Origin of the sequence: Micromonospora sp. NPDC049101 (assembly GCF_040648675.1) — a bacterium.
In the GTDB taxonomy this organism is placed as follows: domain Bacteria; phylum Actinomycetota; class Actinomycetes; order Mycobacteriales; family Micromonosporaceae; genus Micromonospora.
Window position 1 is genome coordinate 1 of sequence record NZ_JBEZED010000039.1, and the last position, 57,671, is coordinate 57,671.

Below are 57,671 nucleotides of genomic sequence, written 5' to 3' on the forward strand. Positions count from 1 at the left end.
GGGAGATCCGCGACGACATCCACGAAGCCTTCCTCACCCTCGCCTGCGCCATCATCTGCTGGCGCCGACTCCAACACTCAAAGAGTTAGGAGTTTCTAGGCTGACCAACGTCACCAGCAGCTCCAGCTTGGCGGCCAGGCTTACAGCCGGCGCAGCCGGGGCGGCACCCGGCGTGGTTGGCCACGTCAGCCTGGCGTCGACGCCCTAACAGCCGCACGCCTCAGGTTCCACATCAACGTGTCGTAGGTGTCCACGACCCTCCGCACCGGCACGCCCAGCGAACGAATCATCAAGTCGAGTCCGTACTGCACCTGCTCACCAGAGTGCTGGGAGCTGACCACCCGCTCCACCTCGACGAACGCGCCAAGCCCGTCGACGACGTCCACGCACACCGTCGCGCCTTCCCAATCGCCGGTTCGACGCTGCTTGACTATTCGCACCGTTGGCACCCAACCCATCGTGGTCAGAGCAGCGTGCATCGCGTCGCGGTCGGAGATCACGCATTCGTGCTCCAGACACGCCATCTCGTTGTCGATCGGCTTCTTCACGGTGAACAGATGGCGGCCCTCCTGCGTGCGCAGACGCGCGAACGGAAAACCGATCTTCGGCATCCCGTACGACCAGCCGGCCGGCGCGTACGCCTGGTCGTCCTGCACCGACGGCTCCGTCAACGCCACCTGCCGCTGGGCGAGCGCCGTGATCAACTCTCCCAGGTCGCTGACCTGGTACTTGGCTTCAACCTCATGATCATTTTTCCCTAGCGCACGGGTCACGAGCAGGGAGCATACGAAAGTCGCAGGTCACGCGAGTTCCGGCCAACGCGAGAGCGATGTCGGAATTTTGTCGGAAGAATGTTGGAAGAAGCCGCTGAGTAACCGACGCACCACAGCTCCGCACTAGAGTGTCTTCACGCCACCACGTGTCGCCTCGTGCGGACGTTCGTCTCCATCGGGAGCTGCTGATGCCGAGCGTTCCACCGCAAGAAATTGCCAAGGCATGGATCGCTCTTGGCCAACTGCTCGCCAGCAGCCGTAAGGCCGCCAGTTACACGCAAGAAGCGTTTGCGCCTCTTGTCAACTACGGACGAAGCACGATCGCGAACGTGGAGACTGGCCGTCAGCGAGTGGGGCGAAACTTTTGGTCCCAATGCGATGAGCTCTTGCGGACCGGCGGCAGTCTGGCCCGCGAATACGATCGGATCCGCCGCGCCAGCGCCCGACACGTGCCGAGCAGTATGCCGGCACCTCAGCCGCTTGAGGTTGCTCCAGAGCCGTCGTCCTCCACCGCTCTTGAGTCGCTAGCCGGCAGGGTCGGCGGCGACTACCTGGCAGGCGAGTGGCACACTTTCTCCACGCTGACCAGCATGCTGGCGCAACAACGCCAAGCCGTGTCACCCGACGCGCTGCTGGGCCTGATCGAGGCGCACCGTGAATGCCTGTCGACGCTCTACCGCAAAGCCGGCCGTGCACCCATCCGTGCTGATATTGGGGCCATGCTCGCCGAAGCTTCGGTCGTCGCCAGCAGGCTGTGGAGTGCGCAAGGCAACCGTGCTCTCGCAATCGCTCACTGCGCCTACGCCCGCCAGTTGGGCGACAGGCTCGGTGACCGCAGGATCAGCGCCACCGCACGCATCTTTGAGGGTAACCTTCAAGCCGCCACGCTGATCGAAGCCGATGGTGACGTCATGATCGGCCTGCGGCTGCTCGACGAGGCCGATCGCGCCTCCGCAGATCTCAGCCCCGCCGCGCGAGCTCGCATAGCCGCCGAGCAGGCCCAGGCCTATGCCGCCCTACGACTTCCGCGCGAGGCTACCGCTGCCCTAGGGCGAGCAGAGGCAGCGGTCAACGACTTGTCACCGATTGACTGTGTCGGCCTCTACAGCGACTGGAGCAACGCCCGTCTCCACGTCTACGCGGGCACATGCCATCTTCTCCTCGGCCAGCCCGAGCAGGCTGTGGGGGTGCTCGAAGGTGCAGTACAAGCGCTCGAACGCGACTCCGCGAACATCAACGTCGCCCTCGCCGCAGCGGTCGACCTCGCGAGCGCCTACGCCGAGACTGGCGAGCTGGAGCGATCCTGCACTCTGCTCGGCGACACCTACGGTCAGCTGAAGGCCGGCGGCAACCAGCGGGGCATCGCCCGAGCTCAACGAGCCCGAGAGCGGCTGGCCCGTTGGCGCGCTGAGCCGGTTGTACGCGAACTTGAGGAGCAAATGGCTGCCTAAAAGCTCCTAACAGAATGATGTTGGGCGTAACCGGCTGATCGTGAAGCTCGTCCTGTCTGAACGTGAGGAGGGGTGAGCAGCCGCCGTGGATCGTCTCGGACGACCTGTGGGCCGAGATCGAACCGCTGCTGCCACCCCGACCGCCTCGCCGGCACCGGTTCCCCGGCCGTAAGCCCTTCGGCGGCCGCAAGGTGTTGTGCGGGATCCTGTTCGTGCTCTACACCGCGATCCCGTGGGAGTGCCTACCCCAAGAACTCGGGTTCGGGTCGGGGATGACCTGCTGGCGCAGGTTGCGGGACTGGAACGACGCCGGCGTGTGGCAACGCCTGCACGAAGTCCTGCTCGGCAAGCTCAGAGCCGCCGACCAGCTCGACATGTCCCGGGCGGTGATCGACGGAACCCATGTTCGGCACTGAAGGGCGGCCCAAAACCGGCCCGAGCCCGGTCGACCTCCGCAAGCCAGGCTCGAAACACCACGTCATCACCGACGCGGGCGCCATCCCCCTCGCCGTCAGCCTGACCGGCGGCAACCGCCACGACGTCACCCAACTCATGCCCCTGGTCGACAAGATCCCACCGATCAAGGGCATTCGCGGTCGACCCCGGCAACGACCCGAGCGGATCTACGCCGACCGCGGCTACGACTTCGACAAGTACCGCCGCGAGTTACGCGCCAAGGGCATCACACCGGTCATCGCCCGACGCGGCACCGGACACGGCTCAGGACTCGGCACCCGACGGTGGGTCGTCGAGCAGACCATCGCCCTACTGCACTGGTTCCGCCGTCTGCGCATCCGCTGGAAGATCCGCGACGACATCCACGAAGCCTTCCTCACCCTCGCCTGCGCCATCATCTGCTGGCGCCGACTCCAACACTCAAAGAGTTAGGAGTTCTATGTCGAGCAGGTAGTGCAGTCACTCGCACCACGCAGCTACCGACTGGCCAGCCAGGATCTGGATCTCGACCGGGCCGCCGCAGCCCGCCTCGTCGGCGACCAGCCGATGGAAGATCGCATTCACGATCTCCCGCAGCTCGTAGCTGAGCTGGTGCCCGGACGCCGACGGATGCCTGGCCTTCACGCGAGTAGCAACGGGCCGACCACCGATCATCGGATGGATGACTGGGATACGCCTTGCGCTCGACCATGTCCAACCAGCCCGCATACCCGCCGACCCGACACCGGACCAGCCCGAACACCACGACATCGGGCGATGACGAACTACAGAAACCTCACAAACCGCCCTCCGGCGTCCCCGTGCCGCCTGGTGGGGACGTCGAGTGTAGGCGTATCAATATCGAAGGACTTCTCCGCCATCTGCGAAAACACGCTCGCAATCTTGGCGAAACGTCACACGTCTGATGTGCTCCCGGCGTTGAGCTGACTCACCTCGTGCGGAGACGGAGACGCGTGTTGTCGACATCGCAAGGTTCACCGAGGAAGGCGCTGCGGACCGCGGTCGCCGCCATCGCCCTGGCCGCCACCGTCCTGGTGGCGACGCCTGCGCGCGCAGCCAGTGCCCTCTACGTGTCCCCCACCGGTTCCGGCACGGCCTGCTCATCGGCCCAGCCCTGTTCCCTCACCGAGGCGCAGGCCCAGGTCCGCTCCGCACCCGCCGGCGACGTCACGGTGCAGGTGGCCGACGGCATCTACCGCGTCGCCAGCCCCCTGCAGTTCCGTGCGGAGGACGGCGGCCGTAGCGGCACGGTGCTGTGGACGGCCGCGGCCGGCGCCCGGCCGGTGATCACCGGTGCGGTCGACGTCGCGGGTTGGTCGGTGCACGACGCCGCGTCCAACATCTACGTCGCGAACACGCCGGTCGGCTTGGACACCCGCCAGCTGTACGTGAACGGCGTCAGTGCCCCGCGCGCGGCGATCCGCCTGCAGAGCTCCGACGTCACGTTCACCGCATCGGGCATGACGATCAACAACGGCGCGCTGAACTACCTCTCCGGCCTGCCGCAGCAGAACCGGATCGAGTTCCAGAGCCTCGGCGACTTCACCAACCGGTACTCGCCGGTCGCGAGCATCAGCGGCAACACCATCACGATGGCCCAGCCGGGCTGGAACAACAACACCTGGGGCTGGGACACCCCGCAGAGCCCGTTGCTCGGCGCGCCGACCTTCTACCTGGAGAACTCGTTGCGGTTCCTGACCGCGGTGGGCCAGTGGTATGTCGACCCGTCGGCGGGCAAGCTCTACTTCAAGCCGGCGCCCGGCGTCGATCCGAACAGCCTCGACATCGAGCTGCCCCGGCTGCAGACCCTGGTCAGCATCTCCGGCACGTACGACAGTCCGGTGTCGAACCTCGCGTTCCGCGGTCTCACCTTCGCCGGCACCTCCTGGCTCGGTCCGTCCTCCGTGGATGGTTACGCGAACCAGCAGAACGGCACGTTCCTCAAGGGCGCCTTCAGCTACCGGCCGGGCGACGCGTTCAGCAGTTGCAAGCGGGGCTGCACGATGTTCGAGCGGGCCCGCAACACCTGGTACCAGGAGCCGGCCGCGGTTCAGGTCTCGGCCGCCGCCAATGTGTCGTTCACCGGCAACACCTTCACCGCGCTCGGGCAGACCGCCCTCGGCCTGGGGCAGGACGCCAACGCGACGCTGTCCGGGGTCGGGCTCGGCGTCAGCGGCATCGACGTCACCGGCAACCGGTTCACCGAGGTCGCCGGGCACGGCATCGTCGCCGGCGGGGTACGCCCGGACGCGCACCACCCCAGCGATCAGCGGATGACCAACCGGAACGTGCGGATCACCGACAACACGGTCAACCGGGCCGCGGTCGACTACAAGGACAACTCCGGGATCCTCAGCACGTACGTCACCGGCGCGCAGATCGTCCACAACGAGGTCGCCAACGTCTCGTACGACGCGATCGACACCGGGTACGGCTGGGGCACCAACGATCCGGGCGGCTCCAACGACTACAACAACCGCGGGTACTACACCTACAACACGCGGTACACGACGCCGACGACATTGCGCGACAACCTGGTCGCCAACAACCTGGTGCACAACACCAAGGCCCGGTTCTCCGACGGCGGTTCGCTCTACAACCTGTCGGCCAGTCCCGGCTCGGTGACCGAGAAGAACTACCTCTACAACGTCTCGGGCGTCGGGCTCTACCTCGACGAGGGCACCCGCTATACGACGTACCGCAGCAATGTCCTGCAGGGCGCGAGCCCGTGGGTGTTCACGAACTCGTTCGGGACGGCGCACAACACCAACGACAACACGATCACCGGCAACTGGTTCAACTCCGGCGGGGCGTCGACCCCGGACGCCGCGCTGCACAACAACCAGATCTACGGCAACACGCAGGTCTCCGGGACCAACTGGCCCTCGGGCGCGGCCTCGGTCATCTGCGGGGCCGGCGTGTCGTCGCCGCTCCGGACGCAGCTCAACGGCAACCTGTTCGCCCCGTCCTGTGGACAGTCCGGCTCCGCTGTCGCCGCTCCGCTGCGTACCACCGGGACCTCCACCGCCGGCTCGTTCTTCGCCCAGTCCGGGTCCCAGTTCGGCATCTCGGCCGCCGGCGCGGACGTCTGGCAGAGCGGCAGCCAGCGCAACGACGAGTACGGCGCCATCTACTCCGACGACGCCGTCACCGCGGGCACCAGCGTGACCGCCCGGGTCGACTCGCTGAACGACTCCCACGCGTACGCCAAGACCGGCGTCATGATCCGCAACGACATGACCCGGGCCGGCTCCTCGCCGGGCTACGCGCTGGTGGCGGTCACGCCCCGCAACGGGGTGCTGTTCGAGTGGGACTCCAACGGCGACGGGTTCGCCGACAGCGAGGCCCGGGCCACCGTCGACACCTTCCGCCCGGTCTGGGTCCGGCTGACCCGCACCGGCACCCAGGCGACCGCTTCCTACTCCTACGACGGCGCCAACTTCATCCCGGTCGGGTCCGCGGTCACCCTGACCGGCGCCGCCACCACCCAGGACGGCGGCATCTTCAGCACCTCGCACGACCGCAGCCAACGGGCCGTCAACGTGGTCAGCGACCTGAAGTTCGCCACCTCGACGACGGTCCCGCAGGGCGCCCAGATCATCGGCGGCCAGTCCGGCCGGTGCGTCGATCTGCCGGCGGTCACGAACGGTACCCAGGCGCGCTTGTACGACTGCGGCGCGGCGACCAACCAGCGTTGGACGTACACCACCGGCAAGCAGTTGACCCTGGCCGGCAAATGCCTCGACGCCAGCGGGGCCGGCACGGCCAACGGCACCCTGGCCATCGTCTGGGACTGCAACGGCCAGACGAACCAGCAGTGGAACGTCACCACCACCGGGACCATCACCAGCGCACAGTCCGGGTTGTGCCTGGACGCCTCCGGCCTGGGCACCACCAACGGAACCCCGATCCACCTCTGGTCCTGCACCGGCGCCGCCAACCAACAGTGGCGCCTGCAGAGCTGACCAGGTAGCCCGCCCCGGCGGGCTACCTGCTTTGCTCCCCTCCGGCCGAGCGAACCGCCGCGATGTGGCCGGAGGGGGCCACAGGCCGCATCGCCCGGCCCCGGCGCCGGAGAACATGGATCAGGCGCGGATACGACGGATGACGCTGATGATGATCCTGCTGACCGCCGCCTGTTTCACGGACGGTGGCGTGCCGTCGGACGTCCGACCGGTCAGCTCCGCACCGGTCGCGCCCCGTCGCCGAGCGCCCCTTCGTCGCCTACACCGGCCTTCGATCCCGAAGCGCAGGCCCGCCGCCAGATCAAGAAGATCGTCGACGACGGTTACCAAATCACGATCAAGCGACTGTACGAGGTGGGCGAGAAGCCGGCGCACGGCGAAATCTCACTGACGGACGTAAGATAGACGCTCTTCAAGGTAATTCATCTGATGTTTGCAGGTCAAGGCGGGCGTACAGGTGGAAGGCGCCGGAAGCCTCCGTGCCCCCGTAAGACGCCAGGCACTCTGCGGCGCGGGGCGCACGCAAACAGCGTCACGATCCTCGCCGTCTCCGCGGAGCACCGCCCGCTCGGCGCAGGCACCGTGCTGTGCGAACACGCGTTCGCCGCGATGCGGGAACTCGGCGCCGAGGTCGTCACGATCGGCACGGGGCGGCGACGGGTTCCATGCGCCCGCCCGCGCCTTGGCGACCTGCGGGCCGGCAGCAGGCGCCGTCCAACCTGAGCGGGCGCGGCCTGGGGCGCGCAACCTCGGTCGGCGGCCCGACCGCCTCGGGTCTCAGGTCGGCCACGCTCGAAGACCTGCCAGCGGCCGATATCTGTGGTGCTGCATCGATCGACGGGATGCCGCGAGGTCGGACGCTTCGCGGTTGCCGCCGACGGAGCGGACCTGCCCTCACCCGGGCGGACGCCGGACACGCCCCCTCCACCGGACCAGTCGCTGCTGCCAGCTACGTCGCGGCCGGCCTTCACGCCGTGGCTGAGAACTGACCCCCTCGACTCGTACGACGGCGGCGGGGCCAACCCGAGTGAAGGTCGCCAGTCCAGATAGTCAACGCTCCGGCACGCTGCGTTCACCCTCGCTTCTTACGTGGTTCAAAGGCCGCTTTGAGGTTCACCTGATTACGTCCACTTCGTCCCGACCGTTTTCAGATGGGCTACGAGGAATGCGACTGCCGTTCCGAGGACGTACCGTGCCACCGGACCGCCCCGGTGGCGGTGAACCGCCAGACTCCGACCGTCCGACCCCGTCAGGCAACCAGGCCAGAGGCGGTAGCGACGGTCATGCGCTGCGGGCACCGAGAAGGTTGCACGCCTTAAGAGGTAGCCGGCGACCCGCCCGAAGCCCACAGCGGGTTAACCGCCGCCACTACCGCCGTTGGGTCAAGACTGTCGAGTACCACGTCAGGGTGGTGGGAGGCCAACTCTTGATGTCCAATCCGGTGAGCGACAACAGCGACATGGAAGCCGGCGTGACGTGCGCAGGCGATGTCGTTGGGCGCGTCCCCGATGACGATTACTCGATCAGGATCGAGCTGTTGGCCGTAGGTCGCGAGGTAGCGTCCAGCTACGACCGCCGGGAGTTGGAAGCGGTCTCGAGCGTCCGACCCGAACCCGCCGATGCGGAGATCGAGAAACTCGTCCAAGCCCGACACCTGCAGCTTCACCTCGGCGGCCGAGCGCAGGTTGCCGGTCAGCACGGTCTGGTGGAAACCACGGCCGTGCAGCTCCGCGATGCTCGCCGCAGCACCTGGATACGGTGGCTGCACCTCAGCCAGCTCCTGCCGGCCCTCTTGCATCACTGCGGCGATGGCCTCGCGGAAGGCGGGTATGCCGGCCTCCGCAGCCAACGCGTCGACGCCCGAGGCGATCGCCGTGTCGATGGCGATCGACTCGTCCGTATAGCCGTGCACCTTCTTGTCGGGGAAGACAACCTCCGACTCGGCCATGCCGTAGGCGCGAGAGATCGCTCGCGTCAGCCAGCGCAAGTCTGCGGGGATGAGCGTTCCGTCAACGTCCCAGATAACCAAGCCGGCGCTGCCGTGGTTCATGGAGCCATCGTCGCACGCACGCCGGGGCAGGCAACTCGACAGCATCATCGGGTTCATCGGAAGGAACGTAGCGGTGCTGACAAATACGCACGGTCTGCTCACAATCTCCTGGCCGACGGCAGACTGGCCGCTCTCGGCTGGCCGAGCCACCCCCGGCCTAGATCAATTACTAGTGGATCCGCCGGATGCCTGAGGAGCGACACGTGCGCGTGATCTGGATCAACGGTGCGTTCGGCGCTGGGAAGACGACTCTGTCGCAGCAGTTGACGACGGATGACCCTCGGCTGCTGATGTTCGATGCGGAGTTGCCAGGGTTCATGCTCCGCGAGATCGTTCCGCCGCCCGCGAGTGGCGATTTTCAAGACCTGCGGGTATGGCGGCGTAGCGTCGCGGATACAGCGACAGCGCTGCTTGAGGAGTACGGACGGACGCTTGTCGTACCGATGACCGTGGTGGTGCCGTCGTATCTTGACGAGATTTTCGGCCGGCTGCGCGCCCACAACGTGCTTGTCGACCACTTCTTCATCGACGTGCCCACCGACGTCCTACGGACGCGCATCGCGGCGCAGGCGGTCTGGCCGGATGACCCGGATCGTGATGCGCAGGTACGTGCTTGGCGGCTGGAGCAGGTAACGCGCTGCGCTGCGGCTGTCGGCTTGCTGCCGGCGGACACGGTGATGCTGGACGGTCAGCTGCCGGTGGCGCGGTTGGCCTCGGAGGTCCTGGCACGGTCAGCAACGTGATCTCTCGTAGCGGCCAACCGAGCTTGTTCGGGAACGGCGGCACGGCTGACGACGGCCGCGAGCCCATCCTCATGTCGCTGAATCCCCTGTACTACGACCTCCTCTGGGCAGGCGAGAAGACGCACGAGTTCCGGCGCCGGTTCCTGACCGGCCAGTCGGTGCGTTGGTACGTCTACCTCACCTGGCCCGTCGCCCGGCTCGGGGCGGTTATCGACCTCGGGCCCGCCATCGTCGACACTCCGGAGCGAATTGCCGAGATCGCCGAACGGTCTCGCCCCGGCAACGGCGCCTCGGTGCTCGAGTACGTCCAGGACCTGGACCAGGCCTTCGCGATCCCGATCCAACGAGTTACGGAGTACCCGGGGATGTCGCTGGAGCAGCTCAGGGCTCAGCTGGACGCATTCCATCCTCCCCAGGGGTATACCAAGCTGCGCAACCACTCTGAGCTGCTCAGCATCTGCGAGAAGATCACAGCCGGTCCACCGAGCCGCGAGATGACCGTGCCTGATCACACCTAGGCAGTGCCGTCAACCACGACCCAGGCCCTGTTACTGATCCTCGCCGTTTGACGGCCAGCCTGAATGCCATGAGCGCCGGTTGGATGTCCTGGACGAACGAGCGGGGGGCGGGCAAGACCATCATCGCCGCAGGGGCCGCATTCGGTGGCGCGCTGGGCCTGATGATCGTCTCGTACAACTTCGTCATGCACCCGGAAACCTAGGCTGAGCCGTCGGTTCAATCCCCCTGGCAGGCGGCACACGCGCATTGAAGAACCGACGTGCGTATCCGCCGGGCTGGCCCCCGACACGGGGCGTTGTGACATCCCGGGGGAAGGCCAGGCCCTCAGGCCAGAGCCGCAGCGTTGTTGGCAGCGAGCCAGCCGGCAGGGTTGCCGCAGTCGTGGTACTCGCCGGTGACGGGGTGGATCAGCACGTCGTTGTCGCGGGCGAAGGCGATGACGGCGTCGGTGGCCTGGTACTCGCCGTTCGGCGCCGGAGTCAGCTTCTGGAAGTAGGCCATGGCGTCGGCGGGTAGCAGGGTGCGGCTGATGTTGATGTACGCGGTTGGCTCGCCGTAGTCGTCCGGCTTTTCGAGCAGCTGATCGAGTAGCTGGTGACCCTCGGCTACTCGCGGGTGCAGGATGCCGTAGCGATGGGCCTCGGCGCCGGGCACCGTGGCGGCGGCGAGCGCGGCCGGCACTCCAGCGGCGGCCCGGGCAGCGACGAGGTCGGCCAGGTCTGACCCGCCGTCGTTGCGGAGAAGGAAGTCGTCACCCGCAACTAGGAGGAAGTCGTCGCCAGCGATGAAGTCAGCGGCGACGATCGCGGGCAGCGCGGTGCCGTACCGGTCGTCGCGCGGTTGTTCGATGAACGTGAAGTCGGCTTGGCTGTGCAGGTCGGCGAGGGGCGCGTACTTGTCCTGCCAGCCGCGTGCGGTGAAGTAGTCCTTCAGGTCGTGGTCTTCGGTGAAGTAATGACGCACCTGGCGGCCGATCTCGCCGGGGGCGGTGACGATCGCGATCTCGTGGGCGCCTGCGGCGACGCAGTCAGCGACTGCGTAGGCGACGACTGGTTGGTTGAGGATCGGCAGCATGCATTTGTTGATGGTTTTGCCGATGGGGAAGAAGCGGCTGCCCATGCCGGCGACAGCGATGACGGCCCTCACGCGCTTACCTTTCGGTTGGGTTGCACCGGCCGTCAGGGTGTGGCGACAGGGAGCCGGGCGGATCTGTGCAGTTTACGCATCGCACTGGTCCGATTCGGGGCACATGGTGAAGGCGCGCACGGGTGCGGGCCGCCAACGCGTCGATGCCGGCGGCCCGCAATGATTCGTCAGCGTGAGGCGGGCGCCTTGAGCATGGTGGTGGTCGTGCGTTCGGCTGCGGCCAGGGAGCCGGCCTGACGAATGCGATCCCACGTCGGGGTCCGGCGTGTGTCAGGGTCGAGGCCGTGGCGCAGGGCCTGCCGGTGGACGCCGTTGAGCATGGTGTCGTAGTCGTGCGGGGTGCTCCGGTGCCCTTCGACGTACTGGTGGAGGGCGGCGACGCCAACCTCGGCCACGACGTGTCCGCAGCGCGCGATGGCGGCGAGCAGGTCGGTGTCGAACGCCAAGCTGTGGTCGGCGGTGAGGGGCAGTGCGGTGCGCAGGGCGGTGGCCGGGAAGGCTTTGAAGCCGGCCTGCGGGTCGGTGGCGTCGAGGTGCAGGAGGTCCCGGACGGCTCCTTGGTAGAGCCGGGCGGTGGGGGCCGGGCCTGTTGGCGGGTAGTAGCCGTAGGAGTCGGGGCGGCGGCGGGAGCCGATAACGGCGCCGACGCCGGGTTGGTCGAGGGCGGCAACGTGGAGACCGAGTTGCTCCAGTGGATAGGTGATGTCGAGGTCGGTATAGGCGAGGATGGTGCGGCCGGCGCCGGCGAGCTCAGTGAGGCCCCAGAGCACGGCGCCGCCTTTGGCGCTGGTGTCGTCGGGGCGTTGGGCGACGGTCACGCGGATCTGCGCGTGGTGGACGTCGATCGCGCGGGCGGCGCGGGCCGAGGAGCCGTCGATGCTCTCGTCGACCAGGAGGAGGTCGGCGTGGGCGTCAGGACAGGCTTGCAGGAGCCAGCCAAGTTGGGCGAACTTGACGGTGAGCGCGTTGTCGCCGTCCTCGGGGGTGAGGTGATGCGTCTCGGCGCGCATCGGCACGACGATGCCGAGGTCGGCCGGGGCGGGCCGGGTCAGGAGGGCGGCTTTGGACCGGGCGGCCTTGATGGCGGCGATCAGGCCGTGCAGCTGTAGGCCCGCGGGGATGTTGTCGTGGCGGTTCTTGGCGAGCCCGTGCACGAAGGAGATGAGGAGTTGGTCGTTGTAGTGCGGAAGGGGGCTGTGTGTCTGGTGGCCGGTGAGGTGGTCGGCGACCAGGTGCAGCAGCGCGCGGCCGGTGGGGTCGGCGGCCCAGCACTGGTCGGGGGTGGGCGGGGTGTCCGCTGATCCCCAGGTGCTGCGGACGTGGTCGGCGAGCAGGTCGTAGCCGGCCACGAGGGCGCGTTGAGTGTCGTCCCACCGTGCGCCCTCGTCGGTGAACTCGGCTGCCTGCCACGCCTGCTCCCAGCCGCCCGGCTGGGCTTCGGCGGCGCTTGCGGCGGCGGTGACGTGCTGCCAACGGCGACGGACGGCGGGCCAGGCGCAGGCCGGGTCCTCCCCCGAGGCGAGGCTGTCGGCGGCGTTCTCGGCCAGGGCGAGGGCCTGGCTGGCTTGGACGGGGGTGTCGGCGGCGGCCGTGAGCGAGTCAAACCACAGCTCGGCGGCCAGCGTCAGTCCCCCGGTGTGCGCGGCGAGGCCACGGATCGTCTGCTCGCGCCGTGCGAGAAGCGCCGCGCGCACCTGCTGACGGCGGGCGCGGTCGAGAGCGGTAGCACCCGCCAGGTCGACGGGGGCCGTCGGGACGCGGCCTGCACGGGCGTCGAGCAGCGCGAGCAGTCCGGTCTGGGCAGGACCGGTCAGGACGCCCCCGTCCAGGATCGGAGCCAGTAGCTGTTCCAGGGTCACCGGGTCCGCTGCGGCGGCGGATGCGCGGAATCGTGCACTGTCGAGGTAGGCGTCGTCGACCAATGCGGGCTGGTGCACGAGGGTCGCCATGGTGCGGACGAATCGATGACACGCGCCGGGTGAGGTGCCGTCGGGGAAGAGTCTGGCCCGTAGGGCACTGGTCGCCCGCCTGGCGTCGACCCGGTACGCCACGAGCAACGCGAGTGAGGTCAGAGGAAGATCCGTTCGCTCGTCGAGCGCGCGGGCGATCCGGTCGGCCGCCGGCATGGCGGTGATCGACAGCAGCGCCCGTACGGTGGCCGGGTCGGGGTCAGCGGCCGTGGCAAGGAGTACGGCGAGGTCGACGTCCTCGTCGTCGTGGCGGTGGTCGAGCAGCGGGGACTGGGCCAGGGGCAGGAAGACCCGGGTAGGCGTGGGGCGTGCTGGGGCGGTCACCGGGGGATCCTTCCGGCGACGAGTTCGGCGGCCTGCCGGGCGGTGTGCACCGGGAAGAGCAGGTTCTGGCGCAGGAACGTTCGTTCGAACGGGCTCAACTCGGCGTGCACGACGGTGGTGCTCTTGGTGATGTCCACCCGCGCGTCGGGCCTGCCGATGCGGGCCAGAAGGTTTCGGACTGTTTCCTCGTCCGGCGGCTGCGCTGCCGCGCACACCTCATGCTGGTCGCCGGGGCAGCGCAGGCGGCAGTTGGTGGTGGGCTGGTCGTAGTGGCCGTTGTAGTCGGGGATGTGGCTGCCGCGTTCCACCGCTCGACCGCACGAGGACCGTTTCAGGACCGCGGGGCGCCAGTCTGGGGCCACGTCGGCGTACACCTCGTCGAAGGCTGCCATGATCCGCGCCTCGGTGCCGACGGTGAGCAGCTTCTTGCCGGGGGTGAAGGACCCTGCTGGCAGGGGCAGCCCGTAGGACATGAAGGACTGGGCGTGGTCGTCGGCGAACTTCAGCCCGCCGAGCACCACGGTGCGGGCGTCGGCGTCCTTGAAGGTCTGCCAGACGTGACGCAGGTGGGCGTCGGTGGTGTTGAGCCCTTCGGCGATCGGTCGGTAGTACGCCAGGACGTTGATCTTCTCGGAGTGCAGGATGCGGCGTAGGAACCGCAGGCGGCGCCCACGGTTGGGCGGCTCGATCGACTCGGGCATGGCGGCGTAGCAGACGTTGATGTCGAGGTCGACGTGGACGAGGGATTCCAGGCAGTCGATCTGCTCATCGGAGAGCGTGTACTTCGTGATGCACGAAACGCGGTTGGTCAGACCAAGCTCGTCGAGCAGCTGCAACGCGCGCCACGTTCGCGGCCATAGCTTCGGCAGGAACGCCTCGGAGGTGGACATGTGCAGGCCGATGGGCGTGTGGTGCGGGGTGAACCACGGGTGCGACAGCAGCCGCGCGACGACGTCCTCCGGTTCGAGGAACCCGGTCGGCTCCCAGGAGCCGAGGTAACCGTCGACGGTGTCGCCTTCGCGCCGGTAGCAGTAGGCGCACATCAGTGGGCAGCCGATGCCGAAGTCGGCGGACATGCCGCCCTTCATCTGCGAGATCATGTAGCTGGTGTTCAGCCCGTCGGGGCCGGCGGTGGCCTGGCTCGCGGCGATCTGCTCGACCGTGGCTTTCGGCGCGAATCCGGCCGGGAGCACCGACTTGAGCGCGTGCGGAGCGTCTGGGGTGCCGACGACGCCAGGCCACGCGAAGGCGCAGCGCAGCGCGAATCCCAGGGCGTCGCTCTGGTCCGCGTCGAGGTGGTGGGTGCGGGTGAGCGCGGCGATCGTGCGGGCGGGTAGTTCCTGCAGCGGGATGCGGCGGCCGGTGGGCTCGTGCAGCAGCCGGCCCGCTACGACGTCAGCCAGGGCACGCCCCAGCGCCCCAGCGGCGAGTTGGCGTGCCGCGTCGACGACCGGGTAGGGGTCGGATAGGTCGAGGATGGCTTGCAGGCGGCGGGCGACCTCGGCCCGGGCCGCACCGCGGTAGAGGGCCGGTTGGTCGGCGGCCGGTGGGCCGCCGAGGGTCGGTTTGCTGGTCGGACTGCTCACATCTGCTCCTTCTGTGATCCGGTGCTGGCTTCCAGGGGTTCGGGTTGGATCCATCCGTGGGGAGCACGGACGTTCACGCGGCGACCGGCCTCAATGAGCGCGGCGAGATCGTCGGCGTCGAGGGCGATGCCGTCCTGGTGAGCCCGGTCGCGCTGGGACCAGGCGCGGTCTCCGGGCATCCGGGCGCCCTGCTCGCGCACCGCGTGAGCGACAGCGGCTACGCCGGTGGCCAGCGACTTGGCGACGGCGAGGCTGCGAGGGTCGACCGCTACGACGAGCAACCCGCGGCCGTCGTCTCCTGCCGGCAAGGGGGCGCTCCCGGTCAGCGCGCCGACCAGCAGTTCCAGGACGATCGCCAGGGCTTGGCCGCGCTCGCCCCCGGGCAACAGCGCCACGGCGAGGTTCGGATCGCGGACCCGATGCCCGCTCGCGTCGAGAGCGGACCCGTTGGGTAACGCTTGTCCCGTGCGGGCCAGGTGGTGCAGGCGGCCCCACGACATCGCGGCAGCGGCCAGGTCCACCAGCACCGGGCGCTGCGGGTCCGGACCTGGAACGGCGACCGCCAGCGCGCTGCTGCCCAGGACCGGCGTGCTCGTGCCTCCGTGCAGGGCCACGCTGCGTGCGGACGCCTGCGCGGCGGCCACGCCCACCAGGCCGCGCCGGGCCAACTGCGCGGCGGGAATGCCGAGCGCGCCGACGTGACCGGCCCGGCGAACGGTCACGGCGGCGATGCCATAGCGCCGGGTGCGAAGCATCGCTGCGGCGACCGCCAGGCGGGCAGCCACCGGTCCCGGGGCCAGGTCGGCGTCCACGACCAGGACCGCCTCCTCGTCCCGCACGATCCGAATCAGGGGTCGTGGGTTCAGGTGCCTGGTGCGCAGCTTGTCCAGGTAGCCGGGGGCCAATCGGCTGCCGTGGCCGGGGATGCCGCGAAGGTCGGCCTCCAGGTGGGTATCGGCCATCACTCGCGCCCCGGCTCGGGTCATCCCCGCTGCCTGATAAAGGCACTGCAGGAAACTGGCGAGTTGGCCGGCCGGAACCCGAGTCACCATGACGCCCCGAAGACGGGTACGACACCGTGGGCGCGGCCGTCGCCGAGCAGGATTCGGGCCACCACCGCCACAGAGGCCCAGTGCGGGCTGAACGCGGCCACCAATACCGGCGCGGGCGAACCGGCCAGGTCGTCCACGTCACCGAACGCGACCTGAACAACCATCCGCCCGCACTCGACCAGCCGAGCGGCTTCCTGGACAGCTCTACTCGGACCCGCCGTTCTGGTGCGGGTGTCGTAGCCGTAGACGACGACCGGGCCGGCGGTTGGCACTGGAGCGCCGACGGGCACCTGCACCACGCGGTGGTGCGCGGCGAGCAGCGCGGGCAGATAGTCCGGCGTATAGCGGGCACTGTCAGCGCGCCGCTGCCCCTCGTCAGGCACCCGCACCAAGGCCAGCACCTTGCCGGACGGCACGTCCAGCGGAAGGAGCCGGTCTCCGCGCACCACCGCCACCGAACGGTCAGCTACCCGTTCCGCCGCACGCCAGGCCACCGGGTTCGCTGTCGGCCAGTCCGGCCGGACCGAGCCGGGCGTCAGGCCGTACCGCCGATGCAGCGTCTGCACACGGTCCACGGCCTCACCGATCCGGCGGCGATCGATCACGCCGTGCTCGACCACCGCAGTCAGCGCCTGCACCACTTCCGCGCGCCGCCGAACCGCCGCCGTCTGTGCCGCCGGCGAGCTATGCCCCCGGGAAACCTCCGAGTCCAGCATCACGATGTCCACCCCGGCGGCCACCGCGGCGACCGCCGCCTGGGCCAGGCCACCCAGCGGCTCGTGCACCGCCCGAATCGACAAGTTCTCGCTCACCACCACACCGCCGAAGCCCAGCTCGTCACGCAACAGGCCAAGCACGCGCGGCGATGCCAACGCCGGCTTGTTGTCCAGGGCGAGCACGGTGTGACTGCCGACCATCACGCACGCCACCTGCGCGCCAATCGCCGCTCGAAACGGCAGCAACGCACCCGGGTCGAGTTGGTCGACCACCGGCGCGACGTGGTGCGGGTCCCCAACAACCCCGCCCAGACCGGGAAAATGCTTGGCGGTCGCCGCGACGCCAGCCCTCTGCACTCCACGCACGAACGCTGCCGCCAACAGCCCAACCCGTTCAGGATCTGAACCGAAGGAGCGAGCGCCAACCGCGGCAGCCGCCGGCCATCCCGTGGTGTCGCACACCGGCGCCAAATTCCAGGTCAACCCCACCGCCCGGAGCTGCTCACCGATCGCCGCCCCTGCCAGCTCGGCCAGGTCCTCGTCCTCCGCTGCCCCAATCGCCAGATTTCCCGGCAACTGGGCCACGCCTGGCCAGTCCAGCGCGTTCAACCGGCCGCCTTCCTGATTCACGCTCAGCAACAGCGGCAGCGAACCGGCTGAGTTCTCGCTCGCCGTCCGGGTGACCTGGCTCAACCGCGCCGGGCCGGCGACGATGGCCTTACTGATCCGGCCCGGCTCACTACCGGCCTGCTCGTGCAGTGACTGAACGCGATCGTCGGGCCGTAGGAACATCCGGCCGGGACGCACCAGCAGATCAATGTCAGCGGCAAGGACGGGATCGACTCCTACCGGCAGGCCGGAAAACGGACGTGGCATGGCAGCTCTCCTTGCGACCGCAGGTCGACTAATGGGCATCAACTGCAGGACGCCCGGAGGGACAACCGAGGCCCTGACTCTGCCCACACATCGACCTTTGTCGGTTTCGGGCGCCTGGGGCAGGCATCGACGCAGTGCCATCGGTGCCGCTCGCTCGGAACCTGGTGCGGATGGTGCGCTTCGTTCCCTGCCACTGACCCTGGCCGCTACTGTCAGGCCCGCGGCTGCGCTACCGGCACCCGGAAGGGGGTCCCACCGTGGAAGCCGAACCCACAACATCCCGCGCCAACCAACGGCTGGCCGGCCTGCTCCGCGATGCGCAATGGGGACCCGAGGCCCTCGCCCGACGAATCAACTCCGCTCTGGTGACCCGAGGCAGCACCCGCAGAGTCCACCCCAAGACCCCCTACAAATGGGTCGCAGACGGCGCGGTGCCGCACGGTGACATACCCGAACTCGTCGTCGGGGTGCTGTCCGCCAAGCTCAGAATCGACCTGATGTTCGAGGACGTTTGGGGGGTAACCGCCCCGCGTTCGCGTCCAGCGCTGCCGGCGAATCACGCGATGGATCTACCCTGGGACAGCAACGGACTGCTCAGCCTCGTAGGAGGACCCGTGCCGACCCGTCGCACCGTCATCGCTGTCACCGGCGTCGCGCTCACCGCCCACGCGTGGACCGCGCTTCACCAGCCACATCCAGACCTGATCGCGGCGGCCGGAGACGGCGGACCGGTCACCCCACCGCTGTTGGACATGATCGACACCGTCGTCGCCCACGCACAACAGCTCGATGACCACCAGGGCGGCGCCGCCCGCGGCTTCGTCAGTGACCAGTTCACCGCCGTGGCCCGGCTCCTGCGCCGAGCTTCCTACAACGCGGAGGCCGGCCGCCGCCTTGCCGCCGCACTAGCGCAGCTCGCCCAGACCGCTGGGTTCATGGCGTTCGATGCCAACGAGGACGGCCTCGCCCAACGCTGGTACCTCACCGCTCTCCGCGCCGCGCACGCCGCTCGCGATCCCGGCCTAGCCGCCAGCATCCTGGCCCTCATGTCCAACCAAGCCGCCGACCGAGGCCACGCCCTCGACGCCCTGCAACTCGCCTCAGCAGCCCAAGAATCGGCGGCAAGGACCCCGCCCGCTGTCCGCTCGCTGGTAGCCGCGCGCAGCAGCCTCGCCCACGCCGTCGCCGGCGACCTCACCAGCTTCTTCCACACACGCGAGAACACCCTCGCACTCCTCGACACCGCCCCCGACACCCCACTACCTCCATGGGCTTCGTACATCGATCGGGTCGAACTGGACGCGATCACCGGCCGAGGCCTCGTCGTACTGGCCGAGCAGGTCCCGGTTCAACGGCCAGCGCTCCTCCGCAAAGCCGAACGGCTGCTTCACTCCCGGGCGCACACCAGCCCAACCGACTCCCCACAACGCTCCGCACTACGCCACGGCGCCTGGCTCAGCCTCGCGCACAACGCCGCCGGTGACCTCGACCTCGCGGTCAGCACAGCCCGCGTGGCTCTCGGCCGCCTGCCCGCAGTCAGCTCCGTACGCAGCGTCGCACTACTACACCGACTTCACGACGAACTCGTCCCCGCCGCACCGCGCTCACCAGCGGTCCGCGACATCCTCCGCGAACTTCGTGAGTTGCCGCGGACATCACCCGTACGGTGATCACATCGAGGCCGTGCTGCGTGAGGCCGGCAGCCTTGCGCAGGTGCGCGAGGCGACGGCCGAGCGCGCGGCGCGCCGCACTGACCTCGTCGCTGTCGCCAATCGGCCACCACCCCCGGTTCGAGCGCTCACGCTGAGCGGTTACCGTAGCGGCTCGCTGCGACATGTTCCGGGCCGACAGCCGGCGCGTCATGCGGCGAGGTAGCACCGTCAGATGTCGCCGAACCGGTCAAGGTGGCGGGTGTTGGAGTTGGTGTCGCAATGTGCCGACATTGTCGGGGCGTGGCGCTGCGGGCGTGTCGGCTGCCGGGAGTTCTACGGTGCCAGCATGCCCTCCGACCCTCAGGAATTCACCGCTGGTCTCCCGCGCAAGCGGATGGCGGCCGGACTGTTGATCACCGATTCGCAGGATCGGGTTCTGCTGGTCGAGCCGGCGTACAAAACGGATTGGGAGATTCCCGGAGGCAGTGTTGAGGCCGGCGAGTCGCCGTGGCAGGCGGCGGTGCGGGAGTGCCGCGAAGAGCTCGGCGTGGACCTGACGCCGGGTCGGCTGCTCGTCGTGGACTGGGTGCCGGCCCGTGCTGGCCGCACCGACGGTGTGATGCTCGTCTTCGACGGCGGTCTCCTGGACGCGGTTCAGACCCAGCGGATCGTCGTGCCGCCCGCCGAGTTGAAGGGTTGGGCGTGGTCTGCGCCGCCGCAGACGAGACAGCGGTTGCAGCCGTTGCTGGCCCGCCGCGTCAGCGAGTGCCTGCAGGCGCGTGCCGACGGGTCGACCCGCTACCTCGAAGACGGCGTGCCGATCTGCTGATCTCAACCTGCCGCATCCCAGCAACGGGCCGATGCTCGTCGCGGTCGGCCGGCTGCTCACCTGATATCCGTTCGAGGGAGGAGATGTCCTCGTGGCACCTGAAAGCGGGACGACCGAGACGTTGACGGCGGAGGCCGCTCGCCGGCAGCTGGTTGAGCAGCTGCGCGGTCAGGGTTGGATTACCCGACCGGAGGTGGCGGCGGCGTTCAGCGCGGTGCCGCGGCACCTGTTCGCTCCGGCCGGTACCAGCATCGAGAGCGCGTATGCGAATGATGTTGTCGTCACCCAACGCGGCTCGGACGGAAAGACGACCAGTTCAATCTCCGCGCCGTGGTTGCAGGCGTACATGCTGGAGACCGCCGGGCTGAGGCCCGGCGCCCGGGTCCTGGAAATCGGCTCAGGCGGGTACAACGCCGCGCTGATCGCCGAGGTCGTCGGCCCGGCCGGAACGGTCGTCAGCGTCGACATCGACGTGCGGGTCGTCACCCACGCGCAAGAGGCGCTGGCACGGGCCGGCTACTCGCAGGTCGAGGTGGTCCACGCCGATGGCGTCCACGGCCATCGCGCCGACGGGTTGTGGGACGCGGTGCTCGTCACGGTCGAGGCCAGTGACCTCCCACCCGCGTGGACCGACCAGCTCTCCCCCGCCGGCAGGTTGGTGGTGCCTCTGCGGATGCGCGGCAACACCCGCTGCCTCACCCTGCAGCCGGCAGGTGACCACCTGGCCGCGACAGCGTCCGTGCAGTGCGGCTTCGTCGCGATGCAGGGCCACGGCCGGGATCCGGCCCGCCGGGTGCCGCTGCGCGGCGACGACGCCGTTCTCACCCTGGACGACGACACCACCACCACCAACGCCGACGCCCTGCGCGCTGCCCTTGACGGGCCACGGGTTGAGGTGTCCTCGCCGGTGACCCTGGACATGAGCATGGGCACCTACCTCGAGAGCCTGCACCTGTGGCTGGCCAGCCAACCCCGCCCGTACGGCGTGCTCAGAGTCGATCGGGACCGCACCGCCGGCCTGCTGGATCCCCAGGACCGCTTCTTCTGCCCCACCCTGCTGACCAGTGACAGCCTCGCCTACCTGACCATGCGCCGCCACGACACGACGACGTGGCAGCTCGGCGGGCACGGCTTCGGTCCGCACGCCACCAGACTCACTGACGATTTGATGGAACTGACAGTGGCCTGGGACCAGCAGTTCCGGGCCGGCGTCGTCCCGGACATCACCGTGCACCCGGCCGGCACGCCCCTGCCCGACACCGAACGGTTGCGGCTGCTCGTACCCCGCCGCCACACGCTGACCGCGATCACCTGGCCGGAGACGGACCGATGACCAACACGGAGTTGCCGATCTTGATCTGCCTTCGGGGGAACTCCGGTGCCGGGAAGAGCACGATTGCCCGTGAGTTGCGGTATCGGCACGGCCGCGGCTGCGCCCTCGTTGGCCAAGATCATATGAGGCGGGTCCTTCTGAGGGAACGGGACAAGCCAGGTGGTCTCGCGCCCACGCTCATTGCGCAAAACGTCCGTTTCTGTCTTGAGAACGGCTACCACGTGATCCTGGAAGGGATCATGCACACCGCCCGGTACCGGCGCATGCTCACCGAGCTGCGCGACGCGCACCGAGGCCGAACCCTGTTCGTGTACCTCGACGTGTCGTGGCCGGAGACTCTGCGCCGCCACCAGACCCGGCCCGAGGCGCGGGAGTTCACTGCCGACACGATGCTCGGCGTGTACACCCCGGGCGACGTCCTCGGCTGGCCCGACGAACTCGTCCTGCCTGAGACCACCACCCTGGAGCAAGCGATCGAGCGCATCGCCACCGCCGCCGGCCTGCCGATGACCGGCCGCGACGACGACCTGCTCCCGGCCGTCTCATGACTTCATCCCAGACAGCCAGCGCAGGCAGTGCCGGTCTCGTGGCGGACGGGGCGGATGACGTATTCGCGACGCTGGTCGCCCGTGCCGCTGCCGCAGGGGTAGGCACCGGCCGGGTTGTGCACCGCACCGACAAGGCCGTCGTCGCCACCGGCCGCCGCAACGGCCAACCGGTGATCGTGAAACTGAACCGCCGCCACCAACGCGCCACCCCGCAGCGAGCCGACTTCACCGAGATCGACGGACGTCCCGTCCCGAGGACGGATCTGCCGGCAACCAGGACAGCTCCGACATCGAGGACGTCGCTCGTGGCGGGTTAGGAAACGCCCTGGCCGGAAGACGCGCTTGTTCACGATCATTGTTGACGTCTTGCCGCTGTATCAGTGCACGGGCGAGATCCTGCACGACGTCGTCTCCGTTGATGGCGGGACGCCAGCGTTCCGCGGCGCGGAAGACGAGGGAGCCGGCAGGCCGTAGCAGCACCCCCTCGTCCCTGACGAACAGGTCACGCCGCTGCAGGGCAGCCGAGAGCCCTTTGTGAAGCGTGGCCGCCATGAACGGAAGCTCCGCGTTGAGGCGCGCGATCTGTCTAAGGTGCCGGTCACCCCGCTCGCCCGTGCCGAGGGATCGCAGCCACCGTAGGACCTCTGTCAGCTCGGCAGCGGTATCGCAGGCTGCGCCGACCGGAGGGGTGGCACGCAGGTCAGCAGCCGCAATGGCCGCCTGACGCCAGCCGCCAATCATCGTCGGGTCGCCGCTGCTGGACAGGGCATGCACCGCCAAGCCGAGTTGAGTCCCGAGCTGTAGGTGCACACTCGTCAACTCGCTCGGGTTTTGCCACATCCAGGTTCGCGCTGCACTGACGGCTGCGACCGCGTCATCTGCGGTGCTGACGACCGGTGCGGGATTCGACGGAGGCCGAGCAACGTCGAGCCCGTGCAGCCGGGGATGCCCACGGCCCGAGGCCATCAGTTCACCGGCGACCGCGCTCAAGCGGCTGCTGGCGGTCCATCTGGCGGCTTCCGCCGCCGGCCGGTAGATCTCTGTCAGATGGCCTCGCCCCTGGTCGAGCCAACCCGGCAGCGCAGTGTCGATCATGATCATGGCCGAGGTGAGCCTCGCGACATCGGCAAGGCCGGATTGGACGCCACCGCCAGCTCGAACCGCGAGCCCTTCCGGAGTGCGCGGTGTCTGCCCCGGCGGAACGTGACTGGCGAGGATGTCACCGATCACGCCGACTGCATCGACAGCCCGACGCAGCGAACGCGCCGGTCCGGCGACCCTCGTGACAGGGGAGGCCGGGAACTGCCGGTCAACGATCGCAGCGGCTTGAAGCCCAACGTAGAGCTGGGTCAATTTCTGCCCATATCTAGCCAGAATGGCCGCGGCACGGGCTCGATCGGGGGCCTCCACTACCGGGCGGCCACCAACCAGCAACGCCGTCACGCGAGCTAACTGGGTGTAGATGGCAGACCTGGCAATCACGGCGGCATTGATATCGACCGCAGCCATGGCGTGGCTCCGGCCCATCGCGGTAGACGCGGTACCTAAGGCCTGGTATGCCTCGTTGTACCAACGGCCGACGGTCATACCAGGGCCGCGACCGCGCGTCGCAGCTGTTGGGCGCCAGCGTCATGGCTGAGCCGTCGAGCCAGGTCGTCGCGATCATCGGCGGCCAGACGATCGTGATACCGCGCGAGTTGCTCCAGCAGCGCCGACACGGCGAGGCGAGTCTCAGCGTCATCCCGGACCGGCGCCCCAGCGTCGACAACCACGTCATCGTGATCCGAGTAGAGCCTCGCTCGGACGTCAAGCAGCTCCAGGCCATAGTGATCCCAAGCAAGGTCCGTACCGGCCAGGCACTTCCACGCCTCGATCGCCAGCTGGATAGCTCCCGCGGCGGCGATGTCATCGTTACCAAGTGCAAGTCGAGCTGCTATCTCTCGGGCTGCCTCGGCATAGTTAGTGCCGTGATCTTGGTTCGAGGTCAGCATCAGGTTCATTCCAATCGTGATTTGACGTGCCGCGGTCAGGCAAAATCCGTCCGGTGCGTACTGGTCGGTCTATCCGGTCCCGCTGCTCGCTGATAACAGATCTGGCAGGAGTTCGCGCAGTAGGGCGTAGGTGACCGGCGCCAGGTCTTCGGGCACCTCGGCTTCTCGCGCGCGCATCAGCTCACCCAGAAGGTTGCGCAGCTCAGCGGTATGTCCCTCCGCGTGCGCGGCTCGCATGATGTCGTGCCAGGGCCCGTCGTCACCGCGCTCCGGATCGGCCAGCCATGCTCGCTGCGCGGCCCACCGCGCACCCGTGGGGTCGCCCGCGTCCAGGTGGAGCTTCGCAAGTTCGTGGGCGGTGTCGACGACAGCGGAGGTGATGTGCCCCGGATATATGTCGGACTCGGGTAGCCAGGTGAAGGGGTTGCGGGTGCCGGTGGCGTACGCCCGGTCGGCTCCGTCCAGAGGGACACCCTGAACGAGCTCCAACGCGGCTCGTAGGTCCTTCACACCAGCAGGACCACGGCTCTCGCCACGGCTGCGCAGCCGGCGGAACAGGTGCCAGTCCAGCAGGTAACCCGGCGCCAACCGATAGAGCCGGTCGGATCCCATCTCAGGCAGCCAGGCGGTCCCGTCGGTGGTCTCCCCGAGCCACCGGCGGGCGCGGGTGATGGCCACCCGCCGGCTGGCGTCCTTGACCTGCTGATCGGGCCACAGCGCATCGGTGAGCTGTTCGGCGGATGCTCCGCGGGCACCGCGCTGAGCAAGGTAGACGATGAGTTCCGCGTGGAAGCGGCGACGCTGGTCGGGCACCGGGCCGGGCGCTTCGACCGCGACCGCCCCGAGGACGCTGATCCGGGGACGCAAACTGTCCCGCTCTCGCCAGGCTCGCAAGTCCGCATCGAGCTGCGGGTCGGCTTGGCGGCGGCGCTGGCGAATCGCTGCGGCGACCTCGCGCGGTGGGGCCGCGGCAATCGTACGGGCATGCTCGATGCGGGGCACCGCGACGATGGGGTCCGCCGACGTCGACGTGTCACCGGCGCCGGTCACTGCATCGTCGGCCGTGGGCGCCGTCGGTGTGGCCGGTTGGCTCGCAGTAATGAGGTCGAGCACTGAGCCGGCGGCGTCGGTATCTTCCGCCCACGACTCCTGCTCAGTAGCCGGCGGGGTCGGCTCGTCCATGGCGGCCCGCGCCTGCTTCATGATCTCGACGAGCGGTTCCAATTCTCGTACGGGCAATCCTGCTGCGACGCCCTCGACAAGGAGGAACGGCAGGGCGAGGCGCAGTTGGCCGCCCTCATCAATCACGGCGGTGTTCGGGCCTAAGGCGTCGCGGGACGTCGTGGTGCTGACCACCGCGACAGCAGACCGCCCAAGCTCCCGCAACTCCTTCCCCAGCTCATCGAGCACGCCGACATCGTTCGCGTGCGGATCGGCGACGAGCAGCACCTGGGGTGCCCAGGCTTCGCCAACGTCGAATATGCGACCGGCGAACGTGTCGGCTGAACCGCTTGCACTGACGGCAGCCGCCACTGCTGCGGCACGCCGCCGAATCCGCGTGGCAGCCTCACCGACCGACGAGACCGCCCGCACCCGGTCGGGGTTAAGAGCGACGAGCAGTTCGGTCTCCGGCGCCGGGAAGCCGGCAACGATGACTTCGACCTCGTCGGACCAAGCATTGCAGGCCAACTCGCAAGCGAGGTAGCGCAGCAGGGCGAGGGCGCGTTCCCTGTCACCGGCGATGGTGAGGCTGCCCAGACGTTCGAGGTCGATCAGGAAATGTCGACCGGGCTGCGATCCGATGGCGACGAGAGTGGGCAGCGGGGAAAGCTGCTCGTCAACGGGTGAAATGACCGCGTCACCAGGCAGGGTCCAGTCCCTGCGATCGGCAAGCCACGGTGCGGGCGGTGGTGAGCCGGGCTCGCTGAGCACGACCGTAACCTTGCGGTCGACAATCCAAGCGGCGGCAATATCCGGCAAAGGCTGTTCCCGCTCCGCCAGCGCTGCGGCGAGGCTGCGTAGGGCGAGGTCAAGCCGGTCGACGTCCGCGGGTTGCTCAGCCACCCTCAGGGCCCGCTCCGTGGCACCACCCTGCGGATGCGGCAGCCGGCGGCGAGGTCGACGGTGCTGGCGTTGGCGGCGCCGGCGACGCAACACGGTGGCGAGCAGCAGTGCGGAGAGCAATCCTGCGCCGGCCAACGATCCCAGGACGATCGCCTCGTCGACGTCGCCGTCGTCGGCCGGGTCGCTGGGCTGGTCGGGCGGCGCGGAAGGGTCCGCAGTGGCTCCGGCTGTGGTCGACGGTACGGGCGTCGTGGATGGGCTGACCGAGGCGGTTGGCGTAGCGGCAGGAGCCGCTGAGGACTCCGGCCACGGAGCTGCTGCGCCGGAATTCCCCCCATTGTCCGATGGGCGAGGCGGGGTTGGCTGATCGTCGACTTCCGGTGCGCTCGGAGCCCGTTGGTCACGGTCGGCGGCCACGAGCTGACCCTCGGCGTGGTCGACAGGGCCACGATCGCGGGCGTCGCCGGGCAGGGTGACACGCCAGCCGCGCTCGATGTGATTCGGGAAGCGGTGGTCGCGTCGTTCGAGATCCGGGTTCATGGCTGCGATCTCGGTGTAGCGGTCGGGATCACCGAGAAAACGTTGAGCGACACCGGCTAACCAGTCGTCGCGTGCCACCTCATAGACCAACGGCGCGGCCGTTGCTGCTGGCGTCGTATTCGTCGTGGTAGTCGCTGCCCGGGCGAGGTCCACCGGGATCCGCAGCTTCCAGCCGGCGTACACCCGCGTGTTGCCTGGCTGGAGGCTTCGCCCGTCGGGTTGCGCAAGGCCGTGGTTGGCCTCAGCTAAGCGCTGCCAGGAGACGTTGTACCCCTCTGCGATGTCGAGCAGGCTCTCCCCGCGCTCCACCGAATGCTCAAGGTAACCGGTGGCGTCCGGGCCATTTACCGGTACGGCCGTGCGAGGTGCGACCTGCTCCGGGCTCGCATGCTCGGGCGCGACCGAAGGAGGGCTGGCGATGGCGGCAGGCACTGATGCCGATGCCAAAGCCGGGGCGCCGAGCGCACCGAGGATCGCGGCGACCAGCGCGGCCGCGGCACGCTGCTGCAGTCGCATGCCGGGGATGCGAGCGGTGTTGCGCGGGACCCGACCGCGCCGGCGCCCACGCAGTTGGGCAATGGTCTCCACGACCAGGGCGATCAGAAAGGTGACCCAGGTCCAGGCGGCCAGCATGACGGCGACCCAACCGATGAGCGCCAGCGTCTGCAGAAAAAGGTCTCCATCGTCCCGGCTGCTGATGGTGTGCCAGACCTGGGAGGCGGCTGCGCTCGGATCTTCGACCAGGCCGGTGAACCATGCCCTCAAACCGGGCAGCGGATTGCCGGCGGCCCAGACGAGAAGAACCGGCAGGGTGACGATCAGCGCGACCACGGCGAGGGCGCCGAGGCCGTCGAGCGCCTGCCTACCCCGACCGATCGCCGGTGCGGTCCGCGCCACGGTTACTCCTTCCTGGTCTGTCATTGAGCGATGAGGGTCGCGGTGGCCCGGCCGGTCACCGTCGTGCCCGCTCCCCCACCAAACAGATCGAGCAGGATCGGGTTGTAGGTGACGTTGACGGTGACGGTCAGCTGCTGGGCGTCGTCCACGATGACGGTGCCCGTGACTCCGTCGAGATCGCCGAGGTACGCCTGAATGGCGGTGGAGGCCATCGAGGCGTCGATTTCCTTGGCACCGCCGTCGATGGCCTGCCCCACGTTGATCGCCTGTCCACCAGCCCGGGCAGCCTCAGCGGCTATGTTGTCCGCCCGTTGGTACGCGCGCACCTTGGCACCACCGTCGACAACCAGGCCGATCAAGGCGAGGAAAGCCGGCGCGAGTACGGCGAACCAGATCGTGATCCGACCGTCGTCGTTGCCGAGCCGGCGCCTGAGAGTGATCACTGCCGTGTCAGCCAACTCTTGGGTTCTTTCCGACTTTCCCCGCGTACCTGAACTGCTGACCTGGCCGTCATGGGTTTTCCCGATCCTCCATCGATGTTGACGTTTGGTCGAGATTCCTGAAGGATCGCTTCGATCTTTGAGGCATTCGGTCCTCCGGTGAACTGAGGTGCAGGCGTGGGGCTGGCGGTGGTTCGCTCGATCCGATCGCCGCGGCAGCTGGGCAGCCAGCAGGAGATCGAGGACTTCGAGCAGGAGTTGGTAGACCAGTACGCCCTCGCGATGGCGGCGGCGGGGATCACCGATCACCACATCTCCCATCAGCGGAGCACGCTGTTCGACTTCATCCGCTATCTCGGTCGTCCGGTCTGGACGGCGGAGTCGGCCGACGCCGACCGTTATCTGGTGTGGCTGCGTGCTGAGCAGCGGCAGGCACAGAGCACCTTGTTCAGCAAGGCGAGTTTTCTGCGGCAGTTCTTCGACTTCCTGGAACTGCGCTACCAGGGCGACATCCACGCGCTGACCGGGTACCTGGTCAGCCAGCCGATCGACGAGTTCAACCGGCCGAGCAAGCCGTACCACTATGTACCGCGGGTGCCGCCGGCCGAGGCGGAGGTCGAGCAACTGTTCACCGGCTGGCGGGAGTCCTTGCCACACGCGCGGAAGTTCCTGCCAGCGGCCCGGGACTATCTGGCCGCTTCGCTGTGGCGGCGGGCCGGGTTGCGCATCACCGAGACCGCGATGCTCGACATCCGGGACTGGCGGCCAGACGTCGGCGAGCTTGGCAAACTCCACGTGCGGTTTGGTAAGGGCAGCGGCGGCCGAGGGCCGAAAACGCGGCTGGTTCCGGCGATCAACGCGGTCGACGAGTTGCTGACCTGGTGGCTGACCGACGTCCGGCACCAGTTCGGAGACGACTGGGCCGACCCCGACGCACCGCTGTTGCCCAGCGAGCGCCGCGACCGGCACACCGGCCGATGCATGCGGGCAGGAGCCAACGCGCTGCGCACCGGCCTGGCCGACGCGGTCGTCCGGTGGCTGCCAACCTGGCAGGGCCGGTTGACACCGCACGGGTTGCGGCACTTCTGCGCGTCGTCGCTGTACGCGCAAGGCGTGGACCTTAAAGCCGTACAGGAGTTGCTCGGCCACTCGTGGCTGTCCACAACGACCCGGTATATCCACGTTCATGATGGCCACATCGAGCAGGCATGGGCACAGGCCAACCATCGGGTCGCCGCCCGCCTGACCGGGATCGGAGGGTGAGCCGATGCGCTGGAACCTACGGCTGAAGGCTGCCGAGCGCGGCATCTGGAAGTCCACCGAGATGCGCCGACGGCTCGCCGAGTACGGACTCGAGATCAGCGCGGGCAAGATGTCGGCGTTGTGGACCACGACACCGACCACGATCCGGCTCGACGACCTGGACGTGATCTGCACCGTCCTCGACTGCACCCCGGCCGACCTGCTGGTCCGCGAACCCGACCAGGTCGAGGCCCGCCGCACGCAGACCCGCGCCGCCCGGACGGCTGGCGACCCGACGCCCGACAGCCCGCCGCCGACGGTGACGCCCCGGTTGGGCCGCAACCGTTCCCTGCCACCGGCATGACCCCCAGGAAGCCTGGCGCTATTGCTCGACGGCGCCGCAAATGCAGCGTTTGCCGACGCGCTCCGGCGGCGATGGCCGCCGTCGAGTTCTGCTTCGCGTGCTGGCCCGGCGGGCCGGTTATCCCGCCGCCGTGCCTGCGCTGCGGCTCCCGGATCGGCTATTACACCAGCGGGTTGTGCAACCGCTGCCACAAGGACGGCGACCCGGGCGTCGACTCGTGCCGGGAATGCCAAGCGTGGGGAGCGACCCGGCACCACAACTGGCTGTGCCGCGCCTGCGTGACCTGGTGCCAGAACTACCCTGCAGTCAAGCCGTGCACCGTATGCGCGCAGCCCCGGCACGTCGGCTTCTGGGGCCGTGAGGTCTGCCGGTTGTGCTACAAGCAGGCCAGCATGCTGCGCCTTCCCGACGAAAAACTCGACCTGACCGGCGCCAACCGCCACGGACAGCAACTGTTCATCGCCGACACCTTTCAAGACGGCCGCGCCAAACGCCGGCTTGAGCCCGAGCCGGTCGCCCAGCCGCTGTCGGAGTTCGCGGTCACTGGCGACCACGAACAACTCGTGCTGTTCAGGATGCGCCGCGACCTCGCGGCGCACGGCCGCGCCGGATTGCACCTGCGCGCGGACCCCGCCCGCGCCGCCGCCCTGGACAAGCTCGCCCATGACATGGCCGCCGAGCTCGGCTGGACCCCCAGGCTGCTGGAGGGCACCTGCTACGGCCTGCGGATCGTGCTCGGCATCCAGGACCGGCCGAACGCGCCGATCAACGCCAGCGACGTGACCCTGCTGCGCGACATCGACCTGCCCATCTGGCCGGTGATGAAGGTCCTCGCCATGGGCGGTGACCTGGTCGAGGACCGCACCCCAGCCCTGGACCGCTGGTTCACCCAGCAGATCGACGGCCTCCCAGAAACGATGATCACCGAACTGACCCTCTGGTACGAGATCATGAAGAACGGCAGCCCCACCCCGCCGCGGCGCCGACCCCGCTCCGAAACCACGATCAAGCTGCACCTGCGCTGGGCGTTGCCCATGCTGCGCGTCTGGGCCGCCGCCGGCCACAATTCGCTGCGGGAGATTACCCGGGAGCATGTACTCGATGCCCTGCCGCCGTCGGGGAACGCGCGCTCCACCGCAGGGCAGGGCCTCAAGTCCATCTGCCGGCTGCTCAAGGCCCGCAAGGTGCTGTTCACCGACCCCACCACCCGCGTCAAGATCGGCTACCACGAAGCCAAACAACCGCTGCCGGTCAACGTCGAGCTGCTGCGCGCCGCGTTGATGCCCGACGATCCGGCCCGCGCCGCGCTGGTCGCCCTCGTCGCGTTCCACGGCCTGCGGGCCGGGCAACTGCAACGCCTGCAACTGACCGACGTCCGCGACGGCCGGCTGCACGTCGAGGGCAGGGTCATCATCCTGGCCGAACCCGTCCGCGAGCGGCTGCGCGCCTACCTCGACATACGGCAACACCGCTGGCCCGACACCGCCAACGCGCACCTGTTCCTCACCAAACACACCGGCCGCCGCACCGAGGAATGCAGCAAACGCTGGATCTGGCTGACCATCGGCCCCGACCTGTCGATCGCCGCCATCCGCGAAGACCGCATCCTCGACGAGGCCCTCGCCACTGGCGGCGACGTTCGACGCCTGGCCGACCTGTTCGGCCTGAGCATCCAAGCTGGCACCCGCTACACCAGCGTCCTCAGCCACCCGGACCTCGACGGCAACGATCAATTCTGACCAGTAACGACGGAAATCCGTCGCCAACGGCGGACCCCCGCTGGGAAAATGCCGCACGTGCCCGTGGACCCCATCCCCGACAAAGAGCTGTCCCACCGGCCCGGCGATAGCCCGGTCACGGCCTTGCCGTTGCGGCACTCTCCCGAAACCGTTAACCGCACGGCGGTGTTCGACGTACTCAGGCTCATCTCGCAGACGCCACCTGACCTCGCCTGAGCGTCGCAGCCGAGCCCGTTCCTGCCGGGGGTGCTCGATCACCCCAACCTGCACGACCTGAAGGGATGACCAGCCACCATGACCGACACCAACCGAGAAATGCTGCGCACCACATTCGGCCAGGACGCCGAACTCTACGACCGATGCCGTCCCGGCTATCCACCCCCGCTGTTCACCGATCTCGCCACGCTCGCCGGTCTCGGCCCGCACGCTCGGGTGCTGGAGATCGGATGCGGCACCGGCCAAGCGACACTGCCCCTGGCCCAGCTCGGATGCACCGTCGTCGCGATGGACCTCAGCCCCGACATGGCCGCCGTCGCCCGCCGCAATCTCGCACAGTTCCCCAACGTCACCGTCATCACGGCGGCGTTCGAGGACTGGCAACCCTCGAACGGACCTTTCGACGCGGTGCTCTCCGCGACCGCGTTCCACTGGCTCGACCCCGACGTGCGCATGATCAAGGCAGCCGACCTGCTGCGTCCCGGCGGAGCCCTCGGCATCGTCTCGACCCACCACATCGCCGGCGGGACGAACGCCTTCTTCGCCGACGCGCAACGATGCTACGAGCGCTTCGACCCCACAACACCGCCCGGCATGCGCCTGACGACCGATGACGAGACCCCCGAAGAGGCAGCAGAGTTCGACCGATCGGAACGCTTCGGACCAGTCGAATTCCGCCGCTACCCGTGGCAACAGACCTATACGGCCCCCGAGTACCTCAACCTGCTCATGACCTACTCCGGCCACCGAGCCATGGAACCGCAGGCACGCACCGACCTGTTCGCCTGCATCACCCACCTCATCGACGACGTCTACAACGGACAGATCACCAGGCAATTCAGAACCCGACTCGCGATCGCGCACAAGACACCGTGACTCGGCCCGGCTCCCGATCTCTGCTCGCCCCTCATCCCCAGCGGACAGCGAACTGACGGAGCCCTTCCAGGCTCGACGCACATCCCAAGTCGAGACGCCAGTTCGCGAACCGAAGCATCCGATGACGGCCAGACTGAAGGTGGACACGTCAGTTCCCGCCAATCGGGGCTTCAGAATTCGTGAACCCGAGAGCTCTGCTCCGGTATGTGTCCAGCGGGCTGGTGAAGGAAGCGGCCAGCGGCACGGTGCCGGGCATCCCCGGCAGCGCAACGTCGGAGAAGGTAGCGGTGCAGTTAACTGTGGCGGTAACGGTGGCGGGTTGGCCAACAGGAACACCGAAGCCTGCGGTGGAAACGACGACGTCCACGTCGGTGCAGCTCAGCCCTTGGGCGTCGAGGGTGGAGTTGGCAGCGACCAGCGCCTGCGCGTTTGCCTCGCTGCCGCTACGGGCCAGGGACGCCGTACGGGCGGCGTCGTAGGCCGCCGCCTCGAGCGCCTGGCGGGCGAGGTTTACCCGACCGCCGATGACGGCGCCGGCGAACAACGCCAGGATGGCCGGTGTCACCACGGCCATCTCGATGCTCGCCGAGCCGCGCTGATCGCGGATCCACCAGGTGCTCATGGCGTGGTCGGCCGTTCGACAGGTCCATGGGCGGACTTGCTGATGGTCCAGCTGAGCCCCGGCAACACCGTGATCGCCTGGCCGGTAACGGTGACTCGCACCTCGGTCGCGGTGCGGACAACGGTGACCTGCTGGCTCTCCAAGCCCGTTCCCGCTGACGACAGGAAGTTGGTGGCCCGCGACTCTCCCGCTGCCGCCGAGGACTGGTAGCCCCGGGCGGCGTTGACCCCCTGGGTCGCCGCACCCAGCGCGATGGACTGGGCAAAGAAGATCAGCCCGGTCTGAATGACGGCGAAGGTCAGCAGGATCATCGGCAGCGCGATGATGGCGAACTCCACCGGCGAGCTGCCACGATCGCTGAGCAAGGGATCTGTCTGCCCGCCTCCGGACGGGCACGGGCAGACGGTGGGCTGCTCCCGGGTCACGGCTGGGTCGGGATGAGGGCCACCCAGCCGTTGGCGACGGCGACGATCGCACCGGCGACGACCACGGCGCCGGCGACGAGGATCGCGGTGATGACGGCGGTACCGACTGGGCTGTCGCCGCGGTCAGCTTGGGTCGGATCGGTCAAGTCCTGCCAGCGAGTCGTCAGGTAGGCGACGACGCCGTGAATGGTGAGCATGGCGGGTTCCTTCCTAGAGGGTTGTGCCGGGATCAGCGGACGAACAGTCGGGCCATGAACGGGTAGCCGATGAGGACGAGGAGCACGAGGATCAGCGCGGCAGCGGGGATGTCGAGCTTGTTGGTACGCAGCTCCGCCTGGGCGAGAGCCTCGGTGCGGATCCGGTCTCGCATCGAGTCGGCGCGGGCGCGGAGCGTCTGGTGGACGTTGGCACCTTCGCTGCCGGCGGTGCGCATGATGTCCGCCAGGTCACCCAGCTCGATGACCTCGATGTCGCGGGAGAGGACTTTCAGTTCGTCCCACGGCGGTCGCAGTTGCAGTTGGGCGCTGAGCAGAGCTTCCCGGATGCGGGCGAAGACCCAGCCGTGGCAGACGCTGGCCGCACGATCCAGCGACTCCACCGGCCCATGCCCACCAAGGACCTGATGTGCCGCGAGGTCGAGGTAGGTACACATGGCCCGGGTGAACTCCGCCCGTGCGACCGCGGCCTTGGACACGACCTCTCGGTGGGCCAGTACTGCGCCGGCCAAGGCCGCGACGACCGTCGCGCCCACGGGGACGAACACCGGGATTGGCAGAGACAGCACCGCAACGACGACGGTGATCAGGGCGGGCAGGACCAGGCAGAACAGTGCCGACAGCCCCAGGGTGAGGAAATACTGGTCGGTGCTGCGGTCCAGCAACCGCAGGTCGCCGTACGGCACCGTGAACCGCCGCCGGAGCCAGCTGACGCCGGCCGGGGTGGTGCTCGCGGCGCTCAGCGGATGAAGCCGCCGAAGCGCGGGACCGAGCGCCGGTGGAGCCGGAATCAGCTGTACGACCAGCAGAAACACCCCGAACCCAGCCATCGCGCCGGCGAGGACCATGGCAGTGACATAGCCGTTGTTCATCCTGTCGCCGCCAGGGTCTGCACCTCGACCGGTGGCAGTAGCCGTTCCCGCTTGGGCGGCAGGCTGAGCTTGCGAACCGAGGTCATCAGCACGACGTACAGGCCGGCGAGGAAGAGCAGCACGATCTGGCCGAGCATGCTGCCGTACGGCTGCAGATAGTGCGGGTTGATCACCCCGTAGCCCAGCAGCAGGATGGTCATGCCAGTCAGAAACCGAACGGCGAAGCGAGGTCCCTCGCGTTTCGCATCCACCGTCGAACGCATCTCGATCTCGGCGGCGATGGACCGGCTGATCCCGGTCAGCACCTCGTGCAGACCCTCGCCGCGGTCGGTGACGTGAAGCATGAGCGGGGCGATGACCTGGTCAGCGGTGTAGTCGTCGAGGTCGTCAGCCATCTGCTGTAGGGCGGCGATGGGGTCGGCACTGCCCTGCAGACGCGCCGCCAGGTCGCGGACCTCCTGCTCGATGAGCTGCGGCGCCGTCGCGGCGGTGGCGACGACGGCCTGCTGCAGACCGATTCCCCGGGCGACGATGTCGGCCAACCGGCGAGTCCAGGCTTCCACGGCCTCCAGCCGGGCGATCGCCTGCTTCTCCGCGCGACCCGCAGCGAACAGCCACGGTATCCCGGGAACGGCAATGCCGATGATCATCCCGGCGGCCGGCCAGCCGGTCAGCAGCCAGGTCAGGGCACCAGCGCCGATCGCCGTACTCACCCTGATCTGGTGGGCGCGGTGTTCCCGGCGCGTGCGCCCGGAACCGGTCCACCAGCGGCGTGCCTGCTGCTGAAGGGCCGATGAAGGTCGGGGCGGACGGGTGGTACCCATGACGCCGAAAACACCGAGCACCGCGCCTGCCACAGCCAGCATGCCGGCAAGCACAGCGGCGAGGTCGAGCAGGCTCATGGCCGCCTCCTCAGGGTGTCAAGGCCGGCCGTCCATGTGCCGTGGTTGTGCTCCCCCTGCTGGATGTAGGCGCTCAGGTGGCGTGGGTCGTATCCGACACGCAGCAGGGGTTCGAGCAACCGCTCCGGCAGATGCCGGGGTACGGCTCGTCCGTCCGAGGCCGGACCGAAGACCTGGGTAGTCACGAGTTGATCACCACTCATCCCGCCTACCTCAAGGACTTCTGAGACGTAGCGGTGTTTCCGGCCACCGAGCTTGGTCTCGTCCTCGACATTGACGTACACGATGAGGTCGATGGCCCCGCCGGCCATCCGCCGTGCCAGTTCGGCGGTCATCTCGGGTCCGTGCTGCAGCGCCAACTCGATGACACGGTCCATCACGGCTCGCGGGTGCCGGGCGTGGATGGTGCAGAGCGAGCCCTTGCTGGTAGCCATGGCCTGCAGCATCGGCACGATCTCCCGGGATCGGACCTCACCGACGATGATTCGCTGCACGGACATCCGGAGGGTCAGCGGGATCATGTCCATGATCGTGACCTCACCCGCAGGTCGACCGTCGGTGCCGCGTGATCCGTGGCCCTCGCGCGACTCGAGACTCATCGCCCATCGGTGTCGTCCGGTGGTGTGCAGACCGAGCTCGCGGGACTCCTCGAGAGTGACGAACTGCTCCCGGTCGGGGATCTCACGGGCCAGACCACGTAGCAGGGTTGTCTTGCCGGCATCGGCCAGTCCGGCGACCATGATGTTGAGGCCGGCGGCCATGGCCGCCTTGAGAAACTGGCAGATCAGGTCGTCGATGGCGCCGTACTTGTCGCGGAGATCCTCCAGGCTGACGTCCATCAGCGTGTGCCGGCGGATGGCCGCGTAGGGGCGCACCGACACCTGCATGAGTACGGTGAGGCGACTACCGTCGGGCAGCTGCATGTCCAGCCACGGTTTGGTCGACGACAGTGAGCGCTCGGTCGCTCCGGCGCGCATCGCCAGGACCTGGAACATGTCGATGAGTTCCTTGTCGGTCTCGGCGACGGGCTCGCCTACCGTGATCCGGCCGTCGGTGTGCTCGATCCGCACGTTGTCACAGCCCAGGATGTGGATGTTGACGATGTCCGGACGATCGAGCAGCTGCTGCAGACGGCCGAGGCCGAACATGTCGGCCGCGACCGCGTCGAGCAGGGCGTCTTCTTCGGCCTGCGGGATCGGTTGTCCGGCCTGGTGCAGAGCGTCGACATGCTCGCGTACCAGCCGAGCGGCGATGCGCTCCGCCTCGGCGTGCCGGTGGGCAGTGGAGACGTTCGGCGTCTCCCTGAGTGCCACGGTCAGTTCCGCGCTGACCCGGGCGCGCAGCAGTCGTACCGCCGCGTAGTCGATGCTGGTAGGCGCGGTTTGGCGTGCCGCATCGGCGGGCGGTTCGGGCGCCGGCCTGAAGGCGGCGGCGGTGCCGTTCGTGGGCCAGCGCCGGCCGTTTGTGGCTACGCGGTCGACGGCTGCCGGCCATGTCGGGCCGCTGGATTGGCGCTCCTCAGGCACGGCTACTCCCCCTCGTTGACGTGGGCGCCAGGTGAGCGCGCCGCCGTGCGATCGCATCGCGTACTGCCGGCTCCGCACTGGCGGCGGCCCGGAGCAACCGCTCGCTGCCTCGTAGTCGGCCGCCGCCGTCGCTCAACACCTCGGCGGTACGCCGGTCGTCGGGGAGCTCGATCGCGGTGGTTAGCTGCAGGCGCTGTTCGATGTCCCGTCGGCTGTAGGGACCGTCGCCAATCAGGGCCAGGGCGAGCGTTCCGGCCCCCTGGCCGTACTGAGTCAATTCCCGGCGGAGCATCTCTGCCGCGCCCGCGGCCGGCGCGATGGTCCGCAGGTTCGTCGCGCGTACAACGAGGAGTAGCAGGTCAGCGCGGAGCAGCAGCGGCCACGGCGGTGCACTGGTGGCGAGTCGGCCGCAGTCGGCGATGACGTCGTAGCTGGGTTCACGGTGCTCCAGCTGGCCGAAGAACGTGGTGAGTGGCTCCCAGGTCGGTTGGATGGTTCCCGCCTGGACCGTGTCGTTGATGCCTGGCAGGACGAGACGCTGACCCGGGTCCTTGGCGTCGAGGTCGACGAGCTGATGAGGGAACGTGTCGGCGAGCTGGTCGCGGAGGGCCGCCGCGGCCAGCGGCAGGAGGCCGATGGGCGGGATCTCAAGTCTCGACAGGTAGCCGCTCAGGACACTGCCGCCAGCCGGGTCGCACTCGGCCAACACGGTGCGTCCCTGCCAGGACAGGGCGCAAGCCAGTGCGGTGGTGGTGACGCCGGGCGAACCCTTGGCCGAAACCATCGCGATGATGGCCACGTCAACTCCCCGGAGTCAGGGCGACGACGATTTGGCCGGCGGCCGCACGGGAAGCGATGAGCGGTCCATCACGATCGGGGACAGCGACATTGAGGAGCGTTGTGCCTTCCTTGATCCCGGCACGCACGTCCACCACGGTCGCCATGATGTTGATCGGCGCTGCCGTCGTCTGCTGCTGGCCGGAGGCTGGACCGTCGACCGGGGTTACGACGAGCAGCACCCGAGCTCCTGGTTTCACCCTCTCGGCGGGCATGCGCTCCTGCGGCAGGCTGAGTCCCACTAACTGCTCACCCTGCCCCGGCACGGCCGTCTCGGTGAGCTGCGCCCTGGTCAGCAAGGTGCCGGGTACCAGCCCGACCGCCGCGTACTTGCCGATGACCTCGTCGGCGGCGCCGGCCCTGATCGGTTTGAGTGCCGGGTCGACGGTGATGCGTACCGTGCTGAGATCGGACCGATCGATAGTCGAGCCAACCTCGACCGCGCTGCTCACTGCCAGGTACTCGGCGGTGGTGCCGACCTTGCGTAGTACCGCGGCGGCGATCAGCCCACCGGCAGCGATAAGCGCCACCGCCAACCAGACGAGTGCGGGCCGCCAGCGGCGTTGCGGTGCGACGCGGGGAACGGCGTAGGGAGCAGCGACCGGCGGGGCAGAGCGGGAGGACTTCATCGATGCACTGGTCATGACGTGATCACCTGCAGTTCGTCGATGTCGATCGTGGCGGTCGAGGACAGGTCGACGGTCTGGGAGCCGGTGGTCCCACCCCCACCACTCCACGTGACCAGCCACGAGGTAGTGGCCGTGACGGCGTATCGGCCTCCGGCCTGATTGCTGCTCGGTTGCGAGTAGCCGTCATAACCGCAGTCCGGCGACTTCCTGTTGCCGTATGAGGGCTGATAGGGGGTGCCCGGCGTGGTGCAGGTGACCGAATTGCCGTCGCCCATGCTCCAGACGATCTTTTGCGCCCTCGCGGTGGCGGTGACTGACCGTCCCGGCACTGCCGCTGTCCGCGTGATCGGGCCCCAGGTGCTGGGACTTACCGTGTTCCAGAGCCAGATCGGCAGTCCGACCAGGCCGGCCCCGTTGGTCTGCGGGGCGATCCCGATGTTCGGACCGTCGAGGTCCATCTGGGCGATGGCTCGTTGAGCGAGCTCCTGGTACGAAGGCAGAATTCCCGCGGGCGGATCCGCCGACCAGGTCGCCGGCGTCTGCGAAGCGACACCGCCGTAGACGCCGCACGTCCGGATGCTCCAGTAGCCGTCGGTTCGGCCGCCCGGCGGTGGGGGGATCCGGTTGACGTAGCACGACCCGTCCCACACCCCGAGTCCATCGACCACACACGGCACGGTCTGACCCTCGTAGGTGCAGCCCCGGCCGGCGCCACCACCGCTGTTGCTGTCCCCGCCGCCGTTTCCGCCGCCACCAGTGCCGGGATTCTCGACCACCCAGTAGCAGTTGCCCAACGCGTCGCAGTGCTCGTAGTCCGCATACGCCGCGCCCGGCGCCAAGAGGCTGCCGCCGATTGCCAGGGCCGCAACCAGAAGCGCCCTTCGGATCAACATGGCCTCTCCCGTTGGGCGCTGACCTCTCGGATACGCCACTGACCGTCCTCGAACAACTCAGCCTTGGCGATCACCACGTACCTTGTGGTCTGTCCCGCGCTCCGCACCGACTTGCCGGTCTTCTTGGAGACGACGTCCCATTTGCCGGTGTCGAAGCAATCTTCGACCTCGGCGGTGAAGGGCCGTCGGCTCGTGTCGACCTTGCTCACCTTGGGCGTCGAGGTGGGTTCACCAGTTGTGACGAGTCCTTGCTGGAACTTGATCAGCAGGTCCTGGCGCACAGTCAGCAGCGCGGGATCCGCCACAAAGCTGTCGAGTTTTGCGTTGTAGTCGCCCTTATTCGACGCTGTGACGTAGGCCTGGACGTAGTTCCGGTAAGCGGCAAGCGTGGACGCACTCGCACGGGCGTCCTCCGCGTCGATGCTGGGAGCCGGTTGTGAGCTGACCGGTCCTGCGCTCGGTGTGGCAGCGTCATCGACCGAGGTGCATGCGGCCAGGTTCACGGCGAGGGCACCTATCGCAGCTGCAATGGCGGCGCGGCTCGTGATCAGTTGTATCTGGCGCAACGGCGCATCCCCCTTTGACTATGTGTCCAGCGCATGGCCATACCGCCGGCTGCAAGGCAGGCTCTGTCGCGGGCCGGCTCGAGATGACTGGGCCAGCGCGTGGGCAGGCGCGGCAGGTGGTGATGGCGCTGCAGCCGCTGTGCAGGAGCACTCTGGCAGCGGGAGATGACACTGCAGCCCCGTTGGCCACACCCGCTGCCAGAGGCTCGTAATGTTACGCACACAGCGTGTAGCCGTGTCAATGCTTGATTCCAGCATGGACCGTCGTGTAAACCTTGTGTTCCAAGTCGCGAGGAGTCCCGATGGTCGAGGCCGATGAATCAGCCGGCGAGACGTTCGCCGAACGGCTCGACTGGCTATTTCTGCATGTCACGGACCCTGCCGGGAAGCCCTACAGCATTCGTTACGTCGCGAACGAATTAACGCGTCGAGGATGCAAGATCTCCCACACCCACCTGAGCAACCTCCGCCAGGGTCGATCGCCCGACCCACGGCGATCGGTCGTCGACGCCATTGCGGCCTTCTTTGGGCAGCCGCCCACCTTCTTCGCTGAGACGTCGGAAGATCAACATGAGCACAGGCTCGCCCAGGCTCTGACCGATCCGCTTATCAAGCAGGTGGCCATGCGCCTGATAGACGCTCGGCTATCGCCAGAGGGCCATGCCGCAGTTGTGGCCATGATCGAGCAGGTGCAGCGGCTGGAGGCTGCCGCCCGCAGCCGGTCGGAGAGCACCGATCGGCAGCGCCGCTGATGACCGACGTCTTCAAACAATCAAGCCACCGACCGCCGGTCACCGCCGGCTGCGTGCGGTTACAGAGCTGGTGGTGCCACGACAACCAGACCACAGCGTGGAATGAGCAGCAGATTCGCCGATGCGACGAGGTCCTGCACAGCCTCACCATGCCAGCGACCTTCAGTGTGGGTGAGTTCTGCGCGGAACTGCAGCGGGCCCGAGGCCGACGGCTGGTGGTGAAGGCTGTCCGAACATGCCAGGCCGAGGCGCGCGCCATGTGGTGTCGCGGCGCGACGACGGATCACATCCTGATTGGATCGGCTCTGCCTCGCCTCCACCGGGACTATCTCGTCCTGCACGGCATCGGCCACATGGTCTTCGCTCACGTCGGTAGTCCCGCCGTCGGCCGCGATATCAGGAGGGCGCTCCACGTAGCTGACATGGCCAGCCTGCGGCGGGATCTCAAGCGCGTCGTCTACACACATCGCGAGGAACACCAGGCCGAGCTGTTCGCCACCCGGGTGCTGCAAGTGACGAATGGCTGGGTGGCGCCGAAGCCGCCGTCAGGATCCCAGACACTGCTGCTGGCACAGCTGTCCTCCGTTCTCGAGTACCACCCGGGCAGGGCAGAGCGGTGAGGCCGTCGAGATCTCGCCACGGGACCAAACCATGCCGAAGCCTGATGAACAGGGAACTCGATGCAACGTCATACCGATAGCAGCGTGAGCCACCTGCGACAGCAGGCAGCGCAGCTCCTCGCCGCACTCAAGCTGCCTTCGACCTTCACCTTCGCTCAACTTCACGACCGGATCGAGCATCGCCGCGGACGGCAGGTTCACCTCATCCCCCGGCATCTGCCAGCCCTTGCCCCCCATGGCCTCTGGGTAGCCGGCGAATTCTCCGACTATGTCTTTTACGACGCCAATGCCGGCAAAGTGCGCCAGAGCCTCATCATCGGTCATGAATACGGGCACATGATGTTCGACGATGTCGCCATCCCGAATGATCTTGAATGTCTCGCGGCCATGCTCATGCCGTCGGTGGATCCATCCGTACCGGAGATTGCACTGGCACGTCTCGCGTATGACGAGCCGATCGAGCGCCGGGCTGAAGTCTTCGGGACGGTCGCCGTACAACGCGCCGAGTCATGGTCCACAATTCCGACCTCCGCGACAGCTGATCCACGAGTCTCCGCCAGGCTGGTGGCGACGCTGGAAGGCCGGGTCACCTGATGGTGAGCCTCGCTCGCGGCATCATGATCGCCGTGACGCTCATCTGCTGGGGCATGAGCCTCTACAAGTTGCGCGACCTGGCACGGGACCGAGGCAACCGCCCCCTTCGTGCACTGTGCCTTGCCCTGATCGCGATCACCATCTCGATGACCCTTCAGCCGCTCATGCCAAAGATCGACCAGCTGTTCGGGATCCCGGATATCACTCGACTGACGTCCAACTGCCTCTCACTGATGTGCGCCACGGCGGCGCAGGCATTCCTTCTCTACATGACCAGCGGCGACGTCAGCACCCAGCGGCGGGTACGGCGGCGGACCATCGCCCTGGCGCTCACCATCACTGTCATGATCGTGATGTTTGTCGTGACACTCTCGGACGGCAGTCGCTCAGATCCGCGCGTTCGCCCCGCCGAGTACTACGGCGAGCCGTTCCACCCTCCATTCCACATCGTGTACCTGGCCTACCTGTTCGTGTACCTGGCCTACCTGGGCTGGTCACTGACGCAGGTGGTGGTCTTGGCAAACCGTTACGCTCGCATCGCCCATCGGCCGCTGTTGCGCTTCGGCCTCCGGATGATCACGGTTGGCTCGCTCTGGGGGCTCGCATACGTGGCCGCCAAGCTCGTAGCCGTTGCCTTGGGAAACAGGTCCCCAGACTGGGCCCTGATCACGGATGCGGTGGTGGTACTGACGTTCAGCACGTCGATCCTGCTGGTCCTAATCGGGTCCACAATTCCGTCCTGGGGTCCTCTCGTGGGCCTGGACCGGCTGTGGGTGGGGGCCGCCGCGTTTCGGGACTACTACCGGCTGTATCCTTTATGGACGCGAATCCATGCCGTACTGCCTGAAATCGCGCTGCTTCCATCGCCGTCGGGCGTCCGCGGCGCACTATCGATCGCCCGGGACGCTTCCCTGCGACGAGTCAGGATCACCGTGGAGATTCTCGACGGCTATGCCACCCTGCGGCCGTGGATGTCGACGGCAGTCCTCGCGCAGGCGCAGAGCGCCGCTCAGGAAGGCGGCCTCGTCGGTGAGCAGCAGACCGCCATGGTCGAAGCCGTCGTCATCGGTGCGGCACTGGCGTCCCGGCTCGATGGCGTACCCCCTTCCAGCGAGGCCGCCGGAGCCCTCGCCCTACCGCTGGGCCCGCTCCGCGACTCAGCCGCTGGTGACTTCGATGCCGCGGACCAGGTGACGTGGCTTGCCCAGGTAGCCCGAGCGATCGCATCCCCGATGGCCGGGATGATCATCAGGCGCGTCACATCCGACGCGTTGCCTCTTACCCCGCAGTCGTCCGAGAGGTAGAACATCATCGTGCCCGCACTCGTTGACCTGCCTGCCAACAGCACTTCCCGAGTGGCACGGGTCGTCACCGAAGCATGTGCGCCAGCCGTCTTCGCGGCCCTGATGCCGCTGATCATCGCCCTGCACAGCACCGCCCCCGCCGTAATGACCGGCCTCGGCTGGGCACTGCTCGCCATACTGTTCTGCTCCGCCGTCCCGTACGCCGTCATCTGGGTCGGCGTACGACGAGGGCGACTCACCGACCACCACATCGGCGTACGCGAGCAACGCCGCATGCCCTTGGTCTACGGACTGCTGTCCGTCCTTGTTGGCCTCGCCGCGCTCGTAGTCGCCGGCGCGCCCCAGCCGCTCGTCGCCATGGTCGTGGTGATGTTCGCCGTGCTGCTCATCGTCACCGCGATCAACCAGGTGTGGAAGCTCAGTGCACACGCCGCTGTCGCCAGCGGCTCGATGTCCGTACTGATCATCGTGTTCGGGCCAGCGCTGATCCTCTCGCTGGCGATCGTCGTCCTGGTGGGCTGGTCCCGCGTGCGGCTGGCGGATCACACGATTGGCCAGGTTGCCGCAGGCGCTCTCGCGGGGATCCTCATTGCTGTGCCGACATTCCTCCTCCTCGCCTGAATCCGCGTCGACCCCAGCGGATCGCCGGCACTTGGCGCCCCGGCCACGCTCAGGCAATGGTGGGCAGACAGCCAGCGCGGGGGTCATGGCTAGATGAGTGCGCAGCCTGTGCGGCTTCTGAATCTTGCCGCCCGGGTAGGAGTTTACGTGCCGTCTTCTTGTTCTGGACTTTCTGCCTGGTCGAGTAGAGCGGTCAGCGCCTGCACCGATTGTTCGTCGAGGATGGCGGTGACTGCGTCGCAAAATCTCTGTTCGCCGATCTTCCTGCGGAGGTTACTGAGCCGAGCGATATCGAAACCGGCTTGGGGAACGCCGACTTCGAGCCGTATCGCGAGGGCCTGGCAATGGAAGGTCACTGCCCCGGTGAACTCACTCGTTTCGGTACGCAGGCTCCCGAGCTGGTGGTAGCTGGCGCCCATGCCGGCCCGGTTGCCCAGTTCCTCGTAGATGGTCAGGGCTTGCTGGTAGCGGCGTTCGGCCTCAGCGTAGTCACCCCGATCCTGAGCGAGGATCCCGAACTGGTGGTAGCTTCTGGCCACGCCCGCCCGGTTACCCAGTTCCTCGTTGATGGTCAGGGCTTGCTGGTAGCGGCGTTCGGCCTCGGCGTAGTCACCCCCATGCTGAGCGAGCATCCCGAACTGGTGATAGCTGCTGGCCACGCCGGCCCGGTTACCCAGTTCCTCGTAGATGGTCAGGGCTTGCTGGTAGCGGCGTTCGGCCTCGGCGTAGTCACCCCGAGTGTGAGCGAGGATCCCGAGCTGGTGGTAGCTGCTGGCTACGTCGGCCCGGTGGCCCAGCTCCTCACTGATGGTCAGGGATTGCTGGCAGCGGCGTTCGGCCTCAGCGTAGTCACCCCGATCCTGAGCGAGCATCCCGAGCTGGTGATAGCTGATAGCCACGCCGGCCCGGTTACCCAGTTCCTCGTCGATGGTCAGGGATTGCTGGTAGCGGCGTTCGGCCTCGGCGTAGTCACCCCGATCCTGAGCGAGGATCCCGAGCTGACCGTAGCTGCTGGCCACGCCGGCCCGGTTACCCAGCTCCTCACTGATGGTCAAGGATTGCTGGTAGCGGCGTTCGGCCTCAGCGTAGTCACCCCGATCCTGAGCGAGCATTCCGAACTGGTGATAGCTGGTAGCCACGCCGGCCCGGTTACCCAGCTCCTCACTGATGGTCAAGGATTGCTGGAAGCGGCGTTCGGCCTCAGCGTAGTCACCCCGATACTGTGCGAGCATCCCGAGCTGGTGATAGCTGATAGCCAAGCCCTCCCGGTTACCCAATTCCTCGTCGATCGTCAGGGATTGCTGGAAGCGGCGTTCGGCCTCAGCGTGATCGCCCCGATCCTGAGCGAGGATCCCGAGCTGACCGTAGCTACTGGCCACGCCGGCCCGGTTACCCAGCTCCTCACTGATGGTCAGGGATTGCTGGAAGCGGCGTTCGGCCTCGGCGTAGTCACCCCGATACTGAGCGACTACGCCGAGCTGGTGATACCAGGCCGGGCGACGGCGTGAGTTTTCTGGGAGCCAGCGAAGGGTGTCATGGATCAGGCTGATCTCCCGGTCCCACGCCCCCCACCCGTCGAGTTGGCTGCAGATGTGCTCGGTGATGGTTCCGGCGGTTTCCAGATCATCGGTGGCCAGCAGGTGGTGACGGGTCTCGTCGAGATCATGGAGGTCGTCGAACCGATCTCGCGGCCAGGTCTCGGCGCGCCACCGCCAGTAAGTTGCCGCGGCGTGGTGGGCGGCGGTGACCAGCCCGGGGCTGTGGTGCGGACCGTGGTACGTGTTCCAGTGGCGATGCAGTTCGGTGGCGGTCCAGCGGTGCATCACCACCCGGTCGTCATCGACGATGGTGATCAGACTGGTCGTGGCGAGTTGCCGGACCAGCTCCGTCATGCCCGGTGGTGCGGTGAACGGGGGCTGAGGCGGTCGGCGTGCCTGCTCCAGAAGCCGGGCGAGACGTTCGACGTCTGCCGGGGACAGCGGACTGTCGTGCCCGAGCGCCTCCGTCAGCCCGTTCAGATCGAGTCCGTATCGTGACAGCAGGTCACTGATCTGCGCGGCTGTCTCTGCCGTGCCGTCGGGCTGCTGTCCCGGTTCGGCATCCGGGTTCGCGACGCCGATCTGGAACAGCAGCCCGTTGACGTCGACTGGTTCGCGGTAGACGCTGATCCCGGCCAGCAGCCGGACCGCGCCTTCGATGGGGTCGAGGCGGGTCAGGTGCTCGGTGAGCAGGACATCGTCGGCGGCCAGCGTGACCGTGTCGGCCAGCGCTGCGTCCAAGGTGCGTTGTTGGGCCAACCACGCGGCGGTGCCGGCAGGACCGAGCCGCGTTTCGACGGCCTGGCGTAGGCGTCGGGTGATGTCGGTGAAGCGGCCCTGCCCCGCCGGCTCGCCGCCGTTGCTGGGCAGCAGCGCGTCGAGGTACTCCAAGGCCCTGGGGTGCCCACCGACTGTTTGCCAGATCCGCTGCTGCGCGTCGATGTCGGCGGCGTGCCGATCCAGGCGGGGCAGTGACCACAGCAGCTTTCGGGTCTCGGCCAGGCTCAACGGCGGCACCTGATAAGAATGCAGCCGTTCGGCGGCCGGGTCGGGTAGCCCGAACCGGTAGCGGCTGGTGATCAGCAGCCGGCTACGGCCGGGGCTGGTCAACCCGGCGGCCAGCAACCCCGCCAGCCCGGGATCCGCGACTGACCAACCGGCGTCAGTGCCGCTGTCGCGGATCAGGTTGTCCTCGAAGTTGTCCAGCACCACCAGGATCCTCGTGCCGGCCAGGACCTGATCACGCAACAGAGCGAACCGATCGGACCAGGGCAGGTCCACCCGGCCGGCCGCCTGCACCGCTACCATCGGCGGGCCGCTGAACTGTTCGCGCAGCACCAACTCCCGACGGGCCGCGTCGGCGAGCGCGGTCAACAGCCCGTCGACGGTGACCGGCCCGGTCACGGTGACCAGACGCCAGTCCGGCGACGCGTCCAGCAGGCGGCGTACCACCTCGGCGGCCAGGGTGGTCTTCCCGACCCCACCGATACCGTGCAGCAGCACCGCCGTACCGGTGCCGTCATTGAGAAGGCCGGGCAGGGTGCGCTGCGCGTGCCGCCGACCGACGAACTGCCCGACCGGTCGGGCGAGTAGGCCGCCCAGGTCCGGCACGATCTCCGCGCGAGGTTCGGCTGGTGCGGAGCCGTCAACGACGGTCACCGACGGTGCGGCAGCCAACACGCTGACCACACTCCACTCGTCCATGCCGGCGACCGCCTGGGTCAGCGGGTCAGGGCCGGCGGCCAGGTCTCGTTGCACGCGCCGACGGGCCTGTGCCACCGCCGCGAGCACATCCGGCCGCGCCGACGCTGCCAACTCGGCGTACACGGCGGCGAACAACCGTGTGGCGTACACGTCGGTGACCGAGGTCTGCGTCGCGATCACCGCGCCCGCGCCCCGCCGAGCCAGCCTGGCGGCGAACGACCCCGCACCATCCTCACCGTCGGCATCGGTGTAGCAGGCCGCGAGGGAGATAACCCGCGGCATCCGGCCTTCCGGGATCGCCTCCGCTATCAGGGCTTCCGGACCCACCGACCGCGCATGACCCTGCTCGTCCTCCAGATGCAGAATGCCCGGCGCACCATGCGCGGACAGATGCAGCACATGCGTGGTGTCCTCCTCCAGCACCGCACGAATGGCCGCCGTCGTGGCGAACGGCACGATCCGCACCACCGCCCGGCTGCGATGCGCCCCATGCACCGCGTCCAGGACACTGCCTAACTCCCGCTCGTAATCGAGCAGCGGACCACTACCGGACTCCGGCGAGGCGATCGCCACCACAATCCGCAAGGGGCCCGGAGCCGCAGTCGACCGGGAACCGGCCGCCTCCACCCTCCGATACGCCGACACCAGCTCGTGCAGCACCATCGGACGGCCGGTCACCGGCTCCGGCAACGCCTCCCACGGCAGCCACCACCAGTCCGGTGCCTGCACCCCCACCCGCACCGGCACATGCTCCCGCTGCGCCCGGCGGATCACCCGGGCCAGCGCCTGCGCCACCGTGACCGGCAGAAACGATTCCGCCAACAACTCGCCGGCGCGCCGCAACGACACCACACCGGCGACCTGGCCTTCGGCCGCAAGGTCACGCGTCACCGCACGCGGGCGAGCGCGCTCCCGACGTACGTCCTGCAACGCATTGGCCAGTCCGGAAGACACACCACGATGCGCCGCCGTCACATCCTGTCCACACCCCGACAGGCGCACCTGCGACTGCGACACCGTCAGCACCAGGTCTAGCAGCCCATTCGCCGACACCGTCTCCTCGACGACGACCGACGCCACCCCGTCCAGCAGCGCGGACAGGTCTTCGACCCGGGACACCCACACCGCACCGGCCAACCAGCCGTCCTGCGAGTTGTAGCGGCCGGAAACCACGCCAACCACCGCCCGGTCGGACACCCGCAGCACCGGCGCACCGCTCATCCCCGGCATGACCGCGTCCGCCTGCAGACGTGACCACAACACGCCGTCTCGCAGCGCCGGCCCGCGCCAGTGGCCACCTGCGGCCAGCAGCTCGTACCCGTGCCTGTCGTCCTCGACCGTCGGGTAGCCGGCCGTCGTCACCGGCTCGTTGTCCCGCACCCTGTCGGAGGCGACCACCTGCGACACAGATCCCGAAAGCGGCTGCTCGGCGCGCAGGATCGTCAGGTCGTGCACCTCGTCGACGCGTTGCACCGTCGCGTCCCACCCCGCACGGCCGCCGACGGGCCCGACCCGCACCACGCATCCCACCGCCGCCGCACCGATCTCCGCGAGAACGTGGTGGGCGGTGACCAGCACACCCGGCTCGACCTGGAAACACGTGCCGACAGGTGCCGCATCGTCAGCAGCGACCCAGCCGAGAAAGTCGTACCCGGCCACCCGCACGGTCATTACGCGCCGTCCTGCGCTTCCTCGGCGTCGGTGTCGGCGGCGTCCGGGTCAGCTTCGCCCGGCCCTCGAAGCGCACGGTCACCAGCCGCACCATAAATGATCTTCACCTTCAGTGACGCCTCGCCCGAGGCACCCGCAACGATCACGTCACCTTTGGCCGACACCTTCAGCCCGAACTCAACCTCCACCGATTCCGGACTACCGACGCGGCGCGTGACCCGGCCGACCATCCGCGCCGTCGACACCGCGATCTCCTCCACCGCCGACTGCGCCCGCTCGAACGCACCCGCCGCATAATCCACGACCCGATCGACGCGTTCACCTACCGACGTTTGCTGGGAACCACCCACAGGCACGACCTCGACGAGCACCTCGACCGCGCCCACCCGCACCGCAACCGTCTGCGCCACCCAGACTCCTTGGTTATAAACACGGCAGAAACCACGCGACCAGCAATCGAAAACACCGGGTTAAGATCAACAAGGCTCGGCATAGGTCAAAATAGGGCACAAACGAAGCGCCACTTACCAGCACCACAACACCAAACACCGAACGCCCCGAACGAACGAACGAATGTAAAGCATCCGACAATCAATCTCGGTCCACACAAGATTGCCACATGGCAATCGCTACAACTTGGACGGATCAAGCCTAAAGGATGCCATCGCACTTCATCAGTACTCGTGGATTTACTGCAGCCGAGTGCGCTGCTGGAAACGCCCGGCCTGTGTCCTTCGGTGCCGCAGATCATCCGACCGAGTACAGCAGCTGTCGGCCTCCGTCACGGCGTCGGCCTGCGGAGTGCGGCAACCTGCCTGCTCCAGCTGCTGACCGCGACGACCTTTACGACGTCACCAGTCTTGGGCGCCTGTACGAGGTACTGCCGTCCGCTCCGATCAACACCGATGTACATCCCGACGTGGCCGGGCCGGGCCATCGTGCCGTCCGAACCGGGGATGAAGATCAGGTCCCCAGGTCGCATCGCTGCCAGGGATGGAACGGCGGCGCCGGTACTGACCTGGTCGGCGGTGACCCGAGGGATCCGCACGCCGCCTTTGGCCCAGGCGGCCATCATCAGGCCGGAGCAGTCGTAGCTGTCCGGTCCTTCGGCCCCCCAGACGTAGGGCTTGCCGAGCTGGGCCAGGGCGAAGGCGACGACTGCTCGCAGCTTCGGGTCAGACGGCAGAACGAAGCCGTCGGGCAGTCCAGCGTCGTCCAGTGATGGCAGCCCGTCCCCGCCGTCGCTGGTGCAGACAATGTTCATGCCGTCGCTGATCAGAGCGACCAACTGCTGCGCCTCGGGCTGCCACCTCGCGTACGCGTCGGGGAACGCCGACCGCTGTACGGCCTGCGCAGCCTGGGTGAGCGGCATGGCAGGCCAGCCATCGATCTTGACGAGGCGCTCGTAGAACTTCCGGGCGGCGTAGCGGGGGTCGAGGATCTGCTCGGGGGTGCCCCAGCCCTGGCTGGGTCGCTGCTGGAACAGTCCGAGCGAGTCATGATCATTGTCGGCGCCGAGGTGGCCGAGGTTGCGCAGGGTGGATTCCTGCATGGCTGTGGCCACGGCGATTTCCCAGCCGTAGCGCGGCACGTGCAGCTCGGCCCCAACGGAGACGATGATGGCCGCGTTGCTGACCTGCTCGGAGTTCCAGGAGCCCTGACCGGACCACTCCGGCTGCGCAGCTGAAGCACCAGGCGAAACGCTCGGTGGGTTGATGGTGCAGCCCGTCGCCGGGCTCACTCCAAACATTGCGAGGGCAACGAACACGACCAGCGCAAGCGGTGCCAGGACCACAACAGCGAGCCCTCCCGCGAGGGATGTCCACGGTTTGCTCATCGCAGACCTGCCTGGCGGATCTCGTATCCGGAGACCCGCCAGCCGGATCCGTCCGAGCCGCCGCGGCGCAGGGTGCAGTCCACCAGGCTGTGCTCGGTCCACCCCCGCCAGCCGTCCTCACCAAGGGGTGTTGCGGTCACCCGAACCGTGCGCCGCGCGGAGACCGCCGTATCTGCTGGTAGCAATGCGTCGACGAAGGGTTCCACAGCGGCGTCGACGTACGCCCGATGTTCGACCCAGGTCGCCCAGCGGCCGTCCTGTCTCGCGGCGGAGCTCTGTCCCGCAAGCGTGCCCCTGGCGTAGCGGATGGCGCGGCTGTAGGCGTCGCCCGGTCCGGTATCCCGCCGTGTGTCGGCGCTATAGAGAGCCGCGGTGAACCGGATGCACACCTCGCCGGGGTCGACGTACGCGAAGCCGACCTGCGAAGGCGGCGGCACCGGGGCAGCGACGTCAGCGGGATCGGGAGCGGACGGGGCGCTGGTAGTGCTCGGCGCGGTCGCCGCCGGCTGCCCGGCGGCGGAACAGCCGGTAGCGGACAGCATCAGGACGACTGCCACTGCTGCATAAGTTCGCGCGTTCATGGCCAAGACGCTGACGAGGCGCGAAGGCCGTTACCGCTGCCAGTCGCGGCTGGTAGCGGCGGTAACGGTGGCAGCAATCCCAGCGTCAAGTCTGCCGTCAGCCCTACCCGGCGAAGGTCCAGGGCAGATGCCCAACCGAGGGCATCGTGACCTTCGGGAGACTGCTGTGTTTGCTCACTACCTCGCTGGGGCTGCGCTCGACGCCCTGGCAGTCCCTACTCCCCCGCCCGCCGCCCCACCCGGCCTCGATGCCACCGGGAATCTGTTCATCGGCTGGATGAAGTGGCTCCTCATCGTCGCTGGCGTCGGCGGCCTACTTGTCTGCGGGATCATGATGGCCGTCGGTCGCCGGAACCGGTCGGCGTTCGCGGCCGACGGCGCGGCTGGCATCCCGTGGGTGCTGGCCGGGCTCACGTGCGGCGCGGTTGCGGCCGTGGTCGTCGGCGCAGTTCTGCCGGGCTGAGTCATGACCTACGACGTCATCTCTCGCGCCCGCCGCACCACGCGTCGCCGGGTTACCGCCCTCAGTCTGGCCGCTGCCGCGGTGCTCGGCGCTGCGGCCGTGGCGATGGTGTTCGCTGCGGACTCGGATCGTCCTGCTTCCTCAACCTTGGGACCGGTGCCGGTCCGCCCCGAGACGACCGCCAACGGGCAGGCAGTCCTGCCTCGTGACCTGGGCTGGGACGACGTCGCGGGAGTCTCGGTGCCTGTGTCGCAACAGTCCGGTCCTCGCGTCTCCGACGAGGGCCAGGCTCGGGGATTTGCACACGATCCTGGTGGTGCCGTGCTGGCCGCCGTGCACATTGTCGTGCGCGTGAACCCGCAGGTCGGTCCGGTTGTTTTCGAGCCCACGCTGCGTACTCAGATCGTCGGAGCCGACGCGGCCGCGATGCGGGTCCAGGTCAGGCAGGCGTACGACGAGCTGCGCGGCCAGACGGGCGTGGCGGATGGGCAGCCCGTCGGACGCCTGAACGCGACCCTGCTCGGCTACCGGATCGTCAACTACACCGAAGACGAGGTCGTCCTTCGCTTGCTGACCGAAGCTCCGAACCGCTCGGGTACGTCGCTGATGGTCAGCACCGAGGTACGCGTGCGCTGGACGGGTTCGGACTGGGCGCTGCTGGCTCCGGCCGGCGGGACGTTCGACCAGGCCGTAACCGTCGTCTTGGATCCCTACACCGCCATGTTCCTTCCCTTCAGCGCGGGCAGGTGAGCTCATGCCTTTCTGCAACCCCTTCATGCCCACGACCTGCACCGGCGTCATCGTCGGTGGTATCAACACTGGCGTCGAGGCCCGTGACTCGATGGTCACCGCGCTTCTCAACGGGCTAGCCAGCGAGGTTGAAGACGCGATTCAGTGGGTCGCCACCCTGCTGACCAGCTGGACGCTCATCCCGTCGAACAACCTGTGTCCGACCAGCGGCTCCGACCCGGGGCAGTGGGCCACCGACTGGGTGGCCCAGTGCAACGGGGCCGCCGGTCCAGCGCAGCAGCTGCGCGGGTTCATGCTGCCGATCACGATCCTGGTTCTGGTGGCTGGGTTGATTTGGCAGGGCATCACCATCGTCATCAGCCGCAGAGGCGCCCCGCTTCTGCAGGCTGTCCGGGGGGTCTGGAACACCGCTCTCTGGGGCAGCGTCGGCATCGCCGGCACCCACCTGGTCCTCAAAGCTGGTGACAGCTACTCGATGTGGCTGCTGAACGAGGCGATCTTTAAGGAGTCCAACGAGCCGCCCAACGTGGCCATGAGTGCAGCGCTCGGGGCGCTGCTGCTGCCCGGTGCTGAGGTGGCCCCGTTTGTGATGATTCTCGTCGGCGTTGTCGTCATCCTCGCCGCTGTGGTGCAGACCATCCTGATGGTCTTCCGCGAAGGCGCCGTGGTCATCCTGCCCGGACTGCTCGAGCTCGCGGCGTCCGGCTCCATCACCCGAGGCACCAGTCACTGGCTACACAAAACTCTCGGCTGGTCGCTCGCGCTCGCGCTCTACAAGCCGGCGGCGGTGTCGGTGTACGCCACCTCGTTCGTGATGATGCGCGGCAACGGGCGGGACTGGCTGATGGGCCTGGGCATGCTGGCCCTGTCGGTAATCGCCCTGCCCGCGCTGATGAAGTTCTTCACGGTCTTCACCGGCAGCGTCGCCTCCGGGGGCGGAGGCCTCGGCATGGTCGGCGCCGGCGCGGCTGCGGGCCTGCACGCCGCCTCCTCGATACGCGGAGCGGCCGGCGGTCACAGCGCCGGCGACCACGCACGCTACATGGAGTCGAGGGGTCCCGGTAACGGCGGCGGTAACGGTCCCACCGGGGCCATGCCGACTCCATCCACGCCCTCGCCCACCGGTGGATCCGGTGGGGGCACTGCTGGTAACGCGCCGACGGTGATCAGCGGCAGTGCCACCGCCGGCGGCATGCCGGGTCCGGTAACACCCACGGCCACCGTGCCCGCCGGCACCGGCGCTACCGCGTCCGCCGGCGGAAGCGCTGCGGCCTCGGGTGGCGCAGCGGCTGGGGGTGGCGCAGCGGCTGGGGGCGGCACGGCAGCAGCCGGAGCGGCGGGAGCCGCGACCGGGCCGGCGGCACCGGTTGTCATCGGCACCGTCCTGGCCGCGCAGGCAGGGGCCGCGGCAGCGAAGGCGGGCGCGAACACGGCCACCTCCGCGATGCGGGACGGAGGTGCGCCGTCGTGAGTAGCGAACAGGCGCGGATCCGTACCTACGGGGGCTGGCGGCGGGCCCGGGGCATGGGCCTGTTCGGCCTCGGACCAACGCAAACCTTCGTCGTCCTCGTGGCGATCACCGCGCTGATCATCTCCGGATCGATGGGACTGCGGGCGTTGGCCGTTACCGCCGGTCCCTGTGTGCTGCTCGTGGTGCTACTGGTCCTGCGCTGGGACGGGGTGCCGCTGTCAGCCGGAATCGCACAGCGAGTGCGATGGCTGATCGGCACCAGCCGCAGCTACACCTCGTACCGCTCCGGGGTGATGGTGGCCGGCGAACATGCCTGGCAACTGCCGGGTGTACTCGCACCGACAACCCTGCTGACCGTCGAGGACGAGGGCAGCGGCCGGTACGGGGTGGTCTACAACCGCCGGTTGGGCACCATGACGGTGACACTGCGCTGCGCGGCCACGTCGACCTGGCTGGCCGATCCCGACGCGAGCGCGGCGTGGGTGGCCAACTGGGGCGGCTGGTTGGCGAACCTGGGTTACCTGCCGATCGTCGACCATGTCACCGTCACCGTGGACACCGCCCCGGATCCGGGTTCCCGATTGGCCGACCACGTCAGCCGACGGATCGTCCCCCACGGACCGGCTTCCGCCCGCCGGGTGCTGCAACGGCTGGTGGAAGTGTCCCCGGCAGCCGCCGCCGACGTGGAGACCCGGGTGTCGGTGACTTTCAAGCCCGGTGCTTCCCCCAGCAAACCCCAGGGCGTCGACGAGGCCCTGGAGGAGATCAGCCGAACCTTGCCGGGTCTGCAGGACTCGTTGGGAAGCTGCGGACTGACCGTCCTCGGCCGAGCCAGCGCGGAGACCATCTCGGCCATCGTGCGGACGGCGTTCGACCCGGCCAGCCGAGGTGACATGGTCCGGCTGGTAACGACTCCCGGGCTGGATCTGAGCCGGTGGTTGGACTGGGACACCGCCGGGCCCGTGATGGCCGAGGAGCACCTCGACCGGTACGTGCATGACTCCGGCACCTCGGTCTCATGGGCGTGGCACGAGGCACCACGTCAGCACGTGCACGCCGACGTCCTCGCCCGGCTGCTGGCGCCCGGCCCGTACCCGAAGCGGGTTTCGCTGCTGTACCGACCTTTCCCCGCTGGGGAGGCCGCTCGCATCGTGGAGAGCGAGGTCAACGCCGCAGCGTTCCGGGCGGCGTACAACCGGGCGCAGAAACGCGACGAGTCCGCTCGCGACCACGCCGACCGGGAAAGGGCCCTACAGACCGCGCGGGAAGAAGCGACCGGGTCCGGGGTGGGCCTGATGTCGCTGTTCATCACGACCACCGTCGTCCGCGCCGACGACCTGGGCCGGGCCATCGCCGACGTCGAATCCCGCGCCGACGTCGCCAAGATCCGGCTGCGGCAGCTACGCGCCAGCCAAGCCGCCGGCTTCGCCACCACCCTGCCCTGCGGCATATGCCCGCCGCAGCTGGCCCGCCACTGGCCCCGCTGACCAAACGACCAGGAGAGATTCATGAAGAGCACCGCCGCCGCAGACGCGGTCGCGCCGGCGCCAGCATGGGGTGTACGGACACCCGGCGCCGGCCGAGCCAGCCACGTTTCCCGCGGGATGGAGTACCAGGGAACGACGATCCAGCTCTGCGGGCTGTTCCCCTTCGTCGCCGGATCCGGGGCACCCACGATCGGCGTACCGATCGGGCGGCACATGCTGTGGGGTGAGGTCGTCTGCCTCGACCCTCTCGAATGGCTGCGCGAAGGCCTCATCACCAACCCCGGCGTGTTCGTCCTCGGCCAACCCGGTGTCGGCAAATCCACGGTGGTCAAGCGACTCATCACCGGCATGACCGGGTTCGGCACCAGCGCCCTGATCCTCGGCGACACCAAGCCCGACTACACCCGACTCGTCGAGCACCTGGGCGGGCAGGTCATCCGCGTCGGCCGCGGCCTCGACCGGCTCAACCCATTGGACTCCGGCCCGCTGGGCAGCGCGCTCGCGCGCATGGGCAGCGCCGACGCCCGGCAACTGCGGCTCGAGATCCGGGGCCGGCGCATGGCTCTGCTGCTGGCGCTGTGCGCCCTGGTGCGAGGACAGGCGCTTAACAACACCGAGGAGATCATCCTCGGGCGGGCGATCGACGTACTCGCCGAGCGCCTTGACCGGGACCCCACCGTGCCGGACGTGCTGAGCCTGGTCGAAGCCGGCGCCGACGAGTTGCTGACCGCGGCCCGGGCGCGGACCGACGGCGAGTACCGCCGCCGCGTCGACCAGCTCGTACCTACCCTGGCGCTGCTGTGCGAGGGCAGCCTGCGCGGGGTGTTCGACGGCCCGACGACCAAGCCCCTGGATCTGGACGCCCCGGCTGTCAGCGTCGACATCTCCCAGGTCGCCGCCGCCGGGGACCAACTGGTAGCCGCCGCGATGCTCTGCACCTGGGCATACGGCTTCGGCATGGTCGACGCCGCATCCGTGCTGGCGGACCAGGGCCTCGCACCGCGCCGGCAGTACCTCGGCGTGATGGACGAGCTGTGGCGAGCCCTGCGTGGTGCATCCGGCCTCGTCGAGCACGCCGACGCGCTCACCCGACTCAACCGGCAACGCGGAATGGCCAGCGTGATGGTCACCCACTCTCTCGCCGACCTCGACGCTCTGCCGACTCCGGAGGACCGGGCAAAGGCGCAGGGCTTCATCGAACGGTCCGCGATCAAAATCCTGGCCGGGCTGCCGCCTCGTGAGCTGAACCGGGTCAACGAGGTGATCAAGCTGTCCGGGCCCGAACGCGAGCTGGTGGCATCCTGGGCCGCACCGGAGGCCTGGTTCGCCGGCTCCGTGCATCCCGGCCGAGGCAAATATCTGATCAAGACTGGTGAACGCAACGGACTGCCGGTGTCGCTGACTCTGGTCGGCGACGAGTGGGAGCTCTACGACACCGACGCCGCGATCCGACAGGCGCAGCCATGAACACCCGGCCCGTCGAGCCGCGCGGCAGTGCCGGAGGCCCCCTCACCCCGTTCCTGATGCTGGGGCTGGCGTGGGCGGTCATCGCCCTGATGTGGCTGTCCTGGCTGGCTGGACGTATGGCCGCCGCCGTGACCGGGCAGCCAGCTACCGGTCCCGGCTTCGGAGCGGCGTACCTGGAACACCTGCTGCGTACCGAATGGTCGGTGTTGTGGCCCGGGGTGTCCCCCACCGTTGTCGGTCTGGTCTACGCGGTGCTGCTGCTGGTGCTGGTTGGTCTGGTCACTCTCGCGGCGGTGTGGTGGCAGGGGCGCAGGCCCGACGCCGAAGACCCATTGCCGTCGCTGGCTGGCCCGGCCGAGGTGCGCGCGATGACGCTGCCCCCAGTGGCCGCCAAGGCTCGGCGCCTACGGCACGGCCTGGCGGATGCGACGGTGAAGGAGATCTCCGCCGAGTCCGCTGGGATCGTGCTCGGCGCGCATCGGCGGCGGCGCGGCTCAGGTCCTCGGCTCTACTCCTCATGGGAGGACGTCATCCTTGCAGTGATGGCGCCCCGCGCCGGAAAGACCACTGCCCTGGCCGTGCAGTCCATCCTCGGCGCGCCGGGGGCGGCCCTCGCCACCAGCAACAAGCCCGACCTGTGGGCCACGACGGCAACCGCTCGCTCCGAGCATGGCAGCGTGTGGGCTTTCGACCCGCAGTCCATTGCTCACGTGCCGCAGGGCTGGTGGTGGAACCCGCTCGCCACCGTGGAGGCCGTCGAGGACGCCCACCGGCTGGCTAACCACTTCGTCCAACAGGTCCGCAACTCGCAGGGCAGCGACGACTTCTGGATCCAGGGTGCGCTGGACCTGCTCACGTCGCTGATCCTGGCTGCCGCGCTGGAGGGCCGGACGCTGACATCGGTGCAGGCGTGGTTGTCGGACTCCACCTCGCGGGAGCCCGCGACGATCCTCAAGAGTCACGGGT

At 68.3% G+C, this 57,671-nt stretch carries 52 protein-coding genes and 1 pseudogene (1 of these 53 running past the window's edge); 25 read left to right on the forward strand and 28 right to left on the reverse strand.

Features of this window, described 5'->3' with window-relative positions; genetic code table 11:
* Positions 1-185: 185 nt before the first annotated feature.
* A complete protein-coding gene (locus AB0B57_RS33950) occupies positions 186-773 on the reverse strand; it encodes a CYTH domain-containing protein (RefSeq protein ID WP_357079497.1) in 588 nt (195 codons plus the stop codon).
* Positions 774-961: 188 nt separating this feature from the next.
* Between AB0B57_RS33950 and AB0B57_RS33955 the strand changes: the two genes are divergently transcribed.
* A complete protein-coding gene (locus AB0B57_RS33955) occupies positions 962-2,224 on the forward strand; it encodes a helix-turn-helix transcriptional regulator (RefSeq protein WP_357079500.1) in 1,263 nt (420 codons plus the stop codon).
* Positions 2,225-2,313: 89 nt separating this feature from the next.
* Positions 2,314-3,112 (forward strand): annotated as a pseudogene (locus AB0B57_RS33960) (IS5 family transposase).
* 27 nt (positions 3,113-3,139) lie between these two features.
* Here the strand turns inward: AB0B57_RS33960 and AB0B57_RS33965 are convergent.
* On the reverse strand, positions 3,140-3,304 hold the full coding sequence (locus AB0B57_RS33965) for a hypothetical protein (RefSeq protein WP_357079503.1): 165 nt from the start codon (positions 3,302-3,304) through the stop codon (positions 3,140-3,142).
* A 332-nt stretch (positions 3,305-3,636) separates the two neighbouring features.
* On the opposite strand from AB0B57_RS33965, the gene AB0B57_RS33970 reads away from it, so the two are divergent.
* A complete protein-coding gene (locus AB0B57_RS33970) occupies positions 3,637-6,645 on the forward strand; it encodes an RICIN domain-containing protein (protein WP_357079506.1) in 3,009 nt (1,002 codons plus the stop codon).
* Between the two features lie 120 nt (positions 6,646-6,765).
* Here the strand turns inward: AB0B57_RS33970 and AB0B57_RS33975 are convergent, their stop codons facing one another.
* The gene (locus AB0B57_RS33975; RefSeq protein ID WP_357079509.1) at positions 6,766-7,020 is read right to left on the reverse strand and encodes a hypothetical protein; all 255 of its coding nucleotides are present in this window, start codon (positions 7,018-7,020) and stop codon (positions 6,766-6,768) included.
* Between the two features lie 940 nt (positions 7,021-7,960).
* Positions 7,961-8,752 carry a haloacid dehalogenase-like hydrolase gene (locus AB0B57_RS33980; protein ID WP_357079513.1) on the reverse strand — a complete coding sequence of 264 codons (792 nt, stop codon included), beginning with the start codon at positions 8,750-8,752 and terminating at the stop codon, positions 7,961-7,963.
* A gap of 146 nt (positions 8,753-8,898) precedes the next feature.
* Between AB0B57_RS33980 and AB0B57_RS33985 the strand changes: the two genes are divergently transcribed.
* The 3 genes from AB0B57_RS33985 (at position 8,899) to AB0B57_RS33995 (ending at position 10,159) form a co-directional block, all read left to right on the forward strand.
* On the forward strand, positions 8,899-9,438 hold the full coding sequence (locus AB0B57_RS33985) for an AAA family ATPase (RefSeq protein ID WP_357079517.1): 540 nt from the start codon (positions 8,899-8,901) through the stop codon (positions 9,436-9,438).
* Between the two features lie 71 nt (positions 9,439-9,509).
* The gene (locus AB0B57_RS33990) at positions 9,510-9,956 is read left to right on the forward strand and encodes a hypothetical protein (RefSeq protein WP_357079520.1); all 447 of its coding nucleotides are present in this window, start codon (positions 9,510-9,512) and stop codon (positions 9,954-9,956) included.
* Positions 9,957-10,024: 68 nt separating this feature from the next.
* Entirely contained in the window at positions 10,025-10,159 is a 135-nt protein-coding gene (locus AB0B57_RS33995; RefSeq protein WP_357079523.1) for a hypothetical protein, read from the forward strand.
* A 122-nt stretch (positions 10,160-10,281) separates the two neighbouring features.
* On the opposite strand, the gene AB0B57_RS34000 is transcribed toward AB0B57_RS33995, so the two are convergent.
* The 5 genes from AB0B57_RS34000 to AB0B57_RS34020 all read right to left on the reverse strand — a co-directional run bounded on the left by AB0B57_RS34000 (position 10,282) and on the right by AB0B57_RS34020 (position 17,627).
* Positions 10,282-11,103 carry a sugar phosphate nucleotidyltransferase gene (locus tag AB0B57_RS34000; RefSeq protein WP_357079526.1) on the reverse strand — a complete coding sequence of 274 codons (822 nt, stop codon included), beginning with the start codon at positions 11,101-11,103 and terminating at the stop codon, positions 10,282-10,284.
* 167 nt (positions 11,104-11,270) lie between these two features.
* Complete coding sequence (locus AB0B57_RS34005; RefSeq protein WP_357079529.1) at positions 11,271-13,397, reverse strand: hypothetical protein; 2,127 nt, start codon at positions 13,395-13,397, stop codon at positions 11,271-11,273.
* Positions 13,394-14,983, reverse strand: a complete 1,590-nt coding sequence (locus tag AB0B57_RS34010; protein WP_357079533.1) for a hypothetical protein — start codon at positions 14,981-14,983, stop codon at positions 13,394-13,396. The genes AB0B57_RS34005 and AB0B57_RS34010 overlap by 4 nt, the downstream gene beginning before the upstream one ends.
* The gene (locus AB0B57_RS34015) at positions 14,980-16,035 is read right to left on the reverse strand and encodes an Ldh family oxidoreductase (protein ID WP_357079536.1); all 1,056 of its coding nucleotides are present in this window, start codon (positions 16,033-16,035) and stop codon (positions 14,980-14,982) included. The genes AB0B57_RS34010 and AB0B57_RS34015 overlap by 4 nt, the downstream gene beginning before the upstream one ends.
* On the reverse strand, positions 16,029-17,627 hold the full coding sequence (locus tag AB0B57_RS34020) for a glycoside hydrolase family 3 N-terminal domain-containing protein (protein ID WP_357079539.1): 1,599 nt from the start codon (positions 17,625-17,627) through the stop codon (positions 16,029-16,031). The genes AB0B57_RS34015 and AB0B57_RS34020 overlap by 7 nt, the downstream gene beginning before the upstream one ends.
* A 614-nt stretch (positions 17,628-18,241) precedes the next feature.
* Here AB0B57_RS34020 and AB0B57_RS34025 point away from each other — a divergent pair.
* From AB0B57_RS34025 to AB0B57_RS34040, 4 genes are all read left to right on the forward strand, one after another.
* Positions 18,242-19,297, forward strand: coding sequence for a hypothetical protein (locus tag AB0B57_RS34025; protein ID WP_357079542.1), 1,056 nt, complete (start codon positions 18,242-18,244; stop codon positions 19,295-19,297).
* Between the two features lie 328 nt (positions 19,298-19,625).
* Positions 19,626-20,108 (forward strand): NUDIX hydrolase, encoded by a 483-nt coding sequence (locus tag AB0B57_RS34030; RefSeq protein ID WP_357079545.1) that lies wholly within the window; start codon positions 19,626-19,628, stop codon positions 20,106-20,108.
* A gap of 91 nt (positions 20,109-20,199) precedes the next feature.
* A complete protein-coding gene (gene fxlM / locus AB0B57_RS34035) occupies positions 20,200-21,441 on the forward strand; it encodes a methyltransferase, FxLD system (RefSeq protein ID WP_357079548.1) in 1,242 nt (413 codons plus the stop codon).
* Positions 21,438-21,989: a kinase gene (locus tag AB0B57_RS34040; protein ID WP_357079552.1), complete on the forward strand. Its 552-nt coding sequence runs from the start codon at positions 21,438-21,440 to the stop codon at positions 21,987-21,989. Before fxlM ends, AB0B57_RS34040 begins: the two co-directional genes overlap by 4 nt.
* 2 nt (positions 21,990-21,991) lie before the next feature.
* Here AB0B57_RS34040 and AB0B57_RS34045 read toward each other — a convergent pair whose 3' ends face one another.
* From AB0B57_RS34045 to AB0B57_RS34065, 5 genes are all read right to left on the reverse strand, one after another.
* Positions 21,992-22,186, reverse strand: coding sequence for a hypothetical protein (locus AB0B57_RS34045; protein WP_357079555.1), 195 nt, complete (start codon positions 22,184-22,186; stop codon positions 21,992-21,994).
* Positions 22,187-22,214: 28 nt separating this feature from the next.
* Positions 22,215-23,498, reverse strand: a complete 1,284-nt coding sequence (locus tag AB0B57_RS34050) for a hypothetical protein (RefSeq protein ID WP_357079558.1) — start codon at positions 23,496-23,498, stop codon at positions 22,215-22,217.
* Positions 23,499-23,572: 74 nt separating this feature from the next.
* Entirely contained in the window at positions 23,573-23,989 is a 417-nt protein-coding gene (locus tag AB0B57_RS34055) for a hypothetical protein (RefSeq protein WP_357079561.1), read from the reverse strand.
* Positions 23,990-24,049: 60 nt separating this feature from the next.
* On the reverse strand, positions 24,050-27,481 hold the full coding sequence (locus tag AB0B57_RS34060; RefSeq protein ID WP_357079563.1) for a LysM peptidoglycan-binding domain-containing protein: 3,432 nt from the start codon (positions 27,479-27,481) through the stop codon (positions 24,050-24,052).
* A gap of 20 nt (positions 27,482-27,501) precedes the next feature.
* A complete protein-coding gene (locus AB0B57_RS34065) occupies positions 27,502-27,939 on the reverse strand; it encodes a TadE/TadG family type IV pilus assembly protein (protein WP_357079566.1) in 438 nt (145 codons plus the stop codon).
* Between the two features lie 159 nt (positions 27,940-28,098).
* Here AB0B57_RS34065 and AB0B57_RS34070 point away from each other — a divergent pair, with 159 nt between their 5' ends.
* The 4 genes from AB0B57_RS34070 (at position 28,099) to AB0B57_RS34085 (ending at position 32,358) form a co-directional block, all read left to right on the forward strand.
* Positions 28,099-29,184: a tyrosine-type recombinase/integrase gene (locus AB0B57_RS34070; RefSeq protein WP_357079569.1), complete on the forward strand. Its 1,086-nt coding sequence runs from the start codon at positions 28,099-28,101 to the stop codon at positions 29,182-29,184.
* Positions 29,185-29,188: 4 nt separating this feature from the next.
* Positions 29,189-29,527: a helix-turn-helix transcriptional regulator gene (locus AB0B57_RS34075; RefSeq protein ID WP_357079573.1), complete on the forward strand. Its 339-nt coding sequence runs from the start codon at positions 29,189-29,191 to the stop codon at positions 29,525-29,527.
* A 71-nt stretch (positions 29,528-29,598) separates the two neighbouring features.
* Positions 29,599-31,266, forward strand: coding sequence for a hypothetical protein (locus tag AB0B57_RS34080; protein WP_357079575.1), 1,668 nt, complete (start codon positions 29,599-29,601; stop codon positions 31,264-31,266).
* Positions 31,267-31,560: 294 nt separating this feature from the next.
* A complete protein-coding gene (locus tag AB0B57_RS34085) occupies positions 31,561-32,358 on the forward strand; it encodes a class I SAM-dependent methyltransferase (RefSeq protein WP_357079578.1) in 798 nt (265 codons plus the stop codon).
* A gap of 148 nt (positions 32,359-32,506) precedes the next feature.
* Here AB0B57_RS34085 and AB0B57_RS34090 read toward each other — a convergent pair whose 3' ends face one another.
* Genes AB0B57_RS34090 through AB0B57_RS34135 form a run of 10 tightly spaced genes read right to left on the reverse strand, consistent with a single transcriptional unit; the run spans position 32,507 to position 39,782 of the window.
* Positions 32,507-32,980, reverse strand: coding sequence for a TadE/TadG family type IV pilus assembly protein (locus AB0B57_RS34090; RefSeq protein ID WP_357079581.1), 474 nt, complete (start codon positions 32,978-32,980; stop codon positions 32,507-32,509).
* Positions 32,977-33,345, reverse strand: coding sequence for a TadE/TadG family type IV pilus assembly protein (locus tag AB0B57_RS34095; protein WP_357079584.1), 369 nt, complete (start codon positions 33,343-33,345; stop codon positions 32,977-32,979). Before AB0B57_RS34095 ends, AB0B57_RS34090 begins: the two co-directional genes overlap by 4 nt.
* 56 nt (positions 33,346-33,401) lie before the next feature.
* Entirely contained in the window at positions 33,402-33,602 is a 201-nt protein-coding gene (locus tag AB0B57_RS34100) for a hypothetical protein (protein ID WP_355595894.1), read from the reverse strand.
* A gap of 32 nt (positions 33,603-33,634) precedes the next feature.
* Complete coding sequence (locus AB0B57_RS34105) at positions 33,635-34,492, reverse strand: type II secretion system F family protein (protein ID WP_357079588.1); 858 nt, start codon at positions 34,490-34,492, stop codon at positions 33,635-33,637.
* A complete protein-coding gene (locus tag AB0B57_RS34110; RefSeq protein ID WP_357079591.1) occupies positions 34,489-35,394 on the reverse strand; it encodes a type II secretion system F family protein in 906 nt (301 codons plus the stop codon). Before AB0B57_RS34110 ends, AB0B57_RS34105 begins: the two co-directional genes overlap by 4 nt.
* Positions 35,391-36,920, reverse strand: a complete 1,530-nt coding sequence (locus AB0B57_RS34115; protein ID WP_357079594.1) for an ATPase, T2SS/T4P/T4SS family — start codon at positions 36,918-36,920, stop codon at positions 35,391-35,393. The genes AB0B57_RS34110 and AB0B57_RS34115 overlap by 4 nt, the downstream gene beginning before the upstream one ends.
* Positions 36,913-37,719: a ParA family protein gene (locus AB0B57_RS34120; RefSeq protein WP_357079597.1), complete on the reverse strand. Its 807-nt coding sequence runs from the start codon at positions 37,717-37,719 to the stop codon at positions 36,913-36,915. The genes AB0B57_RS34115 and AB0B57_RS34120 overlap by 8 nt, the downstream gene beginning before the upstream one ends.
* Position 37,720: 1 nt before the next feature.
* A complete protein-coding gene (locus AB0B57_RS34125; RefSeq protein ID WP_357079600.1) occupies positions 37,721-38,401 on the reverse strand; it encodes an SAF domain-containing protein in 681 nt (226 codons plus the stop codon).
* A complete protein-coding gene (locus AB0B57_RS34130; protein ID WP_357079603.1) occupies positions 38,398-39,279 on the reverse strand; it encodes a hypothetical protein in 882 nt (293 codons plus the stop codon). The genes AB0B57_RS34125 and AB0B57_RS34130 overlap by 4 nt, the downstream gene beginning before the upstream one ends.
* The gene (locus AB0B57_RS34135; RefSeq protein WP_357079606.1) at positions 39,273-39,782 is read right to left on the reverse strand and encodes a hypothetical protein; all 510 of its coding nucleotides are present in this window, start codon (positions 39,780-39,782) and stop codon (positions 39,273-39,275) included. The genes AB0B57_RS34130 and AB0B57_RS34135 overlap by 7 nt, the downstream gene beginning before the upstream one ends.
* A gap of 365 nt (positions 39,783-40,147) precedes the next feature.
* On the opposite strand from AB0B57_RS34135, the gene AB0B57_RS34140 reads away from it, so the two are divergent.
* The 5 genes from AB0B57_RS34140 to AB0B57_RS34160 all read left to right on the forward strand — a co-directional run bounded on the left by AB0B57_RS34140 (position 40,148) and on the right by AB0B57_RS34160 (position 43,736).
* Positions 40,148-40,597 (forward strand): hypothetical protein, encoded by a 450-nt coding sequence (locus AB0B57_RS34140; RefSeq protein WP_357079609.1) that lies wholly within the window; start codon positions 40,148-40,150, stop codon positions 40,595-40,597.
* Positions 40,597-41,217, forward strand: a complete 621-nt coding sequence (locus tag AB0B57_RS34145) for a hypothetical protein (protein ID WP_357079611.1) — start codon at positions 40,597-40,599, stop codon at positions 41,215-41,217. The genes AB0B57_RS34140 and AB0B57_RS34145 overlap by 1 nt, the downstream gene beginning before the upstream one ends.
* 84 nt (positions 41,218-41,301) lie before the next feature.
* A complete protein-coding gene (locus AB0B57_RS34150; RefSeq protein ID WP_357079614.1) occupies positions 41,302-41,811 on the forward strand; it encodes a hypothetical protein in 510 nt (169 codons plus the stop codon).
* Positions 41,811-43,115 carry an MAB_1171c family putative transporter gene (locus AB0B57_RS34155; RefSeq protein WP_357079617.1) on the forward strand — a complete coding sequence of 435 codons (1,305 nt, stop codon included), beginning with the start codon at positions 41,811-41,813 and terminating at the stop codon, positions 43,113-43,115. Before AB0B57_RS34150 ends, AB0B57_RS34155 begins: the two co-directional genes overlap by 1 nt.
* A gap of 102 nt (positions 43,116-43,217) precedes the next feature.
* Entirely contained in the window at positions 43,218-43,736 is a 519-nt protein-coding gene (locus tag AB0B57_RS34160) for a hypothetical protein (protein ID WP_357079620.1), read from the forward strand.
* A 143-nt stretch (positions 43,737-43,879) separates the two neighbouring features.
* On the opposite strand, the gene AB0B57_RS34165 is transcribed toward AB0B57_RS34160, so the two are convergent.
* From AB0B57_RS34165 to AB0B57_RS34180, 4 genes are all read right to left on the reverse strand, one after another.
* Positions 43,880-48,649 (reverse strand): tetratricopeptide repeat protein, encoded by a 4,770-nt coding sequence (locus AB0B57_RS34165; RefSeq protein ID WP_357079623.1) that lies wholly within the window; start codon positions 48,647-48,649, stop codon positions 43,880-43,882.
* Entirely contained in the window at positions 48,649-49,059 is a 411-nt protein-coding gene (locus AB0B57_RS34170; protein ID WP_357079625.1) for a CU044_2847 family protein, read from the reverse strand. The genes AB0B57_RS34165 and AB0B57_RS34170 overlap by 1 nt, the downstream gene beginning before the upstream one ends.
* A gap of 371 nt (positions 49,060-49,430) precedes the next feature.
* Complete coding sequence (locus AB0B57_RS34175; RefSeq protein ID WP_357079628.1) at positions 49,431-50,486, reverse strand: C40 family peptidase; 1,056 nt, start codon at positions 50,484-50,486, stop codon at positions 49,431-49,433.
* Entirely contained in the window at positions 50,483-51,067 is a 585-nt protein-coding gene (locus AB0B57_RS34180) for a hypothetical protein (protein ID WP_357079631.1), read from the reverse strand. Before AB0B57_RS34180 ends, AB0B57_RS34175 begins: the two co-directional genes overlap by 4 nt.
* A 166-nt stretch (positions 51,068-51,233) precedes the next feature.
* Between AB0B57_RS34180 and AB0B57_RS34185 the strand changes: the two genes are divergently transcribed.
* From AB0B57_RS34185 to AB0B57_RS34210, 6 genes are all read left to right on the forward strand, one after another.
* A complete protein-coding gene (locus tag AB0B57_RS34185; protein WP_357079634.1) occupies positions 51,234-51,530 on the forward strand; it encodes a hypothetical protein in 297 nt (98 codons plus the stop codon).
* A 3-nt stretch (positions 51,531-51,533) separates the two neighbouring features.
* Entirely contained in the window at positions 51,534-52,280 is a 747-nt protein-coding gene (locus tag AB0B57_RS34190; RefSeq protein WP_357079637.1) for a hypothetical protein, read from the forward strand.
* A gap of 292 nt (positions 52,281-52,572) precedes the next feature.
* Positions 52,573-53,751: a hypothetical protein gene (locus tag AB0B57_RS34195; RefSeq protein WP_357079640.1), complete on the forward strand. Its 1,179-nt coding sequence runs from the start codon at positions 52,573-52,575 to the stop codon at positions 53,749-53,751.
* Entirely contained in the window at positions 53,748-55,238 is a 1,491-nt protein-coding gene (locus AB0B57_RS34200) for an SCO6880 family protein (RefSeq protein WP_357079643.1), read from the forward strand. Before AB0B57_RS34195 ends, AB0B57_RS34200 begins: the two co-directional genes overlap by 4 nt.
* 21 nt (positions 55,239-55,259) lie before the next feature.
* Positions 55,260-56,705 carry a hypothetical protein gene (locus AB0B57_RS34205; RefSeq protein WP_357079646.1) on the forward strand — a complete coding sequence of 482 codons (1,446 nt, stop codon included), beginning with the start codon at positions 55,260-55,262 and terminating at the stop codon, positions 56,703-56,705.
* Positions 56,702-57,671, forward strand: the 5' portion of a protein-coding gene (locus tag AB0B57_RS34210) for a TraM recognition domain-containing protein (protein WP_357079649.1). Its footprint extends 866 nt past the window's final position; 970 of the gene's 1,836 nt are visible here — the first part of the coding sequence; the start codon lies at positions 56,702-56,704; the stop codon falls past the right edge of the window. The genes AB0B57_RS34205 and AB0B57_RS34210 overlap by 4 nt, the downstream gene beginning before the upstream one ends.

Bases quoted from the DNA above. Each gene is read 5' to 3' on its own strand.
- AB0B57_RS34040 (WP_357079552.1), top strand. From the start codon at position 21,438: ATGACCAACACGGAGTTGCCGATCTTGATCTGCCTTCGGGGGAACTCC.
- AB0B57_RS34140 (WP_357079609.1), top strand. From the start codon at position 40,148: ATGGTCGAGGCCGATGAATCAGCCGGCGAGACGTTCGCCGAACGGCTC.
- AB0B57_RS34145 (WP_357079611.1), top strand. From the start codon at position 40,597: ATGACCGACGTCTTCAAACAATCAAGCCACCGACCGCCGGTCACCGCC.
- AB0B57_RS34020 (WP_357079539.1), bottom strand. From the start codon at position 17,627: ATGCCACGTCCGTTTTCCGGCCTGCCGGTAGGAGTCGATCCCGTCCTT.
- AB0B57_RS34110 (WP_357079591.1), bottom strand. From the start codon at position 35,394: ATGAGCCTGCTCGACCTCGCCGCTGTGCTTGCCGGCATGCTGGCTGTG.
- AB0B57_RS34050 (WP_357079558.1), bottom strand. From the start codon at position 23,498: ATGGCTGCGGTCGATATCAATGCCGCCGTGATTGCCAGGTCTGCCATC.
- AB0B57_RS34180 (WP_357079631.1), bottom strand. From the start codon at position 51,067: ATGAACGCGCGAACTTATGCAGCAGTGGCAGTCGTCCTGATGCTGTCC.
- AB0B57_RS34105 (WP_357079588.1), bottom strand. From the start codon at position 34,492: ATGAACAACGGCTATGTCACTGCCATGGTCCTCGCCGGCGCGATGGCT.
- AB0B57_RS34015 (WP_357079536.1), bottom strand. From the start codon at position 16,035: ATGGTGACTCGGGTTCCGGCCGGCCAACTCGCCAGTTTCCTGCAGTGC.
- AB0B57_RS34160 (WP_357079620.1), top strand. From the start codon at position 43,218: ATGCCGCTGATCATCGCCCTGCACAGCACCGCCCCCGCCGTAATGACC.
- AB0B57_RS34085 (WP_357079578.1), top strand. From the start codon at position 31,561: ATGACCGACACCAACCGAGAAATGCTGCGCACCACATTCGGCCAGGAC.
- AB0B57_RS34100 (WP_355595894.1), bottom strand. From the start codon at position 33,602: ATGCTCACCATTCACGGCGTCGTCGCCTACCTGACGACTCGCTGGCAG.
- AB0B57_RS34030 (WP_357079545.1), top strand. From the start codon at position 19,626: ATGCCCTCCGACCCTCAGGAATTCACCGCTGGTCTCCCGCGCAAGCGG.
- AB0B57_RS34075 (WP_357079573.1), top strand. From the start codon at position 29,189: ATGCGCTGGAACCTACGGCTGAAGGCTGCCGAGCGCGGCATCTGGAAG.
- AB0B57_RS33955 (WP_357079500.1), top strand. From the start codon at position 962: ATGCCGAGCGTTCCACCGCAAGAAATTGCCAAGGCATGGATCGCTCTT.
- AB0B57_RS34055 (WP_357079561.1), bottom strand. From the start codon at position 23,989: ATGAACCTGATGCTGACCTCGAACCAAGATCACGGCACTAACTATGCC.
- AB0B57_RS34205 (WP_357079646.1), top strand. From the start codon at position 55,260: ATGAAGAGCACCGCCGCCGCAGACGCGGTCGCGCCGGCGCCAGCATGG.
- AB0B57_RS34130 (WP_357079603.1), bottom strand. From the start codon at position 39,279: ATGTTGATCCGAAGGGCGCTTCTGGTTGCGGCCCTGGCAATCGGCGGC.
- AB0B57_RS34080 (WP_357079575.1), top strand. From the start codon at position 29,599: ATGGCCGCCGTCGAGTTCTGCTTCGCGTGCTGGCCCGGCGGGCCGGTT.
- AB0B57_RS33990 (WP_357079520.1), top strand. From the start codon at position 9,510: ATGTCGCTGAATCCCCTGTACTACGACCTCCTCTGGGCAGGCGAGAAG.
- AB0B57_RS34165 (WP_357079623.1), bottom strand. From the start codon at position 48,649: ATGACCGTGCGGGTGGCCGGGTACGACTTTCTCGGCTGGGTCGCTGCT.
- AB0B57_RS34125 (WP_357079600.1), bottom strand. From the start codon at position 38,401: ATGACCAGTGCATCGATGAAGTCCTCCCGCTCTGCCCCGCCGGTCGCT.
- AB0B57_RS33995 (WP_357079523.1), top strand. From the start codon at position 10,025: ATGAGCGCCGGTTGGATGTCCTGGACGAACGAGCGGGGGGCGGGCAAG.
- AB0B57_RS34155 (WP_357079617.1), top strand. From the start codon at position 41,811: ATGGTGAGCCTCGCTCGCGGCATCATGATCGCCGTGACGCTCATCTGC.
- AB0B57_RS33980 (WP_357079513.1), bottom strand. From the start codon at position 8,752: ATGAACCCGATGATGCTGTCGAGTTGCCTGCCCCGGCGTGCGTGCGAC.
- AB0B57_RS34190 (WP_357079637.1), top strand. From the start codon at position 51,534: ATGACCTACGACGTCATCTCTCGCGCCCGCCGCACCACGCGTCGCCGG.
- AB0B57_RS34090 (WP_357079581.1), bottom strand. From the start codon at position 32,980: ATGAGCACCTGGTGGATCCGCGATCAGCGCGGCTCGGCGAGCATCGAG.
- AB0B57_RS34195 (WP_357079640.1), top strand. From the start codon at position 52,573: ATGCTGCCGATCACGATCCTGGTTCTGGTGGCTGGGTTGATTTGGCAG.
- AB0B57_RS34175 (WP_357079628.1), bottom strand. From the start codon at position 50,486: ATGAGCAAACCGTGGACATCCCTCGCGGGAGGGCTCGCTGTTGTGGTC.